The sequence below is a fragment of the Lutibacter sp. genome, from assembly GCF_016342705.1.
GTDB lineage: Bacteria > Bacteroidota > Bacteroidia > Flavobacteriales > Flavobacteriaceae > Lutibacter.
The window spans coordinates 1-45,838 of the sequence record NZ_JAEINV010000022.1; the positions used below are offsets into that span (position 1 = coordinate 1).

General features: G+C 29.5%; 39 protein-coding genes and 1 pseudogene. 22 read left to right on the forward strand and 18 right to left on the reverse strand.

What is annotated here, in order from left to right:
• The 3 genes and pseudogenes from JEY78_RS14800 to JEY78_RS14810 all read left to right on the forward strand — a co-directional run.
• Positions 1–147: pseudogene (locus JEY78_RS14800) on the forward strand (sugar kinase); the annotation flags it as partial.
• A 71-nt stretch (positions 148–218) separates the two neighbouring features.
• On the forward strand, positions 219–1,436 hold the full coding sequence (locus tag JEY78_RS14805) for a 6-phosphofructokinase (protein WP_291853127.1): 1,218 nt from the start codon (positions 219–221) through the stop codon (positions 1,434–1,436).
• A 74-nt stretch (positions 1,437–1,510) separates the two neighbouring features.
• A complete protein-coding gene (locus JEY78_RS14810; protein ID WP_291853130.1) occupies positions 1,511–2,179 on the forward strand; it encodes a bifunctional 4-hydroxy-2-oxoglutarate aldolase/2-dehydro-3-deoxy-phosphogluconate aldolase in 669 nt (222 codons plus the stop codon).
• Between the two features lie 63 nt (positions 2,180–2,242).
• Here JEY78_RS14810 and JEY78_RS14815 read toward each other — a convergent pair whose 3' ends face one another.
• From JEY78_RS14815 to dnaN, 8 genes are all read right to left on the reverse strand, one after another.
• The gene (locus tag JEY78_RS14815; RefSeq protein WP_291853133.1) at positions 2,243–2,719 is read right to left on the reverse strand and encodes a hypothetical protein; all 477 of its coding nucleotides are present in this window, start codon (positions 2,717–2,719) and stop codon (positions 2,243–2,245) included.
• A gap of 139 nt (positions 2,720–2,858) precedes the next feature.
• Positions 2,859–2,987, reverse strand: a complete 129-nt coding sequence (locus JEY78_RS14820) for a hypothetical protein (RefSeq protein WP_291853135.1) — start codon at positions 2,985–2,987, stop codon at positions 2,859–2,861.
• 505 nt (positions 2,988–3,492) lie between these two features.
• Positions 3,493–4,668, reverse strand: coding sequence for a class I SAM-dependent methyltransferase (locus tag JEY78_RS14825; protein ID WP_291853138.1), 1,176 nt, complete (start codon positions 4,666–4,668; stop codon positions 3,493–3,495).
• A gap of 4 nt (positions 4,669–4,672) precedes the next feature.
• Entirely contained in the window at positions 4,673–5,212 is a 540-nt protein-coding gene (locus JEY78_RS14830; protein ID WP_291853141.1) for a DUF1697 domain-containing protein, read from the reverse strand.
• A 3-nt stretch (positions 5,213–5,215) separates the two neighbouring features.
• Positions 5,216–6,298 (reverse strand): AI-2E family transporter, encoded by a 1,083-nt coding sequence (locus tag JEY78_RS14835; RefSeq protein ID WP_291853144.1) that lies wholly within the window; start codon positions 6,296–6,298, stop codon positions 5,216–5,218.
• Between the two features lie 11 nt (positions 6,299–6,309).
• Complete coding sequence (gene ggt / locus JEY78_RS14840) at positions 6,310–8,013, reverse strand: gamma-glutamyltransferase (protein ID WP_291853147.1); 1,704 nt, start codon at positions 8,011–8,013, stop codon at positions 6,310–6,312.
• On the reverse strand, positions 8,010–8,603 hold the full coding sequence (locus JEY78_RS14845) for an ACP phosphodiesterase (protein WP_291853150.1): 594 nt from the start codon (positions 8,601–8,603) through the stop codon (positions 8,010–8,012). The genes ggt and JEY78_RS14845 overlap by 4 nt, the downstream gene beginning before the upstream one ends.
• Before the next feature lie 77 nt (positions 8,604–8,680).
• Positions 8,681–9,799 (reverse strand): DNA polymerase III subunit beta, encoded by a 1,119-nt coding sequence (gene dnaN / locus JEY78_RS14850; RefSeq protein WP_291853153.1) that lies wholly within the window; start codon positions 9,797–9,799, stop codon positions 8,681–8,683.
• A gap of 214 nt (positions 9,800–10,013) precedes the next feature.
• Between dnaN and JEY78_RS14855 the strand changes: the two genes are divergently transcribed.
• The gene (locus tag JEY78_RS14855) at positions 10,014–12,530 is read left to right on the forward strand and encodes a PIG-L family deacetylase (RefSeq protein ID WP_291853156.1); all 2,517 of its coding nucleotides are present in this window, start codon (positions 10,014–10,016) and stop codon (positions 12,528–12,530) included.
• 110 nt (positions 12,531–12,640) lie between these two features.
• Entirely contained in the window at positions 12,641–14,317 is a 1,677-nt protein-coding gene (locus tag JEY78_RS14860; RefSeq protein WP_291853159.1) for a sodium:solute symporter, read from the forward strand.
• Between the two features lie 46 nt (positions 14,318–14,363).
• Here the strand turns inward: JEY78_RS14860 and JEY78_RS14865 are convergent, their stop codons facing one another.
• The 6 genes from JEY78_RS14865 to JEY78_RS14890 form a co-directional block, all read right to left on the reverse strand.
• Positions 14,364–14,855, reverse strand: a complete 492-nt coding sequence (locus JEY78_RS14865; protein ID WP_291853162.1) for a DUF2911 domain-containing protein — start codon at positions 14,853–14,855, stop codon at positions 14,364–14,366.
• A gap of 6 nt (positions 14,856–14,861) precedes the next feature.
• Positions 14,862–15,704 carry a DUF2911 domain-containing protein gene (locus tag JEY78_RS14870; RefSeq protein ID WP_291853165.1) on the reverse strand — a complete coding sequence of 281 codons (843 nt, stop codon included), beginning with the start codon at positions 15,702–15,704 and terminating at the stop codon, positions 14,862–14,864.
• A gap of 104 nt (positions 15,705–15,808) precedes the next feature.
• Positions 15,809–17,449, reverse strand: a complete 1,641-nt coding sequence (gldG, locus tag JEY78_RS14875) for a gliding motility-associated ABC transporter substrate-binding protein GldG (protein ID WP_291853168.1) — start codon at positions 17,447–17,449, stop codon at positions 15,809–15,811.
• Positions 17,439–18,167: a gliding motility-associated ABC transporter permease subunit GldF gene (gene gldF / locus JEY78_RS14880; protein WP_291853171.1), complete on the reverse strand. Its 729-nt coding sequence runs from the start codon at positions 18,165–18,167 to the stop codon at positions 17,439–17,441. The genes gldG and gldF overlap by 11 nt, the downstream gene beginning before the upstream one ends.
• A 1-nt stretch (position 18,168) precedes the next feature.
• Positions 18,169–18,465, reverse strand: coding sequence for a putative quinol monooxygenase (locus JEY78_RS14885; protein ID WP_291853174.1), 297 nt, complete (start codon positions 18,463–18,465; stop codon positions 18,169–18,171).
• Positions 18,466–18,468: 3 nt separating this feature from the next.
• A complete protein-coding gene (locus tag JEY78_RS14890; protein WP_291853177.1) occupies positions 18,469–19,299 on the reverse strand; it encodes an SAM-dependent chlorinase/fluorinase in 831 nt (276 codons plus the stop codon).
• 179 nt (positions 19,300–19,478) lie between these two features.
• Here JEY78_RS14890 and JEY78_RS14895 point away from each other — a divergent pair, with 179 nt between their 5' ends.
• Together JEY78_RS14895 and JEY78_RS14900 are read left to right on the forward strand one after the other, a co-directional pair.
• On the forward strand, positions 19,479–20,432 hold the full coding sequence (locus JEY78_RS14895; protein ID WP_291853179.1) for a PhoH family protein: 954 nt from the start codon (positions 19,479–19,481) through the stop codon (positions 20,430–20,432).
• Between the two features lie 44 nt (positions 20,433–20,476).
• Positions 20,477–21,427 (forward strand): phosphoribosylaminoimidazolesuccinocarboxamide synthase, encoded by a 951-nt coding sequence (locus tag JEY78_RS14900; protein ID WP_291853182.1) that lies wholly within the window; start codon positions 20,477–20,479, stop codon positions 21,425–21,427.
• 6 nt (positions 21,428–21,433) lie between these two features.
• Here the strand turns inward: JEY78_RS14900 and JEY78_RS14905 are convergent, their stop codons facing one another.
• The 4 genes from JEY78_RS14905 to JEY78_RS14920 all read right to left on the reverse strand — a co-directional run bounded on the left by JEY78_RS14905 (position 21,434) and on the right by JEY78_RS14920 (position 27,584).
• A complete protein-coding gene (locus JEY78_RS14905; RefSeq protein ID WP_291853185.1) occupies positions 21,434–22,861 on the reverse strand; it encodes a bifunctional UDP-sugar hydrolase/5'-nucleotidase in 1,428 nt (475 codons plus the stop codon).
• 123 nt (positions 22,862–22,984) lie between these two features.
• Positions 22,985–24,883 carry a membrane protein insertase YidC gene (gene yidC, locus JEY78_RS14910; protein ID WP_291853187.1) on the reverse strand — a complete coding sequence of 633 codons (1,899 nt, stop codon included), beginning with the start codon at positions 24,881–24,883 and terminating at the stop codon, positions 22,985–22,987.
• 110 nt (positions 24,884–24,993) lie between these two features.
• Positions 24,994–26,607 carry a CTP synthase gene (locus JEY78_RS14915; protein ID WP_291853190.1) on the reverse strand — a complete coding sequence of 538 codons (1,614 nt, stop codon included), beginning with the start codon at positions 26,605–26,607 and terminating at the stop codon, positions 24,994–24,996.
• 98 nt (positions 26,608–26,705) lie between these two features.
• Complete coding sequence (locus JEY78_RS14920; protein ID WP_291853193.1) at positions 26,706–27,584, reverse strand: SDR family oxidoreductase; 879 nt, start codon at positions 27,582–27,584, stop codon at positions 26,706–26,708.
• Positions 27,585–27,775: 191 nt separating this feature from the next.
• On the opposite strand from JEY78_RS14920, the gene rpmH reads away from it, so the two are divergent.
• The 15 genes from rpmH to JEY78_RS14995 all read left to right on the forward strand — a co-directional run bounded on the left by rpmH (position 27,776) and on the right by JEY78_RS14995 (position 45,700).
• Complete coding sequence (gene rpmH / locus JEY78_RS14925; protein WP_090221690.1) at positions 27,776–27,937, forward strand: 50S ribosomal protein L34; 162 nt, start codon at positions 27,776–27,778, stop codon at positions 27,935–27,937.
• A gap of 141 nt (positions 27,938–28,078) precedes the next feature.
• Positions 28,079–30,931, forward strand: a complete 2,853-nt coding sequence (carB, locus tag JEY78_RS14930; protein ID WP_291853204.1) for a carbamoyl-phosphate synthase large subunit — start codon at positions 28,079–28,081, stop codon at positions 30,929–30,931.
• A 147-nt stretch (positions 30,932–31,078) separates the two neighbouring features.
• The gene (locus JEY78_RS14935) at positions 31,079–32,275 is read left to right on the forward strand and encodes a 6-phosphofructokinase (RefSeq protein ID WP_291853207.1); all 1,197 of its coding nucleotides are present in this window, start codon (positions 31,079–31,081) and stop codon (positions 32,273–32,275) included.
• Positions 32,276–32,362: 87 nt separating this feature from the next.
• Positions 32,363–33,265 (forward strand): MerR family transcriptional regulator, encoded by a 903-nt coding sequence (locus tag JEY78_RS14940; RefSeq protein ID WP_291853210.1) that lies wholly within the window; start codon positions 32,363–32,365, stop codon positions 33,263–33,265.
• A 56-nt stretch (positions 33,266–33,321) separates the two neighbouring features.
• Entirely contained in the window at positions 33,322–34,782 is a 1,461-nt protein-coding gene (locus tag JEY78_RS14945; protein WP_291853214.1) for an NAD(P)/FAD-dependent oxidoreductase, read from the forward strand.
• 34 nt (positions 34,783–34,816) lie between these two features.
• Positions 34,817–35,656: a phytoene/squalene synthase family protein gene (locus JEY78_RS14950; protein ID WP_291853217.1), complete on the forward strand. Its 840-nt coding sequence runs from the start codon at positions 34,817–34,819 to the stop codon at positions 35,654–35,656.
• A 5-nt stretch (positions 35,657–35,661) separates the two neighbouring features.
• On the forward strand, positions 35,662–36,159 hold the full coding sequence (locus tag JEY78_RS14955) for a hypothetical protein (RefSeq protein WP_291853220.1): 498 nt from the start codon (positions 35,662–35,664) through the stop codon (positions 36,157–36,159).
• The gene (locus JEY78_RS14960) at positions 36,156–36,596 is read left to right on the forward strand and encodes a sterol desaturase family protein (RefSeq protein ID WP_291853223.1); all 441 of its coding nucleotides are present in this window, start codon (positions 36,156–36,158) and stop codon (positions 36,594–36,596) included. The genes JEY78_RS14955 and JEY78_RS14960 overlap by 4 nt, the downstream gene beginning before the upstream one ends.
• Complete coding sequence (locus JEY78_RS14965) at positions 36,596–37,279, forward strand: lycopene cyclase domain-containing protein (protein ID WP_291853226.1); 684 nt, start codon at positions 36,596–36,598, stop codon at positions 37,277–37,279. The genes JEY78_RS14960 and JEY78_RS14965 overlap by 1 nt, the downstream gene beginning before the upstream one ends.
• 9 nt (positions 37,280–37,288) lie before the next feature.
• The gene (locus JEY78_RS14970) at positions 37,289–38,563 is read left to right on the forward strand and encodes a deoxyribodipyrimidine photo-lyase (protein ID WP_291853228.1); all 1,275 of its coding nucleotides are present in this window, start codon (positions 37,289–37,291) and stop codon (positions 38,561–38,563) included.
• A gap of 441 nt (positions 38,564–39,004) precedes the next feature.
• Complete coding sequence (gene nifJ, locus JEY78_RS14975) at positions 39,005–42,535, forward strand: pyruvate:ferredoxin (flavodoxin) oxidoreductase (RefSeq protein WP_291853230.1); 3,531 nt, start codon at positions 39,005–39,007, stop codon at positions 42,533–42,535.
• A 75-nt stretch (positions 42,536–42,610) separates the two neighbouring features.
• Complete coding sequence (locus JEY78_RS14980; protein ID WP_291853232.1) at positions 42,611–42,985, forward strand: hypothetical protein; 375 nt, start codon at positions 42,611–42,613, stop codon at positions 42,983–42,985.
• A gap of 65 nt (positions 42,986–43,050) precedes the next feature.
• A complete protein-coding gene (locus tag JEY78_RS14985) occupies positions 43,051–44,226 on the forward strand; it encodes a GlmU family protein (protein WP_291853234.1) in 1,176 nt (391 codons plus the stop codon).
• A 313-nt stretch (positions 44,227–44,539) separates the two neighbouring features.
• Positions 44,540–45,055 (forward strand): T9SS type A sorting domain-containing protein, encoded by a 516-nt coding sequence (locus JEY78_RS14990; protein WP_291853236.1) that lies wholly within the window; start codon positions 44,540–44,542, stop codon positions 45,053–45,055.
• A gap of 3 nt (positions 45,056–45,058) precedes the next feature.
• Positions 45,059–45,700 (forward strand): outer membrane beta-barrel protein, encoded by a 642-nt coding sequence (locus tag JEY78_RS14995; RefSeq protein ID WP_291853239.1) that lies wholly within the window; start codon positions 45,059–45,061, stop codon positions 45,698–45,700.
• Positions 45,701–45,838 lie beyond the last annotated feature (138 nt).

The window sequence follows — 45,838 nt, forward strand, 5'->3', positions numbered from 1 at the left end:
TACCCAGAAGATGATCAAAACGCCTTGGATTTTGCAGTAGCAGCATCTTGTTTAAAGCATACCATAAAAGGAGATGCTAACTTGGTAACTGTTGATGAAGTAAATAAACTAATGGGTGGAGACGCTTCAGGAAGAGTAGCACGATAATAAAAAATAATAATAATTAGGTTTGTTTATAGGAGAGTTCAGTTATGTAAGTTGAACTCTCCAAATCTATTATGAAAAAAGCTATAGCAATAATTTGCGGAGGAGGTCCAGCACCTGGTATAAATACTGTAATCAGTACGTTAGCCAAAACATTTCTAAAAGATGGTTATGAAGTAATTGGTGTTCACGAAGGCTTTAAAGGTTTATTGAGTGAAAGCCCTTCTGTTAAATATTTTAATTTTCATAAGGCTGATAGAATTTTTAGTAGAGGTGGATCTACGCTTATAATGAGCAGATTTAAACCAAAAGATACTGATTTTAATGATATCTTTTTTAAGAAAAACAATGTTAAGCTTTTAGTTACAATTGGTGGCGATGATACAGCTTCAACAGCGAGTAGATTAACAAAATATCTTATTGAGAAGGAATTAGATGTAGTTCATATACATGTACCAAAAACTATTGATAATGATTTGCCTTTACCTGATAGAAATCCTACATTTGGATTTCATACAGCTAAAGATGAAGGGGTTAGGATAGGTAATACTGTGTATGAAGATGCAAGGACAAGTGAAAATTGGTTTGTAATGTCCGCAATGGGAAGATCTGCAGGACATTTAGCTTTCGGCATTGCATCTGCTTGTCATTTTCCAATGATGATTATTCCGGAAATGTTTAATAAAACTACCATTACTTTTGATAAAATAATTAATATGATTATTTCATCAATAATAAAGAGTAAAATAAGCAATATTAAATATGGTGTGGCGCTTGTAAGTGAAGGTGTTTTTCATTTTATGGATGATGCTGAGATTAATAACTCGGGTATTAATTTAACCTATGATGAACATGGACATCCAGAATTGGGAAACGTTAGTAAATCTCATATTTTCAACTATTTATTGCAATTAAAATTAAAGGAATTAGGTTTAGATATTAAGACGAGACCAGTTGAAATAGGATATGAGTTACGTTGTTGCAATCCAATTGCGTTTGATTTAACGTTATGCACACTTTTAGGAATTGGTGTTAAAAAATTATTTGACCAAGGAATTTCTAGATGTATTGTAAGTGCAAATTCAAGGGGAGATATAACACCGTTGTATTTAAAAGATTTTGAAGATGAAAATGGGAAAGTAAAACCTAGATTAGTTGATATAGAATCTGATATGGCACAACTATTTATAAATAACCTAATTTATATAAAAGAAAAGGATTATAGTAAAGCAAAAAAATATATTTCAAACCCAGAAAAATATGATTTTAAGAAAATATTAAACTGGGATTAGTTTTATATGTAAAGTTTATAAGTGAAAATAAATAAACAAATACTTTCTAATAGATTAATAAAAAAACATAAATAATGGCACAATTTACAAGAATAGAAGTTGCAACAGCAATGAAAGAAACAGGCATGATTCCGTTGTTTTTCAGCAATGATTTAGAATTAAGCAAACTAGTATTAAAAGCATGTTATGATGGAGGTGCACGTTTAATGGAATTTACAGCTCGTGGTGATTTCGCTCACGAAGTTTTTGGAGAATTAACTAAGTACGCTGTTAAAGAATTACCTGGTATGATTATGGGAGTTGGTTCTGTTACAGACGCAGCAGCAGCCTCTTTATATATGGCTTTAGGAGCAAACTTTATTGTAACTCCTGTTTTAAGAGAAGATATTGCAGTTGTTTGTAATAGACGTAAAGTGTTATGGTCACCTGGATGTGGAACATTAACTGAAATTACAAAGGCTGAAGAGTTAGGTTGTGAAATTGTAAAATTATTCCCTGGAGATATTTACGGGCCTCAATTTGTAAAAGGCATAAAAGGGCCACAACCTTGGACAAGTGCGATGCCAACCGGTGGTGTTTCCCCAACAAAAGAGAATTTATCTGCTTGGTTTAATGCTGGTGTAACTTGCGTTGGAATGGGTTCTCAGTTAATTTCTAGCGATATTTTAAAGAACAAAGATTACGCAAAATTAGAGCAAGATGTTAAAAATGCAATTGCGTTAATAAAAGAAGTAAGAAAATAATTAATTATATAATAAAATAAAAAAAAGCGATTTAGTACTCTAAATCGCTTTTTTTATAAAAAGTTATTTAAATTGTTTTGGAACTTTCATGTTCTCATCCATTTCCTTTTTAAGATCTACCGCTTGAATATATATGGAAATTTTACTTCTTATAAAATATAACAAACCCATAACGATTGCCGCGATAGGTATTGTATAAATGAACTCAACTTCATCAACATATTTTAAACTATCATTGAAAATTGAAATCATTTGAAATAAATAAACTACAATTGGTATTATTAGTGCGTGTACCCACCAATGCTTACAAGTTATAAACCATAAAAAGAGTAATATTAATGGGGAAAGTTTGGCCAGTAAAAAATAAATAAATACTTGAGCATATTTATAGTGACCACCTTTAATTACCCCAAAAATAGTTTCAAAATTTTCTAGGTCTGCAGGTATACTTTTATGCAAATACATTAAATAAGGGCTAAATAAAATTAGTATCATGATAATACTACTAGCTATTAATGAATTTTTTTTATTACTTTTCATTCGATAGGGGTTTCTACTATGTGTTTGAGTATATCAAATATAAGTATTAATTTTTAAAATTGTAGAAAAAGGATAACAAAAAAACCACAACGTTTTCGTTGTGGTATGTTTTATCAAAGTGTTATTTAGTAAATATTTGTTATCCGTTAGTTGGTAAAATAACATCTCTTCTAACAGCAGTATCTTCAGTTGAAGTAGCGCTTAATACTGTTACAGCAACAAATGCAGTTACCATAAGTAATCCGAAAATTAACTTTAATTTTTTCATTTTTAGTAAGAATTAAATGATTAGTAAGAACATCAAACTTACAATAAATCTTACTTATAAGCAATAAAAATCCGCATAAATTTTTAAAATTTTAAAAAAATATGAATCAGGAAAGATATTATTCCTTGTTTTTTAAGGCTTTACAGCCTTTTCAAGGTGTTAAATACTTTCAAATTTTAGTATATAAAATTTCTATTTTGGAGATGTTTTAAAAGCAAATTTCATTTTTAATTAGATAAAACTGGGTGTTTTTACCTTTAAAAACGATAAACTACAAATCCTCTCCGTAAAAATTTGTACTTATAGGGACGCTTTTACGGCACAAATATAAATAAAGATATTTAATTACACAATAGCATGATGTAGATAATTTAAAATTAAATACCATTTATGTATTGTTTTAAACGTTTTATTTAGTTAAATGAGTAATTGGTGTTATTTTGAATTTTAATTTTAAACGTGATTTTATCTTTTAAAAATAAGATATGATACTTGAAATAGTATTTTAGATTTTTGAACAAATAATTATTTTCAATTTGTCAAATAAATCCTTTGTGAAAAATAAATATTGATTTCCACCATCTTTTATTCCGGTTTTCTTTCTAATTTGTTCTACTGTTTCTGGGAAATTACGTGTTGTTATATTTGCCTTTTTAGAAGGAATTAAAGTTTTTAGCAACTTTTTATCGTACGTAATACAATAATCTATTTTAAAAACTCTTCCCGGAAAATCAAGTATTTCATTTGAAGTATACAAATGGGAGTGTGGATGTAGTTTGTCAATTTTTAATAAAGAAGAAACTTGTGTAAACCCGCCTGATTTTAAAATGGCTGAATTTGGTTCATACAAATATTTTTGTGGTTCAGCATAAGTAGCGGTTAATGTTTCATTAAAAGTATAATTGAAAAATTGGTTTTTCTTTTTACTGATATTAACGGTTTTTATAGAAATTTTTCCCACATAATTTTTTTCAAGAACAAATAAAAGTTCTTTCACTTCATTTTCAACTGCAACTATGTGAATTTCTTTTACAAATTCTAATTCATGAATGGCGCTTGTAATATCTAAAATAGGAGAGACTTTAATTAAAATATTACTAGCGTTTTTAAATAAAAGTTGTAAGTTTTTGGGAATATTAGGTATGCAGTCTTCTAGTAAAAATACTTTTCCTTTACTATCATTTCTTCTGGAAGGATCTACATAAATCCAATCGTAGGTTTTATAGTGTTCTTGTAAAAATAACAAACCATCAGATTGAACTGTTTTAATAGTACTTACTTTTAATTGTTGGTAATTATGTGAGACAATTTCGGATAAGTCATTGTTTATTTCACAATGTGTGCTATTTTTAATCTTTTTAGAGAAATAGTATGTGTCAATTCCAAAACCGCCTGTCAGGTCAATTAATGAGCTTCCTGAAACTAAATTTGCTTTATAATTTGCGGTAATTTCAGAAGAAGTTTGTTCGATGTTTAATTTATTTGGATAATAAATATTTTTTGTTGAAAACCACGTTGGTAATTTTGTTTCACATTTATTTTTTGAAACAATTTGTTCTGCAATTTCTTGTATGGCAATAGTATTAAACGGGCTTCCTTTTAATATTAATTTTGTTAAATCCGTTTTTAAATTTGAATTTATAAAATTCTGAACTTCGGTATTTAAAATGTTTAAATTCAAATTGTTAATTGCTTAATTCTACAAGTTTCGTAATGGTGTTCCAGTTTCTAGAGGTTGCAGAAACGTTTAGTTTAGCTTCAATATTATTGTTAGAAAGTTTGGTTCTTCCAAAGCCATTTGGGCAATAGATGTACACATTTTTTTCTTTAAATATTATTTTTTCATCAGCGGCAGCTAAAGCTTTTACCTTTTCAATTCCATCTTCGGTTGGTTTTTCTTTTAAAATTGTGACACATACTTTTTTAAAATCTAAGTCATCAATTGCTTCAAAACCATTAAAATTATAAATTACTTCTAATTCACTTTTTTTTAATACAATTACTTTTATAGCGTAGCTAAATTGCTTTTCAATTTCATGAATGATTGTTTGTTCTATTTTTGAAATATCATTAGCTTCAGAAGAAAAAATGACATTACCGCTTTGTATATAGGTTGTAACATTACTGTGGCCGATAGTTAAAAATAGCTGTTGTAAATCAACCATTTTAATTTTATTGTGACCAGAAACGTTAATTCCTCTTAAAAGCGCTATGTAAGTATTCATATTTTATAAATCCTTAGTCAATGATTTCACAATTTTATTATCGGCTAAAAAGGCCTTTAAAATCACTTTTATGGCAGTGTAGGTTGGTATTGCAACAATCATTCCTGTAACTCCAAATAAAATTCCTGCAATCATAATCACCAAAAAGATTTCCAATGGATGCGATTTTACACTATTTGAGAAAATTAAAGGCTGACTTAAAAAATTATCAATTAACTGAGCAATTATGTAACCTATCATTACATAAATAGTAGTTGGTAAAATTACGGTTTGAAAATCTTCACCTAAATTACTACTCATAGATAGAAAAAGCATTAAAACACCTCCAATTAATGGCCCAACATAAGGAATTAAGTTTAGTAATGCACACAAAAAGGCAATTACAATGGCGTTTTGTATACCAAAAAGAACAAGTATCATAGTGTAAATAATAAATATGATGAGTATTTGAAAAACAAGTCCAATAAAATATCTCGATAATAAATTATGAATAATTTTTAATGAATTACGAAGCTTGTTTTCGCTTTTATCATTCACTAAAACGTATAATGATTTTTCCATAATTCCGGTATCTTTCATAAAAAAGAACGTGATAAAAAGTACCGAAAATAAACCAACACTTAAATTTCCAACAGTTCCAATTACTGAATTAAGTAGATTTGGAATGGCGGTTATGTTTTTAAATAAATCGGCGTTTTTAATTTCGTTTAAAATATCAATATTTTGAGATAAAAAATAATCATTTATCTGATTTAATAAATGTGCAATTGTATATTGAAGTTGATCAATGTTTAATAACGATAGGTTTTCTCCTTGCTTAATTATTAATGGAATAAACATACTAATGAGTCCAGAAAGAATTCCTAAAAAAAAGCACATAGTTGTAATAACAGCCAATGTATTTGGAAATTTAAGTTTCTGTTTTAAAAAACGTATGATTGGACTTCCAATTAATGAAATTACAGCTGCAATGGCAATATAAATTAATATTGATTGTATTTTATAAAGAAAAAATAATAAGAGCGAAAACCCAATAATAATGGCGAGTGCTTTTAATATTCCGTTTGTAATTGTTTTTGAATTCATAATAAATATTTTTAAAATCCAATTGCTGTATCATCACCTCTATAATCTGCGCCACCTTCTAATTTTCCATTTGGCAACCTTAAAATGGCATCAACTTTACCAATAATGGTTGTGTTTTCTTGTTGAATTTTGTATCCTTTTTTTTCTAAATTTTTAATTAATTTAGGTGTAAACCCTTTTGGTTCCATTGTAATAAAATCAGGTAACCATTGATGATGAAATCTTGGCAAATTTACGGCTTCTTGCATTCCAAAACCAAATTCATACACATTTAAAATTGTTTGCATTACCGATGTTATAATGGTAGATCCACCTGGTGAACCAACAGACATATAAAATTGATTGTTTTTTTCAACAATTGTGGGAGTCATTGAACTTAACATTCTTTTTTCTGGAGCAATTGCATTGGCTTCAGCTCCAATAAGTCCAAACATATTTGGCGTTCCTGATTTAGCGCTAAAGTCGTCCATTTCATTGTTTAAAAAGAAACCAGCTTCTGAAACAAATACTTTTGAACCATACGCGCCATTAAGCGTTGTAGTTGCTGAAATTGAATTCCCAAAACTATCTACAATTGAATAATGTGTAGTTTCATCACTTTCATAACCAATAATTTTACCGTGTTTAAGTGTTGAAGATGTTGTTGCTTTTTTCCATGAAAAATTTGCCATTCTTTGTTGAATATATTTTGAAGAAATTAACGTGTCGATTGGAATTTTTACAAAATCTGGATCTCCTAAATAAAAAGATCTATCTGCATAAGCTCTTCTTTCTGCTTCGGTAATTAATTGTATCGATTTTAATGAGTTATGGCCAAATTCAGCAATGTTAAAAGGCTCTATTGCTTTTAAAATTTGAGCATTACATATTCCGCCACTAGAAGGTGGCGACATAGAGATTATTTTTAAATCTTTGTAGGTAAATTCAATAGGTTTACGCCATTTGGCTTCATATTTTTCTAAATCTTCTTTTGTAATTATTCCACCTAATTTTTGAATATAATTCACTAATAATTCAGCAGTTTTTCCTTTGTAAAAACTATCTCTTCCGTTATCACGTATTCTTTCTAAACTTTTTGCGAGTTGAATATATTTAATGGTATCATTTGCTTTCCAGTTTGCTTCATACAAAATAGTTGTATCGTTTGCTTTACTGAAATATGGCTGGTATTTTTTAATTCTATCTGCTTGTTTTTCAGTAATAATTACTCCTTTATAAGCCAAATCAATAGCTGGTTGAATGAGATCAGAAAAAGGCAATGTTCCAAATTTTTCATATACTTTAAAAAGTCCGTCTACAGTTCCAGGAACTCCAATTGCCATAGCGCCAAGCGTACTTTTTTGAAAAATAATATCTCCATTTTCATTCAAATACATATTTTTTGAAGCTGCCAAAGGCGCTTTTTCTCTATAATCTAATGCGCCAGTTTTTCCGTCATTTGTTCTGTACACCATAAATCCGCCACCGCCAATATTTCCTGCAAAAGGGTAGGCAACTGCTAAAGCAAGTTCAGTTGCAATCATAGCATCAAAAGCATTTCCACCTTTTTTTAATATTGCAACACCAATTTTAGACGCTTCTTCTCTTGCGGAAACCACCATTGCGCTATCCACTAAAACTCCAATTGTTTTGGCTTTTTTGTTGTTTTGAATGTTTGTTGATTTGCAACTTACAACTAGCACTAAAGCACAAAGAATGATTACTATCTTTTTCATTGTGTTAATAATATTTTAGTTTTTTTATTAGAAAATTGAACTAAATCTTCAAAAAACATGGTGAAATCTTCTTCAAATTCTAAGTAATGAATTTGTAAATCTTCAACAGCTAAATCCATTTTAGATATTCCTTTTGTTCTTTTGTTCATTCCGGATAAAACTTTGGCAATTCCTTCAATAGAAGCGTAACTAACTAGCCAGTTATATTCAACCATATATGGTAACATATTTTGAGCTCTTAAAGGAAGTATTTCATTATTATTCTCCAAAAAAGTGTAAATATTTTTTGCGTACACTTTTAAAGGTATTTCAGAATATTTTTTCCAGTTTTTCGCTAAAAAATGGTCGTATAAAATATCAATAATTACACCATCATAATGATGGTATCTTTCATGTAAACGGCGCTTGCTAATTTTTACAATAGGATGATTATCAGTATAATTGTCAATTTCTCGGTGTAGTAAAATTCCTGCTTTTATTTCTTTAGGATAATCATTGAACTTTCTACCTTTAACAGCATCGGCAATAAAATTTCCAATTAATATGTTTTCATTGCTGTTTGAAAGGTATAAATGTGCCAAAAAATTCATAGAAAAGATTTAAAAACAATGATACAAAAAAATCCGCTAAAAGCGGATTTTTGATATTTAATATTTTATGTAATTTTTTAGCTATTTAGCATTACTGGCATTACTAACATTGTAATAAATTCGCCTTCTTCAACACCATCTGCAGGCGTTAAAATTCCCGCTCTGTTTGGTAAACTCATTTCAATTAAAACATCGTTAGAATTTAAATTACTCAACATTTCCGTTAAAAAACGAGAATTAAAACCAATTTGCATATCATCGCCCTGGTATTCGCATACTAAACGTTCTTCAGCTTTGTTAGAATAATCAATATCTTCAGCAGAAATATTTAATTCTGTTCCTGCCATTTTTAATCTGATTTGGTGTGTTGTTTTGCTTGAGAATATTGAAACACGACGTGCAGAGTTTAAAAATGTTCCTCTATCAACCGTTAATTTATTTGGATTTTCTTTTGGTATTACAGCTTCGTAATTTGGATATTTGCCATCAATTAATCTACAGATTAACACAACATTATCAAAAATAAATTTAGCGTTTGCTTCATTATATTCAATAGTTACATCACTTTCTGATCCGGCTAAAATTCCTTTTAATAAGTTTAAAGGCTTTTTAGGCATAATAAATTCAGCAGCTGTATTTGCGGTAACATCTGTTCTGGTGTATTTTACCAATTTATGAGCATCTGTAGCTACAAAAGTTAGCCCATCATTACTAAACTGAAAAAATACGCCGCTCATTACAGGTCTTAAATCATCATTTCCTGCGGCAAAAATTGTTTTTGAAATAGCTGTAGCTAATACATCTCCAGGAATTAATGTGCTGCTAGGGGATTGAATTGAAACAGCCTTTGGAAATTCACTGCCATCAAAATAAGCCATATCATATTTACCGTGACTAGAGCTAATCTCAATGGTGCTATTTTCTTCCGTCTTAAAAGTTAAAGGCTGATTTGGAAATGTTTTTAAGGTATCTAATAACAAACGCGCAGAAATTGCTGCAGAACCTTTAGACTCAGATTCTACTTCAATAATTGTACTCATTGTAGTTTCTAAATCTGATGCTGAAATTTTTAATTCGTTTTGATTTAATTCAAACAAAAAATTATCTAAAATAGGTAACGTATTACTGCTATTAATTACTCCACCTAATACTTGAAGTTGTTTTAATAATTGACTACTTGATACTATAAATTTCATTTATGATTATTTTAATGGAATAAGTTACAAATATATTCTAAAAATGTTGTTTTAAAAAATGTTAGTTATTAACACTTTTATATGGTTGTAAACACTTTTAAACTAATTTTTACAATTTAATTTTAGTTATAATTGTGTTAATAAACGTTAACAAAATTAGTAATGGTACAATTTAATTTTATATTTGTTTTTCTACTAAAAAATTTAATTTTTTATGAAAAAACTTTTCTCAGTTCTTTTAATATCCATATTCTTTTTTAATTATTCTAATGCCCAAGCTCCTAAAAAGCCAACTTCCGGTGAAATTTATGAGTCTATTAAAAAATTGAATTTTTTAGGTTCTGTGTTATATTTAGCAGCACATCCTGATGATGAAAACACACGTTTAATTTCCTATTTTGCGAATGAAGTAAAAGCTAGAACTGCGTATTTAAGTATTACAAGAGGTGATGGTGGTCAAAATTTAGTAGGTTCTGAATTGCGCGAATTATTAGGCGTTATAAGAACTCAAGAATTATTAGCAGCTAGAAGAATTGATTGTGGCGAACAATTTTTTACCAGAGCCAATGATTTTGGGTATTCTAATCACCCTGATGAAACGTTGGAAATTTGGAATAAAGACGAAGTTTTAACAGATGTTGTTGCGGTAATCAGAAAATTTAAACCAGATGTAATTGTAAACAGATTTAATGCAAATACGCCAGGAAGTACACACGGACACCATACATCATCGGCAATGTTAAGCGTTGAAGCTTTTGATTTGGCTGCGGATAATACATATAAAACATATTTGGAAAATGATGAAGTTTGGAAACCTACTCGTTTATTTTTTAATACTTCATGGTGGTTTTATGGAAGTGAAGAAAATTTTAATAAAGCCGATAAAACAAATTTATTAAGTGTTGAAGTTGGTGGGTATTATCAAAATTTAGGCTTGTCTAATGGTGAAATTGCTGCTTTAAGCCGCAGTCAGCATCAATCACAAGGATTTGGAAGTACAGGTTCTCGAGGAAATCAAACCGAATATTTAGAATTTTTAAAAGGAGATTTTCCAAAAAATAAAAACATTTTTGATGGTATTGATACCACTTGGAATAGAGTTGAAGGTGGAAATAAAATTGGCAAAATTTTACAGAAAGTAGCAGATGAATATAATTTTAAGAATCCTGCTGCAAGTATTTCGGATTTAGTACAAGCGTATTCATTAATTCAAAACTTAAAAGATGAACATTGGAAAACAATTAAGTCAAAAGAAATAGTTGACATAATTTCGGCGTGTTCAGGCTTGTATTTAGAAGCAGTTTCAAACGAATCTTCCTCAACTAATGGTTCAAAAAACAAATTAAATATTGATATTATTAATAGAAGTGATACTAAAATAGTTTTAAATTCTATTATAGTTAAGTCATTAAATGTTAGTGAGTTAAAAAATATGGAATTAAAAAAAAATGAACCTTTATCTTTTAATTTTGATGTTGAAATTCCTGCTGAAATAAAAAATACAGCTCCGTATTGGCTCACAAAAAAGGGTAGTTTAGGAATGTATAAAGTTGAAAACACTAATTTTATAAGTTTACCAGAAACGCCACGTGAAATTGTTACTAATTTTTTAGTTGAAATCAATGGTGTTGAAATCTCAATAAGTAAAGAAGTTATATTTAAATACAACGATCCTGTGAAAGGAGAAGTATATAAACCATTTGAAATTCTTCCAAAGGTTTCTGCAACTTTTACAGAGAAAGTTTTTGTTTTTTCAAATGAAAGTGCTCAAAAAATTTCATTAAAAGTAAAGTCTGTAAAAGAAAATTTATCGGGAAAATTATCATTATGTTATCCTGATAATTGGAAAGTGCAGCCAGAAAATATTGAATTTAAATTAACGCAAAAAGGAGAAGAGAAAACATTTACTTTTGATGTTTATCCCCCAAAAAATCAATCAGAAGGATTTATTTCTCCAATTGTTGAAATTGATGGTGAAATTTACACAAATGAATTGGTTGAAATTGATTATAACCACATTCCATTTCAATCCATTATAATGCCTTCAGAAGCAAAAGTTGTTCGTTTAAATATTGAGAAAAAAGGACAATTAATTGGGTATGTTCAAGGTGCTGGAGACGAAATTCCAACTAGTTTACGTCAAATTGGTTATACTGTTGTTGAGTTAAAAGAAGATGAGATAACTCCAGAAAAATTGTCTAATTTTGATGCAGTTGTTTTGGGAATTAGAGCATATAATACCAATGATAAGGCTAAGTTTTATCAAAAATATTTGCATAATTATGCTGAAAATGGAGGAACTTTAATTGTGCAGTACAATACAAACTTTAGATTAAAAGTAGATGAGGTTGCGCCATTTCCTTTAAAACTATCAAGAGAAAGAGTTACAGAAGAGGATGCAGAAGTGAGAATACTAATTCCAACACATTCATTGTTGAATTTTCCAAATAAAATTACTCAGGACGATTTTAAAGGTTGGGTTCAAGAAAGAGGTTTGTATTTTCCAAGCGAATGGGATGCTAATTTTCAAGCAATTATTAGTATGAATGATAAAAACGAGGCAGAAAGTAATGGTAGTTTATTAATTGCTAAATTTGGCAAAGGAAATTTCATATATACAGGCTTAAGTTTTTTTAGAGAGCTGCCTGCAGGAGTTTCTGGAGCTTATAAATTATTTGCAAATATGCTTTCTGTTGGAAAATCTCCTTCAGAAAAAATAATTAAAAACTAATATGGATAATCAAAAATATCATTGGAAAAGTGAATATACTACGGTATTGTTGCTGAATGCTTTTTATATTTTAGTGTTTTATATTTTAATGGAAATTTTCACTTAGAATTATGCAACAATTAGATTGGATAATACTTATTGGTACATTACTTTTTATAGTTTCTTATGGTGCTTATAAAACCAAAGGAAGCAAAAATGTTGATGATTATATAAAGGGAGGAAGCGAAGCAAAATGGTGGACTATAGGTTTGTCCGTAATGGCAACCCAAGCAAGCGCCATTACTTTTTTATCAACACCAGGGCAAGCGTTTCACAGTGGAATGGGCTTTGTGCAATTTTATTTTGGATTGCCAATTGCAATGGTTGTTATTTGTTTGGTTTTTATTCCAATTTATCATCGTTTAAAAGTTTTTACAGCCTACGAATATTTAGAAACCAGATTTGATTTAAAAACCAGAAGTTTAGCGGCTATTTTATTTTTAATACAACGTGGTTTAGCAGCGGGAATTACCATTTTTGCTCCGGCAATAATTTTATCGGCAGTTTTAGGGTGGAATTTAACCATGCTAAATATTATTATTGGAGTTTTAGTAATAATTTATACGGTTTCTGGTGGAACAAAAGCGGTAAGTGTTACTCAAAAACAACAAATGGCAGTAATTTTTGGAGGGATGTTTGTTGCTTTTTATTTGATTGTGAGTTACTTGCCAGAAGATATTTCGTTTGTTGAAGCCTTGAAAATTGCTGGAGCAAGTGGAAAAATGGATATTTTAAATTTCTCGTTTAATTTTGAAAATCGGTATACATTTTGGAGTGGAATTATTGGTGGCTCATTTTTAGCATTATCATATTTTGGAACAGATCAAAGCCAAGTGCAACGTTATTTGTCTGGAAAATCGGTAAAAGAAATGCAATTAGGACTTGTATTTAACGGTTTATTAAAAGTACCAATGCAGTTTTTTATTTTATTGGTAGGAGTAATGGTTTTTGTATTTTATCAGTTTAACCCTTCACCTTTAAATTTTAATCCTGCAGCAAATAATGCAGTTAAAAATTCTGAATACGCTAATGAATATAAGTTGCTAGAAGACAAGCAATTAGAGTTTGAAAAACAAAAATATATTGCTAGTTTAAAATATGGAAATGAATTAATGAATGCTGAGTTAATTGAAAATATTCAGCAAATAAATTCCTTAGATTTAGAAAATAGAGATGCGGCTAAAGTATTGATTAAAAAAGCCAACTCTTCGGTTGAAACAAATGATAAAGATTATGTGTTTATACATTTTATATTACACAATTTACCAAGAGGATTAATAGGGTTATTGTTGGCTGTTATTTTATCTGCCGCAATGTCTAGCACAGCTTCAGAATTAAATGCTTTGGCGAGTACTACTGCAATTGATTTGTATAAAAGAAATGTAACTTCGGAAAAAACAGAAAAGCATTATGTAAGGGCTTCCAAATGGTTTACATTACTTTGGGGATTAATTGCTATTTCTGTGGCTTGTGTAGCAAATTTGTTTGATAATTTAATTCAATTGGTAAATATTATTGGTTCTATTTTTTATGGAAATGTTTTAGGAATTTTTCTGTTGGCATTTTTTATTAACTATGTGAAAAGTAATGCTGTTTTTATTGCTGCTTTAATTACTCAAATTATTGTAATTGTAGGTTGGTATTATGATTGGATGCCTTATTTATGGTTGAATTTATTTGGTTGCGCTTTAGTAATGTTTATAGCAATTTTAATACAATCATTTACAACTAAAAAAGAATTTGCATAAAAAAAGCACCTAAATTTAGGTGCTTTTTTAAAAATAAATATATTATTTATTGAATAGGAATTAAAAGTCTTACTTTTTCCCAAGCAACAACAATTCCATCATTATTTACACTATAAGTCAATTCTTCTTGATTTTCATTTATAAATTGAGGTGTAACAGACAATCTTACAACATCCTCATTTTCATTATAAGAGTTGGATCCCCAAGCATCATTTTCGCTGCTTAAAATAATTGTCCAATCACTATCTTCTTTTGGAATAATAAAAAAGCCATATTTCCCAGCGTATATAGATTTATTTTTTACAGTAACTTCTTCATCAAATGATATTGTTGTATTTTCATTTGCACCAGCTCTCCAAACCTGATTATAAGGAACTAATTCTCCCCAAATCACTCTTTCTCTAACACTCGGAGCTCCATAATCTATATCAACAGTTACGTGTCCAATAGTACCATTTACTTGTTTTCTTGGGCTTTTTTGCGCAAAAACAATGGTTGTTAACAACAATAAAACAAGGGTTAATTTTAAACTTTTCATATATAATTATTTTTGCCAAGCGGCTATTGATTCTTTATTCATTTTAACATAATCAGCATTGTTTGCTTTTTCAGCACCTGCTAACGATTTTTGTGCGGTGGCAATGGCACCTTTTTTGTCTCCTAAATCAGCTTGAATTAAACTCATTCTTCGTAAATACCAAAATGGAGGATTTTCACCAGCAGTTGCTTTTTGCATCCAAGCTAAGGCTTGTTTTAAATCCTTTTTTTCTGTATGGTAATATGTTGCAGCTTGAAAATAATCGTTTCCAGAAGGTCCGGCCATTACAGTTTCAATACTTTTTGAGGTAATTGCATCAGTTGGAACATCAAATTTAACACCTACGTAAACATTTTCCCAAAGTATTCCTAAAACTGCTGATCCAGTGGCTAAATCATCAAAAGTAATGGTGAAAGTTTCAACTTTCATTGGCATTTCTAATACGTCAACAGTTGTTTTTGCAGCTACTTTAGATTCATCCCATTTTTGTGGATTTCCCCAGTTATTAGATTCAGAGTAAAATATTACGTCCCAAGAATTTTCATTAGGAATAGTATAAATAGCATACGTTCCTTTTTTTAATTCTTTCCCATCAACAGTTACGTTGTCACTAAAAGTAATTTTTGTATTTGCATTTGCACCAGTTCTCCAAACTTCACCAAAAGGAACTAAATCTCCAAAAATGATTCTTCCTCGCATTCCTGGACGAGAATATTCAACTGTAACATCTGTTAAACCAACAACTTGTTCTATTTTTTGTGTTGGACTTGGTTGCGGTGTTTTAATTTGTGCATTGGCAGTTGATATAAAACCAACGAACATGAATAATATTGATAATTTTTTTAGCATAATGATTATATTTTTTTAGTTTATTAACAAATATAACATTTTAAAAGGCTGTATTTTTTAGACTTTTAATTTTAACAGTTCTTTAAGAAGATTTTTGAAGCTTACTATTGGTACTTTTTAAACCTAAAATAGTAAAATAAACCTCCAAAAATGCTTAAAATAATTAGAGGAAAAGCAATATTTATAAACTGCCATTTTTTAGCTTCTTCAAATGCTTTTTGTTTATCTAAAAAATTGATTTTAATTTTCCTGGTACGAATATTTAATAAACCAGCATCATCTAATAGAAAATTGACAGCATTTAAAAGAAAATCTTTATTTCCATAACGTTGATTGGTCCATTTGTCAACTCCTAATTCTATGGGTTGTCCTTTTGATATTTCATTAGAAATAATATCTCCATCTGAAATAACAATCATTTTGTTTTCAACACCATTTTCAAACGGTTTCAATGTTTTAAAAGGTTTAACTCTGCCATTGTATGCCGATTTAAATTTACCTTCTAAAAGTAGACCTAATGTTTGATCTCCGTTATTGTATTCTTCTTTTTTAGGTGTTTTTCCAATAGTTTTTAATGAAATAATTGCTGGAGTTCCTATTTTTTTTGAAAAGGGAGAACTTTGTAATAAAATAGTTTTTTTAATATTGTTGTTTAAAGTATCAATGTTATTGGCGAATCTTAAATTTACAGCTTCAATATTTGTATTTATTGGATGATTATTTTTAGAAATTGCTAGTGGAAAATAAATCCAAGGAAACTGACTGAATTGTGTTTGATTTCCAATATTTCCGGTTGCTAAGGGAATTTGAGAACAGTACAAATCCGTTACTAAATCTGGGTTAATTCGGATGCCGTAATTAAAAAAGAAATCTGTTAAACCTAAATCTCTTGGGTATGCTAACGTTTCTCCAGTTTTTTGTAAACTATCCAATTCTGCTTGTGCATTATCAATCATCCACAATGTTTTTCCTCCATTCATTATAAATTGATCCAACGCAAATTTTTCTTGTTCCGAAAATTTTTCAGTTGGTTTTGCAATAATTGCCAAATCAAATTTAGAAAGTTCAAACAGCGTTTTTTGCGGTTGTGTTTCAATAGAATCTAACGTGAATTGCGCTAATAAATAATATTCATTTAATTTTCGTAAAAAATCTGCAATATATATGTCTGTTAATTCACCATTTCCTCTTAAAACGGCTATTTTTTTTGATTTTGTAGAAGTAACTTTATGGATAGCGTCTGCAAAAGCGAATTCTAAATTTTGGATAGAACTTTCTAATTGTTCATCCTGAGAATTAGAAAAAACATCATTTAATAATGGAATTTTTTCGGTTTTATCTTTGTAATTAATTACTGCCCAAGGGAACAAAACCATTTCAGATAATTTTCCATTTTCCTGAACTTGTAAACTGCTTGGCTCTAAACCGCTGGCAATTAATTCTTCTGAAATATCAGTAGGATTTATAAAACGAAATTGAATATTTTTGTTAACAGATTTTAATTCTTCTAAATGCAATTTTGTTTCCGTTTGAAGTCTTTTAAACTCCGCAGGAAAATCACCTTGTAAATACACTTTCACAAGTATAATATCATCAACTTTTTTCACAATATTTTTTGTGGTTTCAGAAAGGGTATAACGGTGGTCTTCAGTTAAATCGAAGCGTTTATATACGTTGTTTCCAATAAGGTTTATCAAAATTAAACCAATAATAAAAAATACTATTTTAGAAGTTCTATTTTTCATTTTCAAGTTTAAAGTTGGTTAAAAACAAAAATAGCAAGGTTATAGAAAAAAAATAAATTAAATCTCGCGTGTCAATTACACCTTTTCCTATACTATTAAAATGTGCGCTCATTCCTAAATTTTGAACGGTGTAATCTAAACTTCCAAATACGTTATAACTAGCTAAGGCTTCAAATCCGTAGTATAAAAAGAATGAAATAAAAACAGCTACTAAAAATGAGACTATTTGATTTTTTGACAGTGTTGAACAAAATATGCCAATTGCGCTATAGGCGCTTGCTAAAAAAAGTAAACCAATAAAAGAGCCTAACGTTGTTCCAATAGCTAAATCTCCAACCGGATTACCAAGTTGATAAACACTATAAGCATATATTAATGTTGGAATAATGGCAATGACTACCAAAATTAAAGCGCCAAAATACTTGCCAAAAATAATTTGCCAAGTTGTAATTGGTTTAGTTTTTAAAATTTCAATGGTTCCAGTATTTATTTCATCAGAAAAACTGCGCATTGTTATTGCCGGAATTAAAAAAATAAAGATCCAAGGTGCTAAAAAAAAGTAACTATTTAAATCTGCAAATCCTGCGTGTAAAATATTAAAATCACCTTCAAAAACCCATAAAAATAATCCGTTAACCAATAAATACAAGGTAATTACCAAATACCCAATTGGTGATGAGAAAAATGAAGTAAGTTCTTTTTTTAAAATTGGTATCATTTTATGATAAGCTTTCTAATTTATCTACACTCCAAGCTTCTGGTTTATCAGAAAAAAGGATTTTAGTTTTTGCCCAAACAGCTTTAAATAGTTCAGAGTTTCTATAATTATTTAAATGTTTTTCAGAATCCCAATAACTATAAGTAAAAAATATAGTTGGTTCGTTTTTATCTTTGTATAATTCTAATAAACGGCAACCTTCAAAGTTTCGTATTTTAGTTTTGTTTTCATTAAAATTTTCAAGGAATTGTTCAATTTTAGTGGCGTCAAAAGTCATTTTTACAATTCTTACAAACATATTTTAAGTGAATTTTACGGTAATAAAATCTCTATAATTTAAGCCTAATAAAGAGGCTGCACCACCAACAGTATTTAAATTGCTTCTGTAAATAGCAATTTCTAAATAATTAGAAGTGTTAAATAAGGCCAAACGCGTTCCATCTTTTTGTCGTTGTTCTTTTGGTACTGAAAAATCAACAATATCGCTATATTTTTCAACAATTTTTTTAAATGAATATCTGTTGGCAATTACTTCAAAATCTCGTCCTTTACCTATTTCATTAAATGTTTTTTTAGAAATATTACTAATGGAATTTCCATAATTATCTACATAAATAACGTTACCGAAAATAGTATTATTGTCTGCTGAAATAGTTGGTTGTAATTCAACCATTTTTTCAAATTCAGGAATTACTTTGCCAATAACTTCTAATTTTCCTCCGCGTGCAATGTGACAGGCAACTTTAACAAAAACATCTAAAACCGGAAAAATAGTTTCAACACGATCGTGAATATTGATTTCAACAATTTTTTCGGGTTTAATTTCAGAAGCTAATAAAGAAATAACACCATTATTAGGACAAATAAAATAGTGATTATCTAATAATAAGGCAATGTGTTTGTTTTCTTCATTTAATTCAGAATCTACACCAATAATATGAATACTGCCATTAGGAAAACTTTTATAGGCATTTCTTAAAATATAAGCAGTTTCTGTGATGTTAAAGGGTGAAATCTGGTGCGAAATATCAACAATTCTAGCATCGGGTAATTCACTATAAATAGTGCCTTTTATGGCTCCTACAAAATGGTCTTTAATCCCAAAATCAGTAGTTAACGTTATTATTGACATAAATTATCTCGCAAGTTTTTTTTAAAAATCGAATAAAATTGTACCTTAATAAAATGTTTAAAACTTATTTGTAAAGAATCAAATTTTATTAGTTGATATAATTAAATTTGTTACAAATCTAATCATTTATTCTGTTAATGGAAATCTAAATTTTATTTAAACTTAACAACTTTTATCATTTGAACGAGCGCATTATTGAACTGACAGAGATTAACCCAAACGATTTGTTTGGAACTCAAAATTCTCATATAGAAATATTAAAAAAATATTATCCAAAACTTAAAATAGTAGCAAGAGGAACAAGCTTAAAAGCTTACGGAGAACCTGAAATTTTGGATGAATTTGAGAAACGTTTAACAATGCTTATCAATTATTTTAACAAGTATAATAAGTTAGATGAAAATAGTATTGAACAAATTTTAACTTCAAACGGAAAAGAAGGTAAAACCACAAAATTTGCTGATGATGTTTTGGTTCACGGAGTAAGTGGAAGATTGATAAAAGCCCAAACTGTAAATCAGCGAAAAATGGTTGATAAAATGGCGAAGAACGATATGCTTTTTGCCATTGGTCCAGCAGGAACAGGAAAAACATATACAGCAGTTGCATTGGCAGTAAAAGCACTGAAGGAAAAAGAAGTTAGAAGAATTGTACTAACACGGCCTGCTGTTGAATCCGGCGAAAACTTAGGTTTTTTACCAGGAGATTTAAAGGAAAAATTAGATCCGTATATGCAACCATTGTATGATGCTTTGAGAGATATGATTCCTTTTGAAAGATTAGATTCTTACATAGAAAAAGGAATTATAGAAATTGCTCCCTTGGCATTTATGCGTGGAAGAACATTAGACAACGCCTTTGTGATTTTAGATGAAGCGCAAAATACCACTCATAATCAAATGAAAATGTTTTTAACAAGAATGGGGAAAAGCGCTAGATTTGTTATAAACGGAGACCCTGGGCAAATAGATTTACCTCGTAGGCAAGTTTCTGGTTTAAAGGAAGCTATGCTAACCTTAAAAGATATTAAAGGAATTGCATTTGTACATTTTGATGATAAAGATGTAATTAGACACAGATTGGTAAAAGAAATAATTACAGCCTATAAAAATTTAGAAGTAGGCACCGAATAATTGAAGTATTTTTGAAATTTAAATAAGTAACACAACACAAAAAAATGAGCAATACAATTAATAACACCAATTACAATTTTCCAAATCAAACTTCAGTTTATAAAGGAAAAGTTAGAGAAGTTTATAATATAAATAATGAAATATTAGTAATGATAGCTTCAGATAGACTTTCTGCGTTTGATGTTATCATGCCAAAACAAATTCCGTTTAAAGGACAAATATTAAATCAAATTGCATCAAAAATGATGGAAGCAACTAAAGATATTGTCCCAAACTGGATTATTGCAATTCCAGATCCAAATGTTGCAATAGGTCATATGTGTACTCCTTTTAAAGTTGAAATGGTAATTAGAGGTTACTTGTCTGGTCACGCAGCACGTGAATATAAAGCAGGGAAACGTTTACTTTGTGGTGTTACAATGCCAGAAGGAATGAAAGAAAACGATAAATTTCCTACTCCAATTATTACGCCTTCAACAAAAGCTGATAACGGAGCACATGATGAAGATATTTCAAAAGAAAATATTTTAGCTAAAGGAATTGTTTCTAAAGAAGATTATGAAGTTTTAGAAAAATACACACGTGCTTTGTTTAATAAAGGTACTGAAATTGCTGCAGAACGAGGTTTAATTTTGGTGGACACTAAATATGAATTTGGAAAAACAAAAGATGGTAAAATTGTTTTAATTGATGAAATTCATACGCCAGATTCTTCTCGCTATTTTTATGCAGATGGTTATCAGGAAAGACAAAATAGAGGAGAAACTCAAAAACAATTATCTAAAGAGTTTGTACGTCAATGGTTAATTGCCAATGGTTTTCAAGGACTAGAAGGGCAAGTAATTCCTGAAATGAATGAAGAAAAAATAAATGAAATTTCTGATCGTTATATTGAATTATACGAGAAAATTACGGGTGAAACCTTTTTAAAATCAGACGTTAGCAATATTGCTGAACGAATTGAAAAAAATGTATTGGCTTTTTTAAATAAGTAAAATTTTTTATTGATATTGAAAATAGCTATTTACTTGTGTGTAATTTATTGCACCTGTATTATTTTGTAAATATGCAATCAATCCTTCTGCTGTAGTATAAGGTTTAATAGTAGGCGTTTGTGTAAAATAAGAGTCATATACTGCTGGAATATAATCATTTAAACCAACTGTTAATGAAATGTTATCATTTAATAGTTGGTTATTTTTATCTCTAATTTCAATAGTACCATTTACTTGTAAAATGTTAACTCCAGCATAGTAAATAGCAATTTTAGTTTGCTCTAAAAAGTTTTTAATTTCAGCAATTGTCATAGTGTAAGTCACTGAACCATTGTTAAAAGGATCAATACTATAAATTTCACGTTTTAAAATATCTCCTGCATCTAAAGTATTTCTAATACCGCCAGTATTTTGAAAAGTTAGATCTACATTCATTTGTTTTCTTAAAACATCTGTATATAAACTACCAACATTAGATTTTGAATGATAGGCTTCTGAAAAACCAATTATGTCATCTAAATTTGAATTTGCATTATAATAGTCAACTTTTTCTTTGATAGCAGCATCAACACTTTTATAATTATTTAAGTTAATAAGTTCATAATTAACAGATTCAATTTGCTTGTTTTTAATAGTCAGTTTAATTTTTCCCAAATTAGCTAAGTTAGATCCAGCTTGGTAAATAGGAATATTATTAACCGTTTGATTGGTAACAGAATGTGAATGTCCGCCAATAATAAGATCAAAATAAGGGTAGTTATTGGCTAGTTTAAAATCTGAATTTTCACCTAAATGTGTAAGTGCCACTAATACATCGGATTGTTGATTTTCTTTTAAATTAGCATATTTTACTACGCTGTTTTCAAATTTTTCAAACGTTAAATTTTGTACGCGCCAAGGATGTGTTGATGGGATAATATCATTGTCTTTTCCATCGGTTTCAACTAATCCTAAAAAAGTGATTTTAAGTCCGTTAATGGCTATTGTTTTAAAAGAATTTGGTTGAGTGATAGAACTATTGCTTGTATTTACATTAGCGCAAATCCAACTAAACTTAGATTGGTTAAAACGATCATTTAAAATGAGTTCTCCATAATCAAATTCGTGATTTCCAATAACAGTAACGTCAAAACCAACAGCATTCATAACATCAATCATTGGAAAACCTTTTTGTGGATGATTATCTACTACAGGATTTCCAGAAAAAATATCGCCACCACAAACTAACAGTACATTAGTCAGTTTTTTTTCTTCATCAACAATATGTTTAATTTTTGAGAAATTATCTAATTGTCCGTGTTGATCATTAATATGAAATATGGTAATTTCTTTGCTTGATTCATTTGGAATTACAGAAGTATTATCATTTTTTGAACAGGCAAAAATGAAAATGAGAATTATAAAATACGTAAATAATTTTTTGTTGAATTTCATAAAGAGCCATTTTTTAGCTTTATAAAGTTAGTTAATTTTAATAATATGGAAAGGAATTAAAAGCAAAAAAAAGCATCAAAGTTTTTAAGTTTGATGCTTTTTTTAAATATTTTAAAAAGAATGTTATTTCTTTTTTTGCTGCTTTGCTTGTTGCTCTTGTGCTTGTTTCATGGCGTCATTTAATTTCTGACGAAACTTACTTTCTTTTTTAGGTTTCTTTTTGTTTTCCTGAATTTGAGCGTGAATTTTATCTTCATCAATAATGTAGTTTTTAATAACTAACATAATTCCAACAGTTAATAAGTTAGAAACAAAATAGTACAAACTTAAGCTACTTGCATACATATTAAAGAAAATTAACATCATAACTGGCGACAGATACATCATCATTTTCATCATTTTTTGCATATCTGGCATTCCTTCTTGTTGAGGTTGCATATTCATTTGCTGGCTTTGACTCATTCTCATATAAAAGAAAATGGCTACAGAAGCTAAAATTGGAAATAAACTGATATGATCTCCGTACATTGGTATTTTAAATGGTAATTTAAAAACAGAATCGTAAGCAGATAAATCTTCCGCCCATAAAAATCCTTTTTGACGTAAATCTATATTTGACGGGAAAAATCTGAATAGTGCAAAGAAAACTGGCATTTGTAACAATGCTGGAATACAACCAGAAAGCGGACTAACACCTGCTTTACTTTGTACCGCCATTGTTTCTTGCTGACGTTTCATGGCATTTTCTTTACCAGGTAAACGAGTGTTAATCTCATCCATTTCTGGTCGAAGTACTTTCATTTTAGCACTTGATAAATATGATTTATACACTAAAGGCGACATTATAATTCTAACCACAATAGTTAAAAGAATAATAATTAAGCCGTAGTTACCAATAAAACCTTGTAAAAAGTTAAAAACAGGAATAAATACATATCTGTTTATAAACCCAAATATTCCCCAACCTAAGTTTACAACTTCTTTTATATTTCTATCGTATCCTTTTAGAATTTTGTAATCATTTGGTCCAATATACCAATTCATTTTTTGATTTAATTCGCCACCTTCTAAAGCAATTGGTGCTTTTAAATTAAATTGTTTGGTAAAAGTGGTGTCAATATCTTCATTTTCAACTAGTGATTTTGAGGTTAATGATGCTTTTTCAAAACCTTGATCAGAAATTAAAATGGAAGAGAAAAAATGTTGTTTAAATGCTACCCAGTTTACATCACTTTCTTCAGCATCATCTTCCTTTCCAACTGATAAATAGTCAATTTTTTCATCTTCTTTTTCATAATATAATTCAGTTTGTTGATTCTCATAGCGAATACTTTTTTCATTTTTAAACGCTTTTAAATTCCAATCTAAAACTAATTGTTGTGATGAATTTAAGGCTGAACTTAAACCTTGTGAACGAATTATGAAATCAATCATATATTCATCAGGCTTTAATTCATATCTATATTCTAAAAATTTATCATCTGCCACTTTCAATTTCATAGAAAGCACATTATTTTCACCATCTTTTGTTAAAGTTGGTTCAAAAAATAAATCTTTTGTATTTAATGTTCTATTATCTGAAGTTCCAAAATTAATATTGAAAGAAGCGTTGTTATCTTTTACAATATATAATGGTAGGGAATCATGAGTAACATATTTTTTTATTAGAGCTTCCTTAATTTGTCCACCTTGATTTGAAATAACCAGCCTTAATAAATCATTTTCTAAAATAGTTTCATTCTTTGAAGCAGAAGGTAAAGAAGCTGAATACGCAAATGCACCAAGTTCCCCTTTTGCTTTTTCAAAAGAAAGTGAATCTGTAGCTTGAGTAATTACTGCAGCAGTATCAATTAAAGTTGTTGTGTTTGAAGTTTTAACTTCTTCTTGTACTTGTTCTGTTTTAGCTTTTTCTGCAGCTAATTCTTCAGGAGTTGGTTGATTGGTGTACATCCACCAAATCATAATTGCACCTAATAGAACGAATCCTATGAGGGAATTAAAGTCGAATTTTTTTTCTTCCATGAGTGTTTATAAAATGTCAATTTGTCATTTTCTTTTTAAAAATTTTTTAAAAAGCCCGACAAAAGTACTAAATGTATTGTTATTTATTGGTATTTATTACTAATTGTATATTAGTTCAAAGAGTGTTCCAAAGATGCTTTTACAAAATCTACAAATAAAGGATGTGGATTTAGCACTGTACTTTTATACTCTGGATGATATTGTACGCCAATAAACCAAGGATGAGAAGGTATTTCTACAACTTCTACCAAATCGGTTTTTGGGTTTTTACCTGTAGCTATCATTCCAGCTTTTTCTATTTGCTCTAAATAAGTACTGTTAAATTCATATCTATGTCTGTGGCGTTCGCTAATAATATCTTTTTTGTAAATACTTTTAATTTTGCTGTTTTCTTTTAATTGGCAATCCCAAGCTCCTAAACGCATAGTTCCTCCATAATTAATAACGCTTTTTTGCTCTTCCATTAAATCAATGACTGGGTTTGCAGTTTGCTTATCCATTTCGCTGGAGTTAGCATCTTTTATACCTAAAACATTTCTTGAAAATTCAATAACCGCCATTTGCATTCCTAAACAAATTCCTAAAAAAGGAATGTTATTTTCTCGTGCATATTTTACAGCTGCAATTTTACCTTCAATTCCTCTTTCGCCAAAACCAGGTGCTACTAAAATTCCGTTTAGTTTTTTTAATTTATTTGGAACGTTTTCAACGGTTAAATCTTCTGAATGTATCCAGTTTACATTAACTTGAACTTCATTTTGAGCTCCTGAATGAATAAATGCTTCGGAAATAGATTTATAAGCGTCTTTTAATTCAACATATTTTCCAATTAAACCAATTTCAATAGTATGTTTTGGGTTTTTAAATTTTGTTAAAAACTCATTCCAAACTTTTAATTCTGGTTGTTTATCTTGGGGTAATTGTAATTTCTTCAAAACAACTAAATCTAAATTTTCTTCCAGCATTAAATTAGGAACATCGTAAATTGTTTCTGCATCTATAGATTGAATAACATCTTCTTTTTTAACATTACAAAACAATGCTAATTTACTTTTTATAGAATCTGAAATTTCATGTTCAGTTCTGCAAACTAAAATATCTGGACTTACACCACTTTGCATTAACATTTTAACTGAATGCTGTGTTGGCTTTGTTTTTAATTCACCAGCAGCAGCTAAATAAGGCACTAACGTTAAATGAATTACAATGGCGTTTTCATGACCTAATTCCCATAATAATTGACGAACAGATTCTACATAAGGCAAAGATTCTATATCACCCACAGTTCCGCCAATTTCTGTAATTACAATATCAAATTCTCCAGTATTTCCAAGTATTTGAACACGATGCTTAATTTCATCTGTAATATGAGGAATAACTTGTACTGTTTTTCCTAAAAACTCTCCTTTTCGTTCTTTATCTATAACGGATTGATAAATTCTACCCGTAGTAACATTGTTAGCTTGTGACGTTGGAATGTTTAAAAAACGTTCATAATGTCCTAAATCTAAATCAGTTTCAGCTCCATCATCTGTTACATAACATTCACCATGTTCGTACGGATTTAAAGTTCCTGGGTCTATATTAATATATGGGTCTAGTTTTTGTATGGTTACAGAGTAGCCTCTTTCTTGTAGTAATTTAGCTAAAGAAGCAGCTATTATCCCTTTTCCAAGTGAAGATGTAACGCCACCAGTTACAAAAACATATTTCGTATTTTTCATTATCCGTAGGTTTGGGCAAAAGTACTAACTCTATTTTAGTTGACAAAAAAAGAACTCTTTAAAATTTTAAGAATTTTACGTTCATTTTTTTAAAAAAATTATTTACTTTTTTTACTTCTAATCATGGATTCAAGCATATCCCACATTTCATCCGGAATTTCTTCTAACATATTAAATTCTCCAGCACCTTTAAGCCACTCACCGCCATCAATAGTAATAACTTCGCCATTTACATAGGCAGAATAATCACTTATTAAATATGCTGCTAAATTTGCCAATTCTTGATGTTCACCAAATCTGCCAACCGGAACTTTCTTTTTCATATCAAACTTTTCTTTTAAATTTCCAGGTAATAGCCGGTCCCAAGCTCCTTCAGTAGGAAATGGACCAGGAGCAATAGCATTTGATCGAATACCATATTTAGCCCACTCAACAGCTAAGGAGCGTGTCATGGCTAAAACGCCGGCTTTTGCGGTTGCAGAAGGAACAACATATGCGGAACCTGTCCAAGCATAAGTTGTAACAATATTCAGTATAGTAGCCTTTTGTTGTTTGGTGTCTATCCAATGTTTTCCAAAAGCAAGTGTGCAGTTTTTACTTCCTTTTAAAACAATATCAATAATTGTATCAAATGCATTTGCAGACAAACGTTCAGTTGGACTTATAAAATTACCTGCAGCGTTATTTAATAAACCGTCTACCTTTCCAAATTCTTTAAGCGTTTCAGCAAGTAAATTTTCAACTTCACTATAATTTCTCACATCACATTGTACAGCTAAAACTTTTCCACCAGTTTTTTTTTCTAACTCAATTTTAGCCGTATTTAGTTTTTCTATGTTTCTTGAAGTTATAACAACATGAGCGCCTAATTCTAAAAAATAGGATGTCATAGACTTTCCTAAACCACTGCCTCCGCCAGTTACAACAATAACTTTATTTTTTAAACTTCCTTCCTTTAACATTGGTTTATGATACATATTTTACTTATTTTTGCTTTTTATAAATGTAGGAAATATTTCTTTTTTTTTGATGAAAATAAATATTTTAATTTTTTTTTAAAATCTATTTGCCAAAAACAAAACTAATTGTATATTTGCCCTCGCTTTTAGCAGGTGGATTTTGCTAAAACTTAACAACATAAGAAACACTATTTTTAAAGATATTTGTAATGAGTAAAAGAACTTATCAGCCGTCAAAAAGAAAGAGAAGAAATAAACATGGTTTTAGAGAGCGTATGGCTTCTGCAACGGGTAGAAAAGTGTTAGCGAGAAGAAGAGCTAAAGGTAGAAAAAGAATAAGCGTTTCTTCAGACCCAAGACCAAAGAAATAATGAAACGATAGTTTTATATATAAGGTGTTACTTTCAATTAGTAACACCTTTTTTTATGTTTTTTTGATAAGTTTTGAAAACTATATTTTTATAAAAAACGAATTTTATTGATATTTACACATTAATTTTTTATACTAACAAATGCCAAAAAACACAAACATTAAATCAGTACTAATAATTGGGTCTGGTCCAATTATTATTGGCCAAGCATGTGAATTTGATTATTCTGGTTCTCAAGCTATTAGATCGTTAAAAGAAGAAGGAATTGAGGTTACTTTAATCAATTCTAATCCAGCAACTATTATGACGGATCCATCGTTGGCTGATAATGTTTATTTAAAACCATTAACAACAAAATCTATTATTGAGATTTTAAAATTACATCCAAATATTGATGCTGTTTTACCTACTATGGGTGGGCAAACAGCTTTAAATTTATGTATTGAAGCAGATGATAAAGGAATTTGGGAAGATTTTAATGTTGAATTAATTGGTGTTGATATTGATGCAATTAATATTACTGAAGACCGTGAAAAGTTTAGACAGTTAATGATTAAAATTGGTATTGGACAGGCGCCTTCTACAACTGCAAATTCATTTTTAAAAGGGAAAGAAATTGCTCAAGAATACGGGTATCCTTTAGTAATTAGACCCTCATTTACTTTAGGTGGTTTTGGAGCTTCAATAGTATATAAACAGGAAGATTTTGATGATGCTTTAAGCCGAGGTTTAGAAGCATCTCCAATACATGAGGTTATTATTGATAAAGCCTTAATGGGTTGGAAAGAGTACGAATTAGAGTTGTTGAGAGATGAAAATGATAATGTTGTTATTATCTGTACTATAGAAAATATGGATCCGATGGGAATTCATACAGGAGATTCAATTACTGTTGCGCCAGCAATGACTTTAAGTGATAGAACCTTCCAGAGAATGCGTGATATGGCCATTTTAATGATGCGTTCTATTGGTGATTTTGCTGGTGGTTGTAATGTGCAATTTGCAGTTAGTCCTGATGAAAAAGAGGATATTGTGGCAATTGAAATAAATCCACGTGTGTCACGTTCATCGGCTTTGGCTTCAAAAGCAACGGGATATCCAATTGCCAAAATAGCTTCTAAATTAGCATTAGGTTATCATTTAGATGAGCTAAATAATCAAATTACAAAAACTACTTCGGCATTATTTGAGCCAACGTTAGATTATGTAATTGTAAAAATACCACGTTGGAACTTTGATAAATTTGAAGGGGCTGACAGAACATTAGGCTTACAAATGAAATCTGTTGGTGAAGTTATGGGAATCGGAAGATCTTTTCAAGAAGCATTGCATAAAGCAACACAATCTTTAGAGATCAAACGAAATGGATTAGGAGCTGACGGTAAAGGAGAAAAAGATTATGATACAATTATTGAAAAACTAACCAACGCAAGTTGGGATCGAGTTTTTGTAATTTATGATGCAATTTCAATAGGTATTCCATTAAGTAGAATCCACGAAATTACAAAGATTGATATGTGGTTTTTAAAGCAATATGAAGAATTATTGTCTTTAGAAAGAGAAATTTCAACCAATAAATTAGAAACTTTAACGTATGAATTATTGTTAGAAGCAAAACAAAAAGGTTTTGCAGACAGACAAATTGCACATATGTTAGATTGTTTTGAAAGCGAAGTTTACGCAAAGAGACAAGAGTTGGATATTAATAGAGTTTACAAATTAGTTGATACTTGTGCAGCAGAATTTAGTGCACAAACACCTTACTACTATTCTACGTTTGAAAATAAAATGATCACTGCAGATAGAGGTAGTTATGCTGATAATGAAAGCATTGTAACTGATAAAAAGAAAATTGTAGTTTTAGGTTCTGGACCAAATAGAATTGGGCAAGGAATTGAGTTTGATTATTGTTGTGTTCACGGTGTTTTGGCGGCAAGAGAAGCCGGTTACGAAACAATTATGATTAACTGTAATCCAGAAACTGTTTCAACAGATTTTGATACTGCAGATAAATTATATTTTGAACCTGTATTTTGGGAACATATTTATGATATTATTCAACACGAAAAACCTGAAGGAGTTATTGTTCAGTTAGGTGGACAAACAGCCTTAAAGTTAGCTGAGAAATTAGATAAATGGGGTGTTAAAATAATTGGAACTAGCTTTGAAGCGTTAGATTTAGCGGAAGATAGAAAACGTTTTTCTGAATTATTAGTTGAGTTAGATATACCATTTCCACAATATGGTACTGCAACAACAGCCGATGAAGCTGCTGCAATTGCTGATAATTTAGATTTTCCAATTTTAGTGCGTCCTTCTTATGTATTAGGTGGGCAAGGAATGAAAATTGTGATTAATAAAGAAGAACTAGAAAAACATGTGGTTGCGTTACTAAGAAGCATACCAAACAATATGTTGTTGTTAGATCATTATTTAGATGGTGCAATTGAAGCAGAAGCGGATGCAATTTGCGATGGAGAAGATGTATACATTATTGGAATAATGGAACATATTGAGCCTTGTGGTGTGCATTCTGGAGATTCAAATGCAACGTTACCTCCTTTTAATTTAGGTGAATTTGTAATGCAACAAATTAAAGATCATACTAAAAAAATAGCATTGGCTTTAAAAACGGTTGGATTGATAAATATACAATTCGCAATTAAAGATGATACGGTTTATATTATTGAAGCAAATCCAAGAGCATCACGTACAGTGCCTTTTATTGCAAAGGCATACAAAGAACCTTATGTTAATTACGCTACCAAAGTTATGTTGGGTGTAAATAAAGTGAAAGATTTCACTTTTAATCCACAATTGGAAGGTTTCGCCATTAAACAACCAGTATTTTCATTTAATAAGTTTCCTAATGTTGATAAAAAATTAGGACCAGAAATGAAATCGACAGGAGAGAGTATTTTATTTATTGATAGTTTAAAAGACGATCAGTTTTATGAATTATACTCAAGAAGAAAAATGTATTTAAATAAATAGTAAAATTTTATTAATTTGAAAAGCTCCTTAAGGAGCTTTTTTTTGTTTTAATTTTTTAAATTATATGAGTTTTTTATATTTTTTACAAATAATATAAATCAACTTTATTTTTTGTATTTTCATACATTAAATTTAATATTAAGAATTATGGCAAATAAAATTAGAGGAACAATTGCTATATTAACGGGTGGTGGCGATGTGCCAGGTTTAAATCCGGCAATTAGAGCAATAACAATTAGAGCAATTAGAGAAGGGTTTCGGGTAATTGGTTTACGAAGAGGTTGGGCTGGAATTGTTGAAATGATTCAAGACCCAAAAGTTGATAATAGTAATAATTATGTTGAACTTACTCAAATAATTGTGAATAAAACAGGAAGAACAGGTGGTACTTTTTTACATAGTTCAAGAACAAGACCTAGCCATCTTCCAAAAAATAGTGTTCCTGATCATTTAAAAGATGAGTACATTAATGATGTAAATGATGTAACCAAAACGGTCTTAAGTAATTTAAATTATTTAGGAGTAGATTATTTAATTCCTATTGGTGGAGATGATACTTTAAGTTATGCTGTTCGGTTGTATCAAGAAGGTGTTAAGGTTGTTGCCATACCTAAAACTATGGATAATGATGTTCCTGGTACGGATTATTGTATAGGTTTTAGTACTTGTATTACAAGAACAATAAATATGACCAATACACTTAGAACTTCAGCAGGTTCACATGAACGTTTTTTGGTTATGGAAGTTTTTGGTAGATATGCTGGCTTTACTGCAATGTTGCCAACAATGGCAGGCTCTGCCAATAGATGTGTTATCCCTGAATATAAGTTTAACATGGATAGTTTAGCTGAATTATTAGTGGCAGATAGATATGATAATCCTAGTAAATATTCTGTTGTATTAGTATCTGAGGGAGCAATGTTTGAAGGGGGTGAAATGGTTTTTAAAGATGGAGCTAAAGATCAATTTGGTCATGCTAAATTAGGTGGGATTGGAGAGTTGGTTTCTCAACGTTTAAAGGAAGCATCACCTAAATATAATAATGGAAAAGTGATAAACGTTATCAATCAAAAATTAGGATATTTAGTTAGAGGTGGTGATCCTGATGCTATTGATTCTATTGTGCCAATGGCCTATGGTAATTTAGCCTTAGATTTAATTTTAAAAGGAATCCACGGAAGGTTGGTTGTTTTAAAAAATGGACGTTATGATAATGTTCCAATTGATGTGGTTACTGGTAAATCTAAAGTTGTTAATATTCAAAAATTTTACAATACTGATAGATTATGTCCAAATTATAATAGTTTTGAAATGAATCCATTGTTTATAATGACTAGTGAATAATTTATGTACTTCATTTAATTAAAAAAGCTCCTTTTTGGGGCTTTTTTAATTAAATTGCTATATTTGTTTAATTAAAAAAATAATATCTTGAACAATATTAAAACAGAATTCACAATAAAAGATCTAGAAAATTTTTCTGGAATAAAAGCACATACTATCAGAATTTGGGAGAAGCGATATAATTTGTTTGAACCCCAAAGAACAGATTCTAACATTAGATATTATAATATTGATAACTTAAAAAAGTTATTAAATGTAACGCTTTTATACAATAATGGTGTGAAAATTTCTAAAATTGCTGATCTTTCTAAAAGTAAAATGGAGATTAAGGTAAAAGAAATAGTGTTTAAAGAGGGTTTTGAAAGCAGTGCTTTAAATTCATTTAAATTAGCCATGTTAAATTTTGATGAGCCTTTATTTAATCAAACTTATAATAGTTTAATTTCACACAGTTCTTTTAGAACTATTTTCACAAAAATATTTTTACCATTTTTAAGTGAAATAGGAGTCTTATGGATGGTAAATTCAATTACACCTGCCCATGAACACTTTATTACTAATTTAATTAAGCAAAAATTATATTTAAATATTGAAAAACTTCAATTGTTAAATATGAATGCCAGCACAGAGAAATATGTATTGTTTCTACCCTTAAATGAAATTCATGAACTGGGCTTATTGTATTTGCATTTTGAGTTGTTGTTTCAAGGAAAACACTCTATTTATTTAGGGCAAAGTGTTCCAATTGAAAATTTAAATGATCTTCAAAATATTTATAAAGACGTTTGTTTTGTGACGCATTTAACTGTAGAGCCAAGTAAAACTACTACGGAAGATTATTTAGATGAAGTTTACAATAAAGTATTAAAAAATACAACGAATAAATTGTTGGTTACGGGGTTTAAATTGCAGCAAATACAAGAGAATTATAAAGTTCCAACACAGATAGCATTGTTTACTTCACCTTTAGAATTGTTAAATATTCTGTAATTTTTTTTATAAAATTTTGTTTTGTTTAATCTTTTTGTATATTTGTTAAACAAAATATGAGAAATATAATTATAATAGGGTCAGGATTTTCATCACTTTCAGCTTCGTGTTACTTAGCTCAAAAGGGATTTAACGTTACTATACTTGAGAAAAATGCAAGTGTGGGAGGAAGAGCACGCGTTTTAGAACAAGATGGTTTTAAATTTGATATTGGTCCAACTTGGTATTGGATGCCAGATGTTTTTGAGAAATTTTTTAATGATTTTAATAAAAAACCATCAGATTATTACAATTTAAAAAAATTGGCGCCAGCATATCAGGTGTATTTTGATATACTTGAATCTTTAACAATTTCAGATAATATAGAAGAAATATATACTATTTTTGAAAACGAAGAAAAAGGAAGTTCAAAATACTTGAAGAAGTTTTTAAAAGCAGCAAAATTCAATTATGAAATTGCTGTAAATAATATGGTATATAAACCTGGAAATTCTATCACAGAATTAATCACTTTTGATACCATAAAAAATGTAAATCAGTTTTTTAAAAGTATCAGTACAGAAGTTAGAGCTAATATTAAAAGTAAAAAGTTAATTCAAATATTAGAATTTCCTGTATTGTTTTTAGGCGCAAAACCATCAAATACTCCAAGTTTTTACAGTTTTATGAATTATGCCGATTTTGGCTTAGGAACTTGGCATCCAGAAGGTGGAATGTTTGAAGTTGTTAAAGCATTTGTTTCATTGGCCACCGAATTAGGCGTTACTGTTAAAACAAATCAGAATGTTCAAAAAATTGAAGTGGAATCTGGAAAAACTATTGGTGTAACTGTTGATGGCTTGTTTATGCCTGCAGATATTGTTGTGAGCGGTGCAGATTATCACCATTCAGAAACGTTGTTAGATAAAAAATATAGAATGTACTCTGAAAAATATTGGAGTAAAAAAACATTCGCACCTTCATCCTTATTATTTTATGTAGGTTTTGATAAAAAATTAGAAAATGTTGCACATCATACGTTATTTTTTGATACGAATTTTGATGTACACGCAGTAGATATTTACGATACGCCTCAATGGCCAAAAGAGCCGCTTTTTTATGCAAGTTTCCCAAGTATAACCGATAATAGTTTTGCCCCTATTAATAAAGAAGCGGCTACTTTTTTAATTCCAATTGCTCCGGGTATTGAAGATACTCTAAAAATTAGAGAACATTATTTTAATGTAATTATAGAGCGATTAGAAAAATTAACAAATCAAAAAGTATCAGACAGTATTTTATTTAAAAGATCGTATTGTGTAAATGACTTTATAGAAGACTATAATTCATATAAAGGAAATGCCTACGGGTTGGCAAATACTTTAACACAAACAGCTTTTTTACGACCAAAAATTATCAGTAAAAAAGTACAGAATTTATTTTTTACAGGTCAATTAACAGTGCCAGGACCAGGCGTTCCGCCATCAATAATTTCGGGTAAAATTGTGTCGGAAATGGTATTAAAAAATGCTATTTAAATTTACAACTACTAACTAAAAAAAAATAAAGATTATGAAGCAATTATTTGATGATACTTCATTTGTTTGTTGCAAAATTGTTACAAAAAAATACAGTACTTCTTTTTCTTTGGCCGTTAAAATGTTATCGCCAAAAATTAGAGAAGATATTTATAGTATTTATGCTTTTGTGAGGTTTGCTGATGAAATTGTGGATTCTTTTCATGGCTATGATAAAAATAAACTAATCAATCAGTTTGAAGCTGATTATTATGCAGCAATGGAAGCTGGTATTAGCTTAAATCCAATTTTAAATAGTTTTCAAAAAACAGTTAAAAAAAACAATATTACCGATGATTTGGTACAAGCTTTTTTAACAAGTATGAAACTTGATTTAAATAAAACTGAATATCAAACAACTGCGGAATGTAATAATTACATTTATGGATCTGCAGATGTGGTTGGATTAATGTGTTTAAAAGTATTTGTAAATGGTGATGATGAAAAATATGAAAGTTTAAAAGAACCTGCTATGAAATTTGGTTCGGCATTTCAAAAAGTGAATTTTTTAAGAGATTTAAAAGATGATTATGAAATTTTAAATCGTTCTTATTTTCCAGGAGTAAATTTTGAATCATTAGATTTAAATGCTAAGCAATCCATTATTAATGAAATTGAAGAAGATTTTTCTGAAGCTTATAAAGGCATAAAATTATTGCCAATTGAAGCAAAGTTTGGAGTGTACACAGCTTTTATTTATTATAAAAGGTTGTTGTCAAAATTAAAAAGTACGCCATCTGAGAAAATTTTAACCACAAGAATTAGAGTTTCTAATCCAATGAAAATAAGTTTGTTAGCGCGTTCATTTTTGGTGTTTAAGTTAAATTTACTATAGAGTTTATGAAGTTGTTTCTCTTTTTTTTGTTAGTTACCACATCAGTATATGCAACTGGAATAGAGGGAATTAGAAATGATTTTTTAAATGTTACAACCATTAAAGAAGCTGATAATTATATTCAATTATTAGAAAAAAGCAACTTAAAACAAGCAAATGCCTACAAGGCAGCAATGCTCTTAATGAAAGCAAAATTTGCATTCTTCCCATTTAATAAATGGAGTTATTTTAAAAGTGGTTCGGAGTTGTTAGATAATTCAATAGCAAATGATCCCAAAAATATAGAAATGCGGTATGTACGTTTTTTGTTTCAAAGTGAAATTCCCAAATTTTTAGGGTATCATAAAAATATAGAAGAAGATTATAACTTAATAATTACCAACATTATTAATAGTTCGTTACCTTTAAAGTTTAAGAAAACAATGCTTATTAAAATGTTGTTGGTGAAAGGAATAGCAGCAAAACAAACACTTGAAATAAACAAAATAATTAATAAAATATGATATTTTTTTTAACTACACTTATAACATTTGCATTAATGGAATGCGTTACTTGGTTAACGCATAAATATGTTATGCACGGCTTAATGTGGTATTTTCATGAAGATCATCATCAGCCACAATATAAAAATTGGTTTGAAAGAAATGATGTGTTTTTTGTAATTTTTGCTATACCAAGCATTGTGTTGTTTTACGTTGGTTTACAAGGCGGATTAAATTATTTATTTTTTGTTGGTTTAGGGATTTTATTTTACGGATTGGCTTACTTTTTAGTGCACGATGTTTTAATTCACAGGCGATTTAAGTGGTTTAATAAAACCAATAATAAATACTTAATCGGATTGCGAAAAGCACACAAAGTGCATCATAAACACTTAGGAAAAGAAGAAGGAGAATGTTTTGGAATGTTATTTGTGCCGTTTAAATATTTTAACATGTAATGAGTTTGTATCTATTTTTAAATATCGCATCATTTATAGTTCCTTTCGCTTATAGTTTTGAAAAAAAAATGCGATTTATCAAATGGTGGAAATCAGTTTTTTTATCACTTTTTATTGTGGCATTCTTTTTTTTAATTTGGGATGTTATTTTTACCAAAATGGGTGTTTGGGGTTTTAATCCTTTGTATCATGTTAATTTCACCATTTTGGGACTTCCTATAGAAGAAATTCTATTTTTTATCTGTATTCCTTACGCTAGTCTTTTTACGCATTATGCATTCGGTTACTTTTTTCCAAAACTACAATTGTCAAAAAAGTTAACCAATATTATAACTGTTTTATTGATCTTTTTGTCAATTGCTGTCTTAGTTTTTAATACAGATAAATGGTATACGTTTATAAATTTGCTAGTTTTTTCAAGTTTGTTAGCGTATTCATTAATCACTAAAAACATTATTTTACAGAAATTTTATATTACATTTTTAGTGATTTTAATTCCATTTTTTATTGTAAACGGAATTTTAACAGGAAGTTTTATTCATCAGGAAGTTGTTTGGTATAACAATGCTGAAAACTTAGGAATTCGTTTATTTACAATTCCAATAGAAGACACTTTTTATGCGTTTAGTATGCTTTTTGCCAATTTAATTTTAATTGAAAAATTTAAAAAAGTATTCAATTAATAGAAGTTTATGAGTAACAATGAAATTGCTGTTTTTTGGTTTAGAAGAGATTTAAGGTTACACGATAATTGTGGATTGTACCATGCTTTGCAATCTGGTTATAAAGTATTGCCAGTTTTTATTTTTGATGAAGACATATTAAACGAGCTTCCAAAGAATGATGCTAGAGTTACTTTTATTTATGAAACTTTAAATACTATTAATAATGAATTACTAAAATTTGGGAGTACTTTAAAAATTGAAAAAGGTACTGTTTTTGAAGTTTGGCAAAAATTGCTGAAAATTTACACCATAAAAGAAGTGTTTGTAAATAAAGATTACGAACCCTACGCCATTAAAAGAGATGATAATTTAAAATCATTTTTTTTAGAAAATAGAATTGCATTTAAAAGCTATAAAGACCAAGTTATTTTTGAAGAAGCTGAAGTTGTAAAGGACGATGGTTTGCCTTATACAGTTTACACGCCATATAAAAATAAATGGTTAAAAAAATATTCAGAAACTGTAATAAATAAATTTCCTTCAGAAAAAATATTAGAGAATTTACATAAAGAGATTTTTAATTTTCCTTCATTGAATGCAATTGGTTTTCAGTCAAGCTCTATAAAAGTGCTGCCATATAATAATAGGTGTATTAAAGATTACGCAAAAAACAGAGATATTCCATCTGTAGAAACATCAAACTTGTCTGTTCACTTGCGTTTTGGAACTGTCAGTATTCGAAAATTAGTTGAATATTCAATAAAAACTGATAGCACATTTGTAAGCGAATTAATTTGGCGTGAGTTTTTTATGCAAATACTATTTCATTTTCCAAAAGTTGTACAATCTAATTTTAAAGAAAAATACAATTTTATAGCATGGCGTAATAATGAAGTAGAATTTAAACTATGGTGCGAAGGAAAAACAGGCTATCCAATTGTTGATGCAGGAATGCGTCAATTAAATAAAACTGGGTATATGCACAATAGAGTTAGAATGATAGTTGCCAGTTTTTTATGCAAGCATTTATTAATAGATTGGCGTTGGGGAGAAGCTTATTTTGCAGAAAAGTTATTAGATTATGAGTTGTCTGCAAATAATGGTAATTGGCAATGGGTTGCTGGAACTGGTTGTGATGCTGCTCCTTATTATAGAGTTTTTAATCCACAAACTCAGCAACAAAAATTTGATCCAAATTTAATTTATATTAAAAAATGGAATCCCAACTACAAAAATATTCCAGAGATAGTAGAACACAAATTTGCTAGAGAACGCTATTTATCAGTTCTAAAAAAAATATAAGCTTATTAAGCTACCTTATATTTCTTACAATTATTTTTAGTTGAAAATCTTGTGTATAAAGTTTTTTAAGAAGTTGTATTTTTAGTATTAAATTTCAATAAAATATAAATAAAACACCTTAATATTTTTTGACTACTTTACTACATAAACGCTCAAAATAAGCAGAAAAAATTATGTTATTTTAATGTTAATTTTGTTACAGTCTTTTGTTAAATTGGTTAACCAGTTGTTTTAACAATAAGATAATCAGCATTTTAAAAACGTTATTTTTATACGTTCCAAATAGTTAATCAAACTTTTTAGCTGATATATGTCATTATAACTCTTACTTTAATCCTATAATTTTACCATATCAATAGAATAGCTGATTTTATATTGTTTGTAAAGCTTTTCTGTTTTTAATATAAATAGTTCAATTTATTAAGTGTAAATATAAGTATAATGAAAGAAGAGAATTCAAAATTAATTTGTGATGCTAATGAGGCCGTAGCGATTATTGCACACAAAACAAATGAGGTTTGTGCAATCTATCCTATTACACCTGCATCACCAATGGGTGAACATGTAGATGTTTATAGTTCTGAAGGCAGAAAAAACATTTGGAACAATGTTCCTCGCATTGTAGAAATGCAAAGTGAAGGTGGTGCAGCAGGTGCTGTACACGGTTCTTTACAAGCGGGTGCATTAACTACCACATTTACGGCATCTCAAGGGTTATTATTAATGATCCCTAATATGTATAAAATGGCAGGTGAGTTATTACCATCTGTTATACACGTTGCTGCAAGAACAATTGCAACTCACGCATTATCAATTTTTGGAGATCATTCAGATGTAATGGCTGCTCGTGCAACAGGTTTTTCAATGTTATTTGCGGGAAGCGTACAGGAAGCACACGATTTTGCGTTAATTTCTCAAGTGGCTACCTTAAAAAGTAGAGTGCCATTTATGAATATTTTTGATGGATTTAGAACTTCACATGAAATTTCTAAAATAGATGCTATTCCAAATGATGTTATTACTGCAATGATGCCAGAGGAAGAAGTAATGAAACACAGAAAACGTTCATTAGATTCTGATAATCCTACTATTAAAGGTACAGCTCAAAATCCTGATGTATTTTTCCAAGCTCGTGAAGCTTGTAACTCATTTTATCAAAAAGTTCCTGGTATTGTTCAGGAAACAATGGATGAATTTTATGAGCATACAGGAAGAAAATATAGCTTATTCTATTATATTGGTCACCCAGAGGCTGAAAAAGTAGTTATTATTATGGGATCTGGAGAAGGACCTGTAAGAGAAACTATTGACACGATGGTTGATAAAGGTGAAAAGGTAGGAGCGTTATTTGTACGTTTATATCGTCCATTCTCTGTAAGTGATTTCTTAAAAGAATTACCTAAATCAGTTAAAAAAGTAGCTGTTTTAGATAGAACTAAAGAACCAGGAAGTATTGGAGAACCTTTATATTTAGATGTAGTTACTGCATTTGTTGAAATGGGTGAAACTATGCCAACTATTGTTGGTGGTCGTTACGGACTTTCTTCAAAAGAATTTACACCAGCAATGGTTAAAGGTATTTTTGATGAATTAGAAAACAAAAAACCAAAAAATCATTTTACCGTTGGTATTAATGATGACGTTACACATACAAGTTTACCAATTAATCCTTATTTCCAAACAAGAAAAACTACATTTAACTGTATGTTCTACGGTTTAGGATCTGATGGTACCGTTGGAGCTAACAAAAACTCTATTAAAATTATTGGTGAAACAACGGATAATTTTGTACAAGGATATTTTGTGTATGACTCTAAAAAAGCAGGAGCGCAAACAATTTCTCACTTGCGTTTTGGTCCAGAACCAATTTACTCTAGCTATTTAATTAACAAAGCTAATTTTATAGCGTGTCACCAACCTAATTTTGTGTATGAATATGATATTCTTAAAAACATAAAAGAAGGAGGAACATTCTTATTAAATACTCCACACTCTAAATATAAAATTTGGGCAGAGTTACCTAGTGTAATTCAAAAAAGAATTATTGAAAATAATATTGAATTTTATGTTATTGATGCTACAAAAGTGGCGTTAGAAGCTAAATTAGGTAAACGTACAAATACAGTATTACAAACTTGTTTCTTCGCAATTTCTGGTGTATTACCAAAAGATGAAGCTATCAAAAAAATTAAAGATGCCATTGTAAAATCTTATTCTCATAAAGGAGATAAAGTGGTGCAAATGAACTTTAAAGCGGTAGATACCTCATTAGAAAATCTTCAAAAAGTAGAATATCCACTTCATACAACAAATGAGGATAGTTTATTGCCATTAATGACTGGTGATGCTGATGCTTTTGTTAAAGAAGTTTTAGGAACTATTTTAGCGGGTAATGGAGATTCTTTACCAGTAAGTGCTTTCCCTGTTGATGGAACTTTCCCTACAGGAACTACACAATATGAAAAACGTGGTATTGCAACAGTAGTGCCAACTTGGGATGATGCAGATTTATGTACACAATGTAATAAATGTGTTGCTATTTGTCCACACGCAGCAATTAGAGCTAAAGTTGTTTCTAATGATTTATTGGTAAATGCGCCAGATTCATTAAAACATGTACCAGCAAAAGGTAGACCATTTGATAGTAAAACAGAAAGTTATATTTTACAAGTGTCTCCAGAAGATTGTACAGGATGTGATCTTTGTGTAGCTGTTTGTCCAGCTGAAAGCAAAGAAGTTGCAGGTATTTTTGCAATTAACTTAGCTGATAAACGTGAAGTTGAAAAAGTAGAAAATGTACATTGGGATTACTTTATTGATTTACCAGACTACGACAGAAAAGAGTTGGTAACTTCAACAGTAAAAGGGTCACAATTTTTACAACCATTATTTGAGTTCTCAGGAGCTTGTTCAGGTTGTGGTGAAACACCTTATATTAAAATGATTACCCAATTATATGGTGATAGTATATTAATTGCAAATGCAACTGGTTGTTCTTCAATTTATGGAGCTAACTTACCAACTACACCTTATACTAAAAACAAAGCAGGTAGAGGACCAGCTTGGGCAAATTCATTATTTGAAGATAATGCAGAGTTTGGCTTAGGTATGAAACTAGCGTTATCTAAAAAACAAGAAATAGCAGTTGATTTATTAAAAACTTTAGAAGATAAAATTGGTAGCACATTGGTAAATGATATTTTAAACAATGATGAAACTAATGAAACTTTAAAAGAGTTAAAATTAAATCAAATTGATGAGTTAAACGGTATTTTAAATACAATTGATACTTATGATGCTAAAAAACTAAGAAACCTTTCTGAGTACTTACGTAAAAAAGACGTTTGGATTTTTGGTGGTGACGGTTGGGCTTATGATATTGGATACGGTGGTTTAGATCACTTATTCTCTTCAGGAGAAAACATCAATATTTTAGTAATGGATACTGAAGTGTATTCAAATACTGGAGGACAAGCATCTAAAGCAACACCAATGGGAGCAAGTGCTAAATTTGCAATTAATGGTAAAATGACTTCTAAGAAAAGTTTAGCATTACAAGCAGTTTCTTATGGAAATGTGTATGTTGCTCAAATTGCAATTGGAGCTAAAGATAACCAAACATTAAAAGCAATTGAAGAAGCAGCTGCTTACCCAGGACCTTCTTTAATTATTGCTTACGCACATTGTGGTGAACACGGTTACGATTTAAAAGACGGAGCTTCACACCAAGAAAAAGCGGTAGAAACTGGTTATTGGCCTTTATTTAGATTCAATCCTCAATCAGAAAAAGGAAAGAAATTTAGATTAGATTCTAAAGCACCTTCTGCACCTCTTCAAGACTTTATGTATAAAGAAACTAGATTTACAAGAGTTGTAAAAGAAAACCCAGAATTAGCTGGCGTGTTGCTAGAAAAAGCACAAGAGCAAGTAGATTCTCAATGGGAAAGATTAGAACTTTATAAAAATTTATAAATTTTGATTAACTGAAAGAGTGCTGTTTACGTAATGTATTCAGCACTTTTTTTAACTCTTTAAAAACCAATTGATATGAATGATAGATCAGAAGCTTTTTTTAAAGAAGCTACAAAAAAATTAAGCGATGCAAAAAATGAATTATTTAAACCTTCAGAAGATTTTGTTAGTTATTCTGTATGTAAAAATTCACAATTTGCTATTGAAAATTATTTAAAAGGCTACTTGGTTTCAAAAAACACTTCACTAGAAGGGAATGAAACTATTGCAAGTCTATACAACAAATGTTTAAGCATTGATACAAATTTCAGTAAAATTGATTTAAGTGCTATTGGTTGTAAAAATAGTCCAATAGATTCTAGATATTGCTCTGAGATGAATTCTGTTAGTGCATGTTTTGACGCCGCAGATAGTATTGATACCTACCTAAAAAAAGAAAAAGTTTTATAATAGTAACATCTTTTTTGGTTTGTTGAAGTAAAAACTTACTGTACATTTGTAAAAATTAGTTTATAATGAATTATATTTTATTTGATGGAACAGTTAGGGCATCTTTATTGCCTTTAACATACACACGCCCAGTAGCAGATTTAAGAATTGGAATTTTAACAATTCGAGAAAAATGGGAACAATATCTTGGTTCTACAACAACAACCCTTACGGAAGATTATTTAGAAGAAAAATTTCCAATGGTTGAAATGGAGCAAAACGTCATGATTAATGCTTCTTTTTTACCAAATCCATTATTGGTTGAAAAAATTTCTGGATTAGCTGAAAATCAAGCAATTTTTAAAAATGATGAGGTCATTGCTTTTTATACAAATGATTCTCAAGAAGAAGTGAATTTTGATACGTATGAAATTAGTGAGTTTGATGATGAGGTACTTCAAATAAAAAATACATGGGATTTATTTTCAAAGAACGATATAGCGCTAAAAGCTGATTTTGAATTAATTACGAAAGGAAGAGTATCTCAGCCAATTCCAAAAGGAGTACAAGTTATTAATAAGGAAAACATATTTATTGAAGAAGGAGCAGAACTATTATTTTCTACCTTAAATGCAAGTACAGGACCAATTTATATTGGAAAAAACGCACTTGTTATGGAAGGATGTTTAATACGTGGGCCTTTTAGTTTGGGCGAAGATTCTGTGATTAAAATGGGCGCAAAAATATATGGAGCTACCACAATTGGTCCTTACAGTAAAGTTGGAGGCGAAATTAATAATTCAATTTTAATAGGGTATTCAAATAAAGGGCATGAAGGATTTTTAGGAAATTCAGTGTTAGGTGAATGGTGTAATATTGGTGCAGATTCTAACAATTCTAATTTAAAAAATAATTATGATGAAGTTAGATTGTGGAATTACGAAACTGAAAATTTTGCTAAAACAGGATTGCAATTTTGTGGCTTAATAATGGGAGACCATTCTAAGTGTGCTATCAATACCATGTTTAATACCGGAACAGTTATAGGTGTTAGTTCAAATATTTATGGAAGTAATTTTCCAAGAAATTTTGTACCATCCTTTAGCTGGGGAGGAGCAGCGGGTTTTTCTACCTACCAAATAAATAAAGCAACGGAAACAGCTAAATTAGTTTTTAAAAGACGTGATTTAGATTTTGATGAAAAAGAGCAGAAAATTCTACAACATATTTTTGAAGTGTCTTCAAAGTATAGAAATTTTTAAGCAAAAAAAATGAAAGTTTGTCACTCTACACGTAAAAAATAAATTTAAAATCATCTACGATTTATTTAGAAAAATTCATATAAATAAAAGCTAAAATACTTGTAAGTAATTAAAAAACAGAGTTTTAGCTATTAAAAAATGCGTTATTTTCTATACGTAGTACTACGTATATTTCTACGTAGTACTACGTATTTTATATTAAATTAAAAAGAACTATTTTTGCTTTAAATAATTAAAAGCATTATTGGTTTCTTCAAATTCAATTAAAAATGTTTTTGAAAAGATTGATAAATTCTTTTTAAAACCAATTTAAATGAAACAAAAATTACGCCTCGTAATCCCCTTAATTTTACTATGTTTTCAATTTGCCAATGCTCAATATTCTTCGAGCAATTATTTGGTAAGATCCACTACGGGTGTTGCAGGATCCTCGGAAGCTATTATAGTAAACAACCAACACTATGTAATACAACAGAGTATTGGACAAGGCAGTGTTATTGGTAAATTTCAATCAAATGGTGTAATTGTAAGGCAAGGTTTTATTCAGCCACCTACAATTTCAAGTAAAATAATACCAGAAGAAACAAATCTTAACGCAATGATTTATCCAAATCCTGTGAATAATGAATTAAATGTTTCTTTTAATGAATTAGTTAAAGGTCCAATAACAATACAAATTTTTGATATGCTTGGTAGAAATGTTTTTACCAAAAAAAGCAGTGCAACTCAAAATATGAGCATCAACCTTGGTTTTTTAGCAAGCGCACAATATATCTTTCTAATGAATACAGAACAAAAACAATTTAAAGCTAACATAATTAAACGATAAAACATGAAAAAAATTACATTACTATTTTTCCTTTTTTTAGGAATTAATTCTTTTGGTCAGCAACTTTATGTTGAAGCTGGGAAAACCTTATCATCATTTGATTATAAAAATTCAGATGGAAATGGTCTTGATAATTTGCACGCTACTTCGCAAAGTTTCATGACTATGGGGTATAGAAATACAATATTCACAAAAAAATTATATGGTTCATTTGGGGCAAGTTATGCTGGGTATGGAGCTGTTGGAAGTGATGATGCCGTTGGTAATTTTTTTGAGTGGAACGTAAATTATGTAGAGTTTAATGTAGGGTTAGATTATGAAGTATTTACAGCAAATAAATTTAAGTTTTATGTAAAAGGAACAGGATCTATTGAGTTTTTAATGCAAGGATATCAAACATTGAATAATATGGTGATTGATTTAAAAAATAATGATGATTTTGATAAAACACTTTTTGACTTTAGAGGGGGATTAGGAGCTTCTTATAAAATTTCAGCTGATTTATCATTATATACCCAGTTTATGTATGGAAAAAGTTTAAAACTTAAAGATGGTACAAGCAATACGGATGATCAAGAAGAATTAAGAATTATAAGTAAAAACGTAAGTTTTGGTCTATTAATTAATTTATCAGAACAGAAATAAAATTTAAGATATGAAAAGACTAATAATTATATTGATATTTTTTGTAACGGTTGTAGTATCGGCCCAAACAGAAGGTTTGAGTTATCAAGCTGTAATAATAAATCCAAATACACAGGAGTTACCAGGGGCGAATGCTAC

Bases quoted from the DNA above. Each gene is read 5' to 3' on its own strand.
- JEY78_RS14805 (WP_291853127.1), top strand. From the start codon at position 219: ATGAAAAAAGCTATAGCAATAATTTGCGGAGGAGGTCCAGCACCTGGT.
- JEY78_RS14810 (WP_291853130.1), top strand. From the start codon at position 1,511: ATGGCACAATTTACAAGAATAGAAGTTGCAACAGCAATGAAAGAAACA.
- JEY78_RS14815 (WP_291853133.1), bottom strand. From the start codon at position 2,719: ATGAAAAGTAATAAAAAAAATTCATTAATAGCTAGTAGTATTATCATG.
- JEY78_RS14820 (WP_291853135.1), bottom strand. From the start codon at position 2,987: ATGAAAAAATTAAAGTTAATTTTCGGATTACTTATGGTAACTGCATTT.
- JEY78_RS14830 (WP_291853141.1), bottom strand. From the start codon at position 5,212: ATGAATACTTACATAGCGCTTTTAAGAGGAATTAACGTTTCTGGTCAC.
- JEY78_RS14835 (WP_291853144.1), bottom strand. From the start codon at position 6,298: ATGAATTCAAAAACAATTACAAACGGAATATTAAAAGCACTCGCCATT.
- ggt (WP_291853147.1), bottom strand. From the start codon at position 8,013: ATGAAAAAGATAGTAATCATTCTTTGTGCTTTAGTGCTAGTTGTAAGT.
- JEY78_RS14845 (WP_291853150.1), bottom strand. From the start codon at position 8,603: ATGAATTTTTTGGCACATTTATACCTTTCAAACAGCAATGAAAACATA.
- dnaN (WP_291853153.1), bottom strand. From the start codon at position 9,799: ATGAAATTTATAGTATCAAGTAGTCAATTATTAAAACAACTTCAAGTA.
- JEY78_RS14855 (WP_291853156.1), top strand. From the start codon at position 10,014: ATGAAAAAACTTTTCTCAGTTCTTTTAATATCCATATTCTTTTTTAAT.
- JEY78_RS14860 (WP_291853159.1), top strand. From the start codon at position 12,641: ATGCAACAATTAGATTGGATAATACTTATTGGTACATTACTTTTTATA.
- JEY78_RS14865 (WP_291853162.1), bottom strand. From the start codon at position 14,855: ATGAAAAGTTTAAAATTAACCCTTGTTTTATTGTTGTTAACAACCATT.
- JEY78_RS14870 (WP_291853165.1), bottom strand. From the start codon at position 15,704: ATGCTAAAAAAATTATCAATATTATTCATGTTCGTTGGTTTTATATCA.
- gldG (WP_291853168.1), bottom strand. From the start codon at position 17,449: ATGAAAAATAGAACTTCTAAAATAGTATTTTTTATTATTGGTTTAATT.
- gldF (WP_291853171.1), bottom strand. From the start codon at position 18,167: ATGATACCAATTTTAAAAAAAGAACTTACTTCATTTTTCTCATCACCA.
- JEY78_RS14885 (WP_291853174.1), bottom strand. From the start codon at position 18,465: ATGTTTGTAAGAATTGTAAAAATGACTTTTGACGCCACTAAAATTGAA.
- JEY78_RS14890 (WP_291853177.1), bottom strand. From the start codon at position 19,299: ATGTCAATAATAACGTTAACTACTGATTTTGGGATTAAAGACCATTTT.
- JEY78_RS14900 (WP_291853182.1), top strand. From the start codon at position 20,477: ATGAGCAATACAATTAATAACACCAATTACAATTTTCCAAATCAAACT.
- JEY78_RS14905 (WP_291853185.1), bottom strand. From the start codon at position 22,861: ATGAAATTCAACAAAAAATTATTTACGTATTTTATAATTCTCATTTTC.
- yidC (WP_291853187.1), bottom strand. From the start codon at position 24,883: ATGGAAGAAAAAAAATTCGACTTTAATTCCCTCATAGGATTCGTTCTA.
- JEY78_RS14915 (WP_291853190.1), bottom strand. From the start codon at position 26,607: ATGAAAAATACGAAATATGTTTTTGTAACTGGTGGCGTTACATCTTCA.
- JEY78_RS14920 (WP_291853193.1), bottom strand. From the start codon at position 27,584: ATGTATCATAAACCAATGTTAAAGGAAGGAAGTTTAAAAAATAAAGTT.
- rpmH (WP_090221690.1), top strand. From the start codon at position 27,776: ATGAGTAAAAGAACTTATCAGCCGTCAAAAAGAAAGAGAAGAAATAAA.
- carB (WP_291853204.1), top strand. From the start codon at position 28,079: ATGCCAAAAAACACAAACATTAAATCAGTACTAATAATTGGGTCTGGT.
- JEY78_RS14935 (WP_291853207.1), top strand. From the start codon at position 31,079: ATGGCAAATAAAATTAGAGGAACAATTGCTATATTAACGGGTGGTGGC.
- JEY78_RS14945 (WP_291853214.1), top strand. From the start codon at position 33,322: ATGAGAAATATAATTATAATAGGGTCAGGATTTTCATCACTTTCAGCT.
- JEY78_RS14950 (WP_291853217.1), top strand. From the start codon at position 34,817: ATGAAGCAATTATTTGATGATACTTCATTTGTTTGTTGCAAAATTGTT.
- JEY78_RS14955 (WP_291853220.1), top strand. From the start codon at position 35,662: ATGAAGTTGTTTCTCTTTTTTTTGTTAGTTACCACATCAGTATATGCA.
- JEY78_RS14960 (WP_291853223.1), top strand. From the start codon at position 36,156: ATGATATTTTTTTTAACTACACTTATAACATTTGCATTAATGGAATGC.
- JEY78_RS14965 (WP_291853226.1), top strand. From the start codon at position 36,596: ATGAGTTTGTATCTATTTTTAAATATCGCATCATTTATAGTTCCTTTC.
- JEY78_RS14970 (WP_291853228.1), top strand. From the start codon at position 37,289: ATGAGTAACAATGAAATTGCTGTTTTTTGGTTTAGAAGAGATTTAAGG.
- nifJ (WP_291853230.1), top strand. From the start codon at position 39,005: ATGAAAGAAGAGAATTCAAAATTAATTTGTGATGCTAATGAGGCCGTA.
- JEY78_RS14980 (WP_291853232.1), top strand. From the start codon at position 42,611: ATGAATGATAGATCAGAAGCTTTTTTTAAAGAAGCTACAAAAAAATTA.
- JEY78_RS14985 (WP_291853234.1), top strand. From the start codon at position 43,051: ATGAATTATATTTTATTTGATGGAACAGTTAGGGCATCTTTATTGCCT.
- JEY78_RS14990 (WP_291853236.1), top strand. From the start codon at position 44,540: ATGAAACAAAAATTACGCCTCGTAATCCCCTTAATTTTACTATGTTTT.
- JEY78_RS14995 (WP_291853239.1), top strand. From the start codon at position 45,059: ATGAAAAAAATTACATTACTATTTTTCCTTTTTTTAGGAATTAATTCT.